The sequence below is a fragment of the Marinobacter sp. genome, assembly GCF_046484525.1.
In the GTDB taxonomy this organism is placed as follows: domain Bacteria; phylum Pseudomonadota; class Gammaproteobacteria; order Pseudomonadales; family Oleiphilaceae; genus Marinobacter.
Window position 1 is genome coordinate 1 of the sequence record NZ_JAWOIS010000001.1, and the last position, 56,570, is coordinate 56,570.

51 protein-coding genes, 2 tRNA genes and 1 riboswitch (1 of these 54 running past the window's edge) are annotated in these 56,570 nt (G+C 58.9%); of the genes, 30 read left to right on the plus strand and 23 right to left on the minus strand.

The window, feature by feature from the left end:
* Positions 1-214: 214 nt before the first annotated feature.
* A complete protein-coding gene (locus R6W86_RS00005; protein ID WP_410327341.1) occupies positions 215-991 on the minus strand; it encodes a VIT1/CCC1 transporter family protein in 777 nt (258 codons plus the stop codon).
* Between the two features lie 100 nt (positions 992-1,091).
* On the minus strand, positions 1,092-2,402 hold the full coding sequence (locus R6W86_RS00010) for an MFS transporter (protein WP_410327342.1): 1,311 nt from the start codon (positions 2,400-2,402) through the stop codon (positions 1,092-1,094).
* A gap of 557 nt (positions 2,403-2,959) precedes the next feature.
* On the opposite strand from R6W86_RS00010, the gene R6W86_RS00015 reads away from it, so the two are divergent.
* The 4 genes from R6W86_RS00015 to R6W86_RS00030 are packed head-to-tail and all read left to right on the plus strand — an operon-like array spanning position 2,960 to position 5,528.
* Positions 2,960-3,466, plus strand: coding sequence for a YeeE/YedE thiosulfate transporter family protein (locus tag R6W86_RS00015; RefSeq protein ID WP_410327343.1), 507 nt, complete (start codon positions 2,960-2,962; stop codon positions 3,464-3,466).
* A complete protein-coding gene (locus tag R6W86_RS00020) occupies positions 3,463-4,074 on the plus strand; it encodes a DUF6691 family protein (RefSeq protein WP_410327344.1) in 612 nt (203 codons plus the stop codon). The genes R6W86_RS00015 and R6W86_RS00020 overlap by 4 nt, the downstream gene beginning before the upstream one ends.
* A 12-nt stretch (positions 4,075-4,086) precedes the next feature.
* Positions 4,087-4,860: a fused DSP-PTPase phosphatase/NAD kinase-like protein gene (locus R6W86_RS00025; RefSeq protein WP_410327345.1), complete on the plus strand. Its 774-nt coding sequence runs from the start codon at positions 4,087-4,089 to the stop codon at positions 4,858-4,860.
* Positions 4,860-5,528: a DUF6969 family protein gene (locus tag R6W86_RS00030; protein ID WP_410327346.1), complete on the plus strand. Its 669-nt coding sequence runs from the start codon at positions 4,860-4,862 to the stop codon at positions 5,526-5,528. The genes R6W86_RS00025 and R6W86_RS00030 overlap by 1 nt, the downstream gene beginning before the upstream one ends.
* Positions 5,529-5,532: 4 nt before the next feature.
* On the opposite strand, the gene R6W86_RS00035 is transcribed toward R6W86_RS00030, so the two are convergent.
* The gene (locus R6W86_RS00035; RefSeq protein WP_410327347.1) at positions 5,533-5,811 is read right to left on the minus strand and encodes an acylphosphatase; all 279 of its coding nucleotides are present in this window, start codon (positions 5,809-5,811) and stop codon (positions 5,533-5,535) included.
* 82 nt (positions 5,812-5,893) lie between these two features.
* Between R6W86_RS00035 and R6W86_RS00040 the strand changes: the two genes are divergently transcribed.
* Positions 5,894-6,661, plus strand: a complete 768-nt coding sequence (locus tag R6W86_RS00040) for a fructosamine kinase family protein (protein ID WP_410327348.1) — start codon at positions 5,894-5,896, stop codon at positions 6,659-6,661.
* Here R6W86_RS00040 and R6W86_RS00045 read toward each other — a convergent pair.
* Positions 6,646-7,593: an AEC family transporter gene (locus R6W86_RS00045; RefSeq protein WP_410327349.1), complete on the minus strand. Its 948-nt coding sequence runs from the start codon at positions 7,591-7,593 to the stop codon at positions 6,646-6,648. The genes R6W86_RS00040 and R6W86_RS00045 overlap by 16 nt on opposite strands.
* Before the next feature lie 88 nt (positions 7,594-7,681).
* Between R6W86_RS00045 and R6W86_RS00050 the strand changes: the two genes are divergently transcribed.
* Entirely contained in the window at positions 7,682-9,739 is a 2,058-nt protein-coding gene (locus R6W86_RS00050; protein ID WP_410327350.1) for a diguanylate cyclase, read from the plus strand.
* 108 nt (positions 9,740-9,847) lie between these two features.
* Here R6W86_RS00050 and R6W86_RS00055 read toward each other — a convergent pair whose 3' ends face one another.
* Positions 9,848-10,189: a branched-chain amino acid transporter permease gene (locus tag R6W86_RS00055; RefSeq protein WP_410327351.1), complete on the minus strand. Its 342-nt coding sequence runs from the start codon at positions 10,187-10,189 to the stop codon at positions 9,848-9,850.
* Positions 10,182-10,886 (minus strand): AzlC family ABC transporter permease, encoded by a 705-nt coding sequence (locus R6W86_RS00060; RefSeq protein ID WP_410327352.1) that lies wholly within the window; start codon positions 10,884-10,886, stop codon positions 10,182-10,184. Before R6W86_RS00060 ends, R6W86_RS00055 begins: the two co-directional genes overlap by 8 nt.
* Positions 10,887-11,015: 129 nt before the next feature.
* Between R6W86_RS00060 and R6W86_RS00065 the strand changes: the two genes are divergently transcribed.
* The 4 genes from R6W86_RS00065 to pgsA are packed head-to-tail and all read left to right on the plus strand — an operon-like array spanning position 11,016 to position 14,378.
* Entirely contained in the window at positions 11,016-11,267 is a 252-nt protein-coding gene (locus tag R6W86_RS00065; RefSeq protein ID WP_410327353.1) for a hypothetical protein, read from the plus strand.
* Between the two features lie 46 nt (positions 11,268-11,313).
* Positions 11,314-11,973, plus strand: coding sequence for a UvrY/SirA/GacA family response regulator transcription factor (gene uvrY / locus R6W86_RS00070; protein ID WP_410327354.1), 660 nt, complete (start codon positions 11,314-11,316; stop codon positions 11,971-11,973).
* Entirely contained in the window at positions 11,957-13,819 is a 1,863-nt protein-coding gene (uvrC, locus tag R6W86_RS00075; RefSeq protein ID WP_410327355.1) for an excinuclease ABC subunit UvrC, read from the plus strand. The genes uvrY and uvrC overlap by 17 nt, the downstream gene beginning before the upstream one ends.
* A gap of 7 nt (positions 13,820-13,826) precedes the next feature.
* On the plus strand, positions 13,827-14,378 hold the full coding sequence (gene pgsA, locus R6W86_RS00080; protein WP_410327356.1) for a CDP-diacylglycerol--glycerol-3-phosphate 3-phosphatidyltransferase: 552 nt from the start codon (positions 13,827-13,829) through the stop codon (positions 14,376-14,378).
* Between the two features lie 22 nt (positions 14,379-14,400).
* Here the strand turns inward: pgsA and R6W86_RS00085 are convergent, their stop codons facing one another.
* The 9 genes from R6W86_RS00085 to R6W86_RS00125 form a co-directional block, all read right to left on the minus strand.
* Positions 14,401-15,009 carry an ABC-type transport auxiliary lipoprotein family protein gene (locus R6W86_RS00085; protein WP_410327357.1) on the minus strand — a complete coding sequence of 203 codons (609 nt, stop codon included), beginning with the start codon at positions 15,007-15,009 and terminating at the stop codon, positions 14,401-14,403.
* Positions 15,006-15,944: an MlaD family protein gene (locus R6W86_RS00090; protein WP_410327358.1), complete on the minus strand. Its 939-nt coding sequence runs from the start codon at positions 15,942-15,944 to the stop codon at positions 15,006-15,008. The genes R6W86_RS00085 and R6W86_RS00090 overlap by 4 nt, the downstream gene beginning before the upstream one ends.
* Complete coding sequence (locus R6W86_RS00095) at positions 15,944-16,780, minus strand: ABC transporter ATP-binding protein (protein ID WP_410327359.1); 837 nt, start codon at positions 16,778-16,780, stop codon at positions 15,944-15,946. Before R6W86_RS00095 ends, R6W86_RS00090 begins: the two co-directional genes overlap by 1 nt.
* Positions 16,781-16,783: 3 nt before the next feature.
* On the minus strand, positions 16,784-17,947 hold the full coding sequence (locus R6W86_RS00100) for an MlaE family lipid ABC transporter permease subunit (RefSeq protein WP_410327360.1): 1,164 nt from the start codon (positions 17,945-17,947) through the stop codon (positions 16,784-16,786).
* A 53-nt stretch (positions 17,948-18,000) separates the two neighbouring features.
* On the minus strand, positions 18,001-18,615 hold the full coding sequence (locus R6W86_RS00105) for an ATP-binding cassette domain-containing protein (protein WP_410327361.1): 615 nt from the start codon (positions 18,613-18,615) through the stop codon (positions 18,001-18,003).
* Entirely contained in the window at positions 18,608-20,293 is a 1,686-nt protein-coding gene (gene thiP, locus R6W86_RS00110; RefSeq protein WP_410327362.1) for a thiamine/thiamine pyrophosphate ABC transporter permease, read from the minus strand. The genes R6W86_RS00105 and thiP overlap by 8 nt, the downstream gene beginning before the upstream one ends.
* Positions 20,293-21,297 carry a thiamine ABC transporter substrate binding subunit gene (gene thiB / locus R6W86_RS00115; protein ID WP_410327363.1) on the minus strand — a complete coding sequence of 335 codons (1,005 nt, stop codon included), beginning with the start codon at positions 21,295-21,297 and terminating at the stop codon, positions 20,293-20,295. The genes thiP and thiB overlap by 1 nt, the downstream gene beginning before the upstream one ends.
* A 49-nt stretch (positions 21,298-21,346) precedes the next feature.
* Positions 21,347-21,450, minus strand: a riboswitch (TPP riboswitch).
* Between the two features lie 253 nt (positions 21,451-21,703).
* Positions 21,704-22,084, minus strand: a complete 381-nt coding sequence (locus R6W86_RS00120; RefSeq protein ID WP_410327364.1) for a rhodanese-like domain-containing protein — start codon at positions 22,082-22,084, stop codon at positions 21,704-21,706.
* 137 nt (positions 22,085-22,221) lie between these two features.
* Positions 22,222-22,323: a hypothetical protein gene (locus R6W86_RS00125; RefSeq protein ID WP_410327365.1), complete on the minus strand. Its 102-nt coding sequence runs from the start codon at positions 22,321-22,323 to the stop codon at positions 22,222-22,224.
* Positions 22,324-22,523: 200 nt separating this feature from the next.
* Here R6W86_RS00125 and R6W86_RS00130 point away from each other — a divergent pair, with 200 nt between their 5' ends.
* From R6W86_RS00130 to R6W86_RS00140, 3 genes are all read left to right on the plus strand, one after another.
* Positions 22,524-23,504 (plus strand): hypothetical protein, encoded by a 981-nt coding sequence (locus R6W86_RS00130; protein WP_410327366.1) that lies wholly within the window; start codon positions 22,524-22,526, stop codon positions 23,502-23,504.
* 443 nt (positions 23,505-23,947) lie between these two features.
* Positions 23,948-25,069 carry an exonuclease SbcCD subunit D gene (locus R6W86_RS00135; RefSeq protein WP_410327367.1) on the plus strand — a complete coding sequence of 374 codons (1,122 nt, stop codon included), beginning with the start codon at positions 23,948-23,950 and terminating at the stop codon, positions 25,067-25,069.
* On the plus strand, positions 25,066-27,714 hold the full coding sequence (locus R6W86_RS00140; RefSeq protein ID WP_410327368.1) for an AAA family ATPase: 2,649 nt from the start codon (positions 25,066-25,068) through the stop codon (positions 27,712-27,714). The genes R6W86_RS00135 and R6W86_RS00140 overlap by 4 nt, the downstream gene beginning before the upstream one ends.
* Before the next feature lie 49 nt (positions 27,715-27,763).
* Here R6W86_RS00140 and R6W86_RS00145 read toward each other — a convergent pair whose 3' ends face one another.
* Positions 27,764-27,970, minus strand: coding sequence for a cold-shock protein (locus R6W86_RS00145; protein ID WP_092006293.1), 207 nt, complete (start codon positions 27,968-27,970; stop codon positions 27,764-27,766).
* Between the two features lie 363 nt (positions 27,971-28,333).
* Here R6W86_RS00145 and R6W86_RS00150 point away from each other — a divergent pair.
* The 6 genes from R6W86_RS00150 (at position 28,334) to R6W86_RS00175 (ending at position 35,547) form a co-directional block, all read left to right on the plus strand.
* Positions 28,334-28,409, plus strand: a tRNA-Gly gene (locus R6W86_RS00150).
* 88 nt (positions 28,410-28,497) lie between these two features.
* Positions 28,498-28,571 (plus strand) — tRNA-Cys (locus R6W86_RS00155).
* Between the two features lie 172 nt (positions 28,572-28,743).
* On the plus strand, positions 28,744-30,459 hold the full coding sequence (locus tag R6W86_RS00160; protein WP_410327369.1) for an NADH-ubiquinone oxidoreductase-F iron-sulfur binding region domain-containing protein: 1,716 nt from the start codon (positions 28,744-28,746) through the stop codon (positions 30,457-30,459).
* Positions 30,460-30,470: 11 nt separating this feature from the next.
* Positions 30,471-33,350: a formate dehydrogenase subunit alpha gene (fdhF, locus tag R6W86_RS00165; RefSeq protein ID WP_410327370.1), complete on the plus strand. Its 2,880-nt coding sequence runs from the start codon at positions 30,471-30,473 to the stop codon at positions 33,348-33,350.
* 246 nt (positions 33,351-33,596) lie between these two features.
* Positions 33,597-34,886: a diguanylate cyclase gene (locus R6W86_RS00170; RefSeq protein WP_410327371.1), complete on the plus strand. Its 1,290-nt coding sequence runs from the start codon at positions 33,597-33,599 to the stop codon at positions 34,884-34,886.
* Positions 34,879-35,547 (plus strand): phosphoribosyltransferase, encoded by a 669-nt coding sequence (locus R6W86_RS00175; protein ID WP_410327372.1) that lies wholly within the window; start codon positions 34,879-34,881, stop codon positions 35,545-35,547. Before R6W86_RS00170 ends, R6W86_RS00175 begins: the two co-directional genes overlap by 8 nt.
* Here the strand turns inward: R6W86_RS00175 and R6W86_RS00180 are convergent.
* From R6W86_RS00180 to R6W86_RS00205, 6 genes are all read right to left on the minus strand, one after another.
* A complete protein-coding gene (locus tag R6W86_RS00180; RefSeq protein ID WP_410327373.1) occupies positions 35,528-38,401 on the minus strand; it encodes an EAL domain-containing protein in 2,874 nt (957 codons plus the stop codon). The two genes, R6W86_RS00175 and R6W86_RS00180, sit on opposite strands and share 20 nt — an antisense overlap.
* A gap of 114 nt (positions 38,402-38,515) precedes the next feature.
* Positions 38,516-40,075, minus strand: a complete 1,560-nt coding sequence (locus R6W86_RS00185; RefSeq protein ID WP_410327374.1) for an FGGY-family carbohydrate kinase — start codon at positions 40,073-40,075, stop codon at positions 38,516-38,518.
* 1 nt (position 40,076) lies between these two features.
* On the minus strand, positions 40,077-41,654 hold the full coding sequence (locus R6W86_RS00190; RefSeq protein WP_410327375.1) for a glycerol-3-phosphate dehydrogenase/oxidase: 1,578 nt from the start codon (positions 41,652-41,654) through the stop codon (positions 40,077-40,079).
* A gap of 3 nt (positions 41,655-41,657) precedes the next feature.
* The gene (locus tag R6W86_RS00195) at positions 41,658-43,262 is read right to left on the minus strand and encodes an FAD-binding oxidoreductase (protein WP_410327376.1); all 1,605 of its coding nucleotides are present in this window, start codon (positions 43,260-43,262) and stop codon (positions 41,658-41,660) included.
* A gap of 116 nt (positions 43,263-43,378) precedes the next feature.
* Positions 43,379-44,038, minus strand: coding sequence for a transglutaminase-like cysteine peptidase (locus tag R6W86_RS00200; RefSeq protein WP_410327377.1), 660 nt, complete (start codon positions 44,036-44,038; stop codon positions 43,379-43,381).
* Between the two features lie 8 nt (positions 44,039-44,046).
* On the minus strand, positions 44,047-44,694 hold the full coding sequence (locus R6W86_RS00205; protein WP_410327378.1) for a type II secretion system protein N: 648 nt from the start codon (positions 44,692-44,694) through the stop codon (positions 44,047-44,049).
* Positions 44,695-44,900: 206 nt separating this feature from the next.
* On the opposite strand from R6W86_RS00205, the gene gspE reads away from it, so the two are divergent.
* The 11 genes from gspE (at position 44,901) to gorA (ending at position 54,738) form a co-directional block, all read left to right on the plus strand.
* Positions 44,901-46,409 (plus strand): type II secretion system ATPase GspE, encoded by a 1,509-nt coding sequence (gene gspE / locus R6W86_RS00210; protein ID WP_410327379.1) that lies wholly within the window; start codon positions 44,901-44,903, stop codon positions 46,407-46,409.
* Positions 46,410-46,412: 3 nt separating this feature from the next.
* The gene (gene gspF / locus R6W86_RS00215; RefSeq protein WP_410327380.1) at positions 46,413-47,624 is read left to right on the plus strand and encodes a type II secretion system inner membrane protein GspF; all 1,212 of its coding nucleotides are present in this window, start codon (positions 46,413-46,415) and stop codon (positions 47,622-47,624) included.
* Between the two features lie 66 nt (positions 47,625-47,690).
* Positions 47,691-48,143 carry a type II secretion system major pseudopilin GspG gene (gspG, locus tag R6W86_RS00220; RefSeq protein ID WP_410327381.1) on the plus strand — a complete coding sequence of 151 codons (453 nt, stop codon included), beginning with the start codon at positions 47,691-47,693 and terminating at the stop codon, positions 48,141-48,143.
* 6 nt (positions 48,144-48,149) lie between these two features.
* Positions 48,150-48,677: a type II secretion system minor pseudopilin GspH gene (gene gspH / locus R6W86_RS00225; protein WP_410327382.1), complete on the plus strand. Its 528-nt coding sequence runs from the start codon at positions 48,150-48,152 to the stop codon at positions 48,675-48,677.
* Positions 48,677-49,051, plus strand: coding sequence for a type II secretion system minor pseudopilin GspI (gspI, locus tag R6W86_RS00230; RefSeq protein WP_410327383.1), 375 nt, complete (start codon positions 48,677-48,679; stop codon positions 49,049-49,051). The genes gspH and gspI overlap by 1 nt, the downstream gene beginning before the upstream one ends.
* On the plus strand, positions 49,051-49,812 hold the full coding sequence (gspJ, locus tag R6W86_RS00235; RefSeq protein ID WP_410327384.1) for a type II secretion system minor pseudopilin GspJ: 762 nt from the start codon (positions 49,051-49,053) through the stop codon (positions 49,810-49,812). The genes gspI and gspJ overlap by 1 nt, the downstream gene beginning before the upstream one ends.
* Positions 49,809-50,822 carry a type II secretion system minor pseudopilin GspK gene (gene gspK / locus R6W86_RS00240; RefSeq protein WP_410327385.1) on the plus strand — a complete coding sequence of 338 codons (1,014 nt, stop codon included), beginning with the start codon at positions 49,809-49,811 and terminating at the stop codon, positions 50,820-50,822. The genes gspJ and gspK overlap by 4 nt, the downstream gene beginning before the upstream one ends.
* Positions 50,823-50,824: 2 nt before the next feature.
* On the plus strand, positions 50,825-52,129 hold the full coding sequence (gene gspL, locus R6W86_RS00245; protein ID WP_410327386.1) for a type II secretion system protein GspL: 1,305 nt from the start codon (positions 50,825-50,827) through the stop codon (positions 52,127-52,129).
* A 4-nt stretch (positions 52,130-52,133) separates the two neighbouring features.
* Entirely contained in the window at positions 52,134-52,664 is a 531-nt protein-coding gene (gene gspM, locus R6W86_RS00250) for a type II secretion system protein GspM (protein ID WP_410327387.1), read from the plus strand.
* Positions 52,665-52,678: 14 nt separating this feature from the next.
* Positions 52,679-53,350, plus strand: coding sequence for a GNAT family N-acetyltransferase (locus tag R6W86_RS00255; RefSeq protein ID WP_410327388.1), 672 nt, complete (start codon positions 52,679-52,681; stop codon positions 53,348-53,350).
* Between the two features lie 26 nt (positions 53,351-53,376).
* Positions 53,377-54,738, plus strand: a complete 1,362-nt coding sequence (gorA, locus tag R6W86_RS00260; RefSeq protein WP_410327389.1) for a glutathione-disulfide reductase — start codon at positions 53,377-53,379, stop codon at positions 54,736-54,738.
* 29 nt (positions 54,739-54,767) lie between these two features.
* Here the strand turns inward: gorA and R6W86_RS00265 are convergent, their stop codons facing one another.
* Positions 54,768-56,570, minus strand: partial view of an ATP-binding protein gene (locus R6W86_RS00265; RefSeq protein WP_410327390.1) — the 3' portion only. Its footprint extends 153 nt past the window's final position; only the last 1,803 of its 1,956 coding nucleotides appear in the window; its start codon lies beyond the right edge, outside the window; its stop codon occupies positions 54,768-54,770.

Below are 56,570 nucleotides of genomic sequence, written 5' to 3' on the forward strand. Positions count from 1 at the left end.
TCAGAGCCTTGAGAGCAAGGCGCGATGGCGAAGGTTTGGTGGTTCCAAATCGAGTCAGCGCAACGCAGCTATCAAGCCTCTCAGTGGCCCCCGAAGGGCCCGGCGCTGGGGCCCTTCGGGAGCCACTGAGAGCCTTGATAGCTGCGTTGCGCTGACTCGATTTGGAACCACCAAACCTTCGCCATCGCGCCTTGCTCTCAAGGCTCTCAGTGGCTCAGTAGGTCAGCGAATTAACCAGACGGGACACTAGTAACCCATGTGCGAAATAGCCGGTAGCAAAAGCTAATCCGGCTGCGGCGGTACCCATTAACAATGTACGTAGTCCTGAGCGCCAAACAGACACACCATATACCGCGCTTTTGAGCATGCCGATACCTAAGAACACCAACCCTGCGACACAAAGACTGGACAGGAATTGAGTTGTGGTACTGAACCCCGGCAGTGCATAGGGCAATAGGGGCAAAGTTCCGATCAAAAGGAATGCAGCGAAGGTAGTCAGAGCCGATCGCAAAGGACTCATTCCAGCAGCAGAGAGCCCATACTCTTCTCGTAACATCGTAGAAACCCATACTTCCGGATCATGACATAGAGCCTCGACTACCTTTTCAAGCAGCTCTCCCTCAAACCCCTTCGCCTGGAACAGTTGGCGAATCTCTTCCCGCTCACCTTCTGGCACCAAGGCGATATGTTGATGTTCGGTCTGTGCAGCGCTAGCAATCTGAGCCAATTGTGCCTGGCCTGCCTCGTAGTTGCTCACCGCCATGCTGAAGCCATCAGCAGCCAAGTTGGCGAAACCCAGGACTAATGCTACTTGCGGCGAGAAGCCCGCACCGAAAGCACCGGATATCACCGCAAAGGTAGTGACACAACCATCAATACCTCCGAGTACAGCATCAGGTAACGTTGATGCTCTCATTGGCTTTGCTAGCCGGACTCGCACCGCATCAGGTTGGTGCTCATCTAGAAGCTCCTCACGGCTGGGAGTCGGCATGTCCAAACCTCCTGGGGTCAGAATGGATAACCATAAGAGTATATGCTCAACCAGGGTATCGGGCTGACCAGAAGTGTAATGTGGACTTCCCCCCTGACCATCATACATTCGGGCCCTTTGACTCATCGGTGCGGGTGGGGGTTAGGTCGTTTTCAGTCACGGGATCGGGTACGGTCCGCGGCTCCAGTTCAAACACCTTCGGGGTTGAGGAAGGCAGGTTGGTGTAAGCGCCCTTATCGACGATGGCGACACGGGCATGGCGGTGAACATCCAGCAGGATGTAGGAGCCCGTCAGCGCCAGAGCTACCATGGCCACCAGGAAGCCCGATTCAGGTCCCATGGCAAGAGCAACGCCGCCGGCAACAGCGGGGCCCGCCGCCGCACCTATGCCATACCCCAACAGTAGGCCTGCACCGATATCAGCAGTATCGGTGGGCGTCCCGACGCGGTCGTTGGCATGGGCGAGGGCGAGGGGGTAAAGCGCGTACAGGATACCGTGGAGACCCGCCAGCAGGCAGTAGATCGCGACCAATCCCAGGCTCTGGCCCCAGATGAGCGTGAGTGCGAAACTGGCGCTGACCAGTATTGCGCCGGACATTACCCGGCGGCGCTCGTAACGGTCGGATAGCGTTCCCACTGGCCATTGCAAAATCAGGCCAAGGATAACGGGCACGCTCATCATCAGCGCGACGCCGGACGTGTCCAGACCCAACGAGAGCGCGTAGATCGGCCCCAGTGCGGTAAGGGCGCCCCCCGAAAAGCCGGCCGCAGTGGCCGTTGCCAGACTGACTGGCGAGACGTTTATGATGCGTCGCCAGCTGGCGGGGGCACGGGTGGGTATTGCCGGCGCATCGGTGCGCCAGAACAGTACCGGCACCGCTGCCAGGCACAGAGCGATTGCGGCCACGCTGAATGGTTGCCAGAGCGTGTCTGGCAAGAAGGTTAGAAACAATGGCCCGATGCCAATGCCTCCGTAAACTGCGAGGGTGTAGACCGCAAGCACCCGTCCTCGTGCCTCGGGGCCGGAGGCACTGACCAACCAGGCTTCAACCACAACTGCTACGGCGGCAATACTGGCGCCATGCAGTAGTCGGATCATTCCCCAGAACCAGAGGGCGTCGATCAGCGCGAGGGACAGCACGGCAAAGATGACAATACCTAACAGGCCGCCAAATGCGCGGATATGGCCGACGCGCCGGATAAGCAGCGGGCCCAGAAAAGCCCCCAGGCCGAAGCCCACGAAATAACAGGCTGTGACAAAACCTGAGGCGGAGCCACTGGCGAGCCGAAGTGGAACCAGCGTATGAGTTAATCCCTGGCTTACGTACATCACCACGGTTGCCAGCAATAGAACCGCCAACGATGCAAGTTTTGGTGCGACTCGGTGGTGCGTCCTATCGTCCTGATTCATGGGCCATCCGTGTTCCTTAGCAGCTCCCACCAAGCTCTGGCTTCAGTTCGTACGGGAATCTGTCTTGAGAGACATCATAAGGGATTAGTATGGCCTATTGACTCTGGCTGGCTAATGGGTGTCTCTGTATAGCCCCCATTTAAAACGGACACCTTGGCAGAAGCAAAGGTCTAGGCATAGATCTAGTCCAGCGGAGTGTCCGAGGTGGAGAAAATCGAAGTTAAAGCTTGAGTGCAGCACTTGCTTTGCGTGCCGGGACCAGCCCCCGTGTTGTGGTCTTGACGATTGGAGTGTTTGACACCAGTCGATTTCGAAAAGCAATACTTCACAAAGCTGTCAGGTGTCTAGGAAATCGGGGGCTTGCCACCTGTCGGCAGACGGCGCCGGACTCAAGAGGGAATTACCGGACGTTTACGGAGTTTTTTTTGTTGGCTGCATTTCAGGTCTAAACTTGATCAGTATTACCTCTCGAGCGGTATCCAGCCTTGTGGGTTTGACAGTAGGGAATAACTATATATAAAACAGGTATAATGGCACTGTATGAAAAGGAGTCGGATATGTCTCCACGCCCCTTCTGGTCACCTCTATGGGCAGGCATCGCCCTGGGGTTGGCGTTATTTCTCACCTTTGTCCTGACCGGTCACGGCTTGGGCGCCAGCGGCTTCTTCGGCCGATTTACCGCAGAAGTCGGGCAATGGCTGGCACCGGAGCTGACGGCCGCCAACCGCTACCTGGGCGATTATGTCCGTGGAGAACCACTTCAAGCCTGGATCACCTGGGAGGTGCTCGGTGCTTTCGTTGGTGCTCTGGTCGGTGCGCTTTCCGGTCGAAGGTTCAGGCCTCAGGTGGAACGGGGACCCTCATCCGGGGTCGGCAGCCGGCTCGTGCTGTCGCTGATCGGTGGCGTCCTGACGGGGCTCGGTGCCCGGCTGGCACGTGGCTGCACCAGCGGCCTCGGTCTTTCCGGTGGCGCGGCACTGGCGGTCGGGGGCTTTGTGTTTCTGATCTGCTTCTTCGCAGCGGGATTCCTGTTCAGCTTCATTGTAAGGAGGCACTGGCAATGATCTGGCCTCTCTATGATTCCGGCGTTGCGTCCGGTTTGCTTGCCGGCTTCCTGTTCGGCTTTGTGCTCGAAAATGCAGGCTTTGGCAGCCCCCGGAAGCTCACCGGGCAATTCCGGCTTGAAGACTGGTCCGTGTTCAAGGTGATGTTTGCCGCCGTTATTGTGGCGGCCCTGCTGCTGTGGCTGTCGAAACAGTTCGGGTTGATGGGCAGCGGGAGCTACTACGTGCCAACGCCATTCTATGTCGCAATGGCGGTTGGGGGGTTGTTGATCGGCGCTGGATTCGCCATTGGCGGTTATTGCCCCGGCACCTCGGTGGCCGGGCTCGCAGGTGGACGGATTGACGCCGTCGTATTCATGATCGGAATGGTGCTGGGTACCGCCCTGTTTGCCGCCTGGTTCGGCCCGCTTGAGGAGCTCTACCTCGCCACCCCCGGCCCGCAAGGGCAGACTCTGATGGATCTTACCGGTATTCCGGAATGGCTCATTATTCTCGTGCTGGCGGCAATGGCCTGGGGCGGTTTCAAGCTGGGCAGCAAGCTTGAACAGAAGCTGGGCGGGCCCTACCAGGCTTCTGACCTTTATCCGGCCGACAACAAACAGAACTGAAGGAGCACAGTCATGACCTGTTACCGTTTCAAACGTGCCGCATTGCCTGTGGCCATTACCATCGCCCTGGGCATGGGTGTTACCGGGTGCTCCGATTCGCAGAACCCGGCAGCAACACAGGCTCAGACAAGCAGTCAGTCGGCGGCCAGCCAGAGTGCGGCGAACCCCTGTGCGGCAGCCAACCCTTGTGCTGCAGCCAGCCCGTCAGCGAACCCCTGTGCGGCGGGCTCCAGCTCGGGTGGTGGCACAGCCCAGCCGATGCCTGCTGCCGTTCCCGGAACGGCCAGGCAAAACCCTGACCGCGCCCTACCGTTTGCAATCGAAAACGATTGGGCCATGGTGCCCTACGGCAGCGAAATGCCTCAGGTTGTCATAAACTACAATCGGCCGTCACCGTTTATTGCCGCCGGCGGTCACGTCGAGAAAGGCGCAATGGCAGAACTGAAGGCCCAGGGATTCAATACCGTGGTCAGTCTGCTCACCGAAGAAGAAGGGGTGGCAGAGGAAAAGGCCGAGGCACATGCCGCCGGCCTGAACTTTTATGCACTTGGCGTTTCAACCACCGCGCCAACCCAGGCTCAGGTCGAGGCGTTCTCGAAGATCGCATCGTCGCCGGCGAATTATCCCATTCTGGTTCACTGCGCCAGCAGTAACCGGGTAGGCGCCATGTGGGCTCTGTATCGATTCCATATGGGTGTGCCAGCGGAAATTGCCATTGAGGAAGGGCGCGCGGCCGGCCTTAAAACGAGCAGGGAAGGTGCTGTTCGAGAACTCATGGGTCTTTGATGGATTTCCAGCCTGACCTTTCGACCCTGGCGGACGATGAGCTCGAAAGCCTCCTGGATTCGGCCAAGCGAGTCCGGGAGTCCTATCGCGTGCTTGAGAAAGGCGGCTTGAATATTGTCGGTGAGGTTCTGAAAGGGCAGGGAACCTTCTATGAAATGGAACATTACCCAAAGGGCGATGTCTTCGACCGGGACACTCGCAGCCAGTACTACTACCACGCCCACCGCCCGGACAACCCCGAACACGGGCACTTCCATACGTTCTTGAGGCTGTCGGACGGAGAGCAGGGTGACGATTGCACCATGCACCTCATTGCCATATCCATGGATGCCTGGGGCTACCCGATGGGTCTGTTCACCACCAACCGCTGGGTAACCGACGAGAAGTGGCATTCCGCCGACCAGGTCATCCCCCGGCTTGGCGAATTTGAAATAGACCATGCGTCACCGAGTTGGCCGGTAAATATCTGGATAACCCATTTTGTCCGGCTTTACCGGTTTCATATTGCAGCCTTGCTGGAAGAACGTGATCGGGTCATCCAGTCCGCCGGGCGGCCGCTTGACGAGGTCCTGGAGAACCGGGACCTTGAGGTCCTCAGCAGCAGCGAGGTTGATGTTGAAGCGTGGCAGAAAACTCTGAACCGGGCCTTACGACAACAGCATCGCTGAACTGTCAGTAGCGTACCCCGAAATTCGAGAACTCCCCGTTGGCCCGCTGTTCCTCAATCTCGATATCAGTCACTTTGGCCGCAGGGGGGCCTTCCTGGCACCACTGGTGCAGTTGCCGGAGCTCTTCAGGACAGCCTTCGGCAATCACCTCGACGCGTCCGTCCGGCAGGTTCCTGGCGTAGCCGGATAGCCCCAGCCGATTGGCTTCCTTTTCGGTGGAGGCCCGGTAGTAGACTCCCTGCACCTTGCCCGAGATCAGCATTTTCCAGCGTTTCTTGTCCATAGCGGTCGCGCGACTCCGTCACATGTTAGCCTGAGACCAATCTAACCCCCCGGCCGGAAACGATTCAAGGAAGGGTAAAACCATGTTCACCAAACATAATACCACCGGATTTTCCGATGCACTGATCTGCGAGGCGGAGGGGCTGGAGAGCCTTCGTTCAGCACTGGTGCAGGCGAGTGTCACGGATGTGCGGATTCCGGAGGTGGTGCGGGTGGATAACAGTGTGCTGGAGATCACCGGCATTGAATCCGAACCCGCCACCGCCGAAACCCTTGCCATGCTGGGAGAGGGGCTGGCGCTGATGCACCGGCTGAAACAGAATCGCTACGGTTGGGGACGGGACAACTACATCGGCCTGTCGCCCCAGCCCAATCGCTGGTCCGAGTCCTGGGGTGAGTTTTTCGTTTCTGACCGCCTGGTGTATCAGGTGGGCCGTATCCGGAATCCGGAGATTCGTAGTGAGTTTGCGAGGGTGCTTCAGCGCCACGGCGAGGCCCTGGCACGGTGGCTCGATCATGCCTGCGAGCATCCGAGCCTTCTGCACGGGGACCTCTGGAGCGGCAATGTTCTGTTTGATCGGAACACCCCCTGGCTTATTGATCCGGCGGTCTATTGCGGGGACCGGGAGGCAGATCTGGCCATGACCGAAATGTTCGGCGGCTTCGGCGAGGCGTTCTACGAGGCCTACGACCGGATGTACGCCCGCTCCACGGAATATCCCCGCAAGCGGGACATCTACAATCTGTACCACTATCTGAACCACTACAACCTGTTTGGCGGTGGTTACCTCGGGGGTTGTCAGCGCGGGTTCGAGACGGTTCGTGCTGTGGGTTCTCAGATAATGCCGTAACTGCGTAACAGGAAGACGCCAGCGGTGACGGTAACGCTGGCCATCAGAGTGGTCAGGGCAATGATATTGGCTGCCAGGCGGTCGTTGCCTCCTAGCGCTTTGACCATCACGAAACTGGCGGCGGCGGTCGGGCTGGCGAAGAACAGGAACATCAGCCCCAGTTCCGGCCCCCGGAAACCGGCCAACCAGCCGGCAGCGGTACACAGGGCCGGCAGCACGACCATTTTCATGGCGCTGGAACCGAACGCGGTCTTGCTGTCGCTGCGAATGGAGTTCAGGGAGACGGTGGCCCCTATGCACAGCAGCGCCAGCGGAAGGGTGAGAGAGGCGAAATAGTCGGCGCTGGTCATTACCCAGGTAGGCAACCCGATATTGAGCCAGGCAAAGGGAATGGCCACCACAACGGCGATGATCAGGGGATTGCGGACAATGTCATGGATGATCTTGCGCCAGCTGGCGGACTGACCGGGCTGGTAGGCAATCAGCACCACCACCGAGAGCGCGTTGTAGGAGATAATCACCAGACCAAGCAGGATACCGCCGGCGGATAATCCGAAATCTCCATACAGGTTGGCCGCCAGCGCCAGGCCGACAATCCCGCAATTGCCCCGGAAAGCTCCTTGCACGTATACCCCGCGATCCTCTCTCCGCACCCGCCATGAGGCCCAGAGCCAGGTCAGGCCGAACCCGCCAAGGGTGGCCAGCAGGTAGAACAGCAGCAGTTCAGGATTCAGGGCGGTGCTCAGGTCGGCGCGGATGATACTCAGAAATACCAGGGTCGGCAGTGTTGCCTTGAAGACCAAGGCAGAGGCGGTATTGATGAAGGGAGCGTCGATCCAGCCGATTCTCCGCAGCCCGAGTCCGATAAAGACCATGGCAAATACCGGCAAGGTGGTTTCCAGGGTCTGGAGAAAGATGTCGATCAGGTTCATCGCGGGGCCATGGACAAATAGTGCGCGGGGAAATCGTGGCGGCAGTGTATAATTTCCTTGAGGTTTTCCCAAGGAATTAACCGACCAGATGCCCGAACCCAACGGTTTTCAGCGGAGTTCTCTCAGGATTCAGCCCTGCGGTTGCCTGTTGGTATTAACAAGGTCGCTGGACCGTATTGTCCAGTGCAGTGCCAATGCCGAGTATTTCCTGCAGGCTCCCGCCGAAACCCTGCTTGACCAGTCACCGGAGAGAGTTTTCGGCACCCGGGTGCTGGCCCGCATTCGCCGCGAACTGGCTGCAGACGATGTGCTCAGCGGGCCGGTTTCCATCCGCAATGAGATCAAGGGCCGCCAAATTCGCCTGCAGGTGAATGCCTTTCGCTCCGGGGCCTGGGTAGTCGTCGAAATCGAACCGATAACGGGGCTGGGAACCAGGCGGATGACCGGAACGGTCAACCGTTGGCTCGGCAAACTGGCCAATGCCCGTAATCCCGATGATCTGATGGATATCCTGGTGGACGGCGTTCGCGACCTGGTCCGGTTTGATCGGGTGGTGGTGGCGCATTTCGACGAGCAGGGTCATGGTGTCTTCCTCGCCGAGAGTCGGCGTAAGGGTGTTTCGCCGTTGCGGGGGCAGCGCTTTTCCGCCTCCTCGTATCCTCCGGCGCAGCGCTCGAAAATGACCCGGCACCAGGTGCGGAGCATTCCGGACCTCGAGGCTGGCCTGGTACCGGTGCTGGTCTCCGGTGAGTTGACCCGTGAACAGTTGGCGGACGTCAATGCCAGCGGGACGGTACTCCGGGCCCCGTCCAGAAGACAGACCGCGTACCTGAATTATTTCAAGGCCCAGGCGCTGCTCTCCATCGCGATTGTCGGTCCCTCGGGCCTCTGGGGGCTGGTTACATGCACATCGGAAAAGCCGGTTCCCCTTGCTCCGACCCTGAGGGACGCGGCGCGGACCCTGGTGCTGATGGCCACACAGCGCCTGTTCCTGCTGAAATCGCGGATGGAGGCCCAGTTTCTGCAGCGCGTTCATAAGTCCAGAGACTTTCTGGCATCGGACATAACGCTTGGTTTGTCACCCGTCAGAATGCTGGAGAAATACGCCCCTGATTGGCTGGCATTGTTCCGTGCCAGCGGCATGGCCTATGTGAACAGCGGCGAGATTGCTGCACTCGGGGAGGTCCCTCCCGCTGGCTCGTTGGAACAACTGTTCGCCAGGCTGAACGCCGAACAACCGGGCCGGTCACCCTGGGTGACGGCCAGGCTCAAAGAGGAGCCGCTAACCAGGGACCTGGAACTCGGTGCGGCTTGCGGCCTGCTTGCGGTTCCGCTACCGGGCGAGCGGGTCACCAGCTGGTTTATGGTCTTCCGGGGAGAACACGGTCGAGGCATATACTGGGAGGGCCGTCCGGAGGTGGATATTCTGACCAGTGTCCCGGGAGAGGAAGAAACCTTCCGCAAGGCTTTTGGTTCCTGGCTGGACGCTGTGGAAGGTAACAGTGAATCCTGGAAACGGGTGGAGCGCCTTGCGGCGGTGGACCTGGCAGAGGACATGGCGCTGCAGGCATCGATCAGCGAAATCACCCGGCTGAACGAGCTGCTCAGGACCGAGCAGGCGGCCCTGGCGCAGGCCAACGCACAACTCAGTCATGCGGCCAGTCATGACTCCCTGACCGGTCTCTGGAACCGCTACCGGACCGAATACGAGCTGGACCGGGAGCTGGCAAAAGCACGGCGCCATGGCTTGCCGTTCTCAGTGTTGCTGCTGGATGTCGATCATTTCAAGAACATCAATGACTCCTGGGGTCATGCGGCCGGTGACGAGGTACTGCGGGAAGTTGCGCGGAAAATAACCGATGTGCTGCGCCAGGAGGACCATCTCGGGCGCTGGGGTGGTGAGGAGTTTGTCATCCTGGCCACCGGCGCGGGGCGCGGCGATGGGGTGGCCTTGGCGGAACGGGTTCGACAGGCGGTGGCGGAGGTGGCAGTGCCCGAAGTGGAAGCCGCCATTACTGCCAGTATCGGTGTGGCCAGCTGGCGCCCGGAGGATAAGCGCAAGTCTATTATCCAGCGGGCGGACCGGGCTATGTATGCCGCCAAGAATGGTGGTCGGAACCGGGTGGAGACCGACGAGGGCCTGTAACAGATCTCCTTCATTGATTCAGGCCGTCGGCTGATCGTTGAAAAGCGGTCCCGTGCCGAGTTCGAACTTTCCCTGACGGTCGCTGTGCGCGAGTGCTAGGCAATAAGCTCACAATCCTGAGAGAAAACCGGTTTGCTGGATGACCATGTAAGTGGCAGTGCCGGCCGCGATGGAGAGCAGGGCGTTCCGGCGCCAGAGATGGATGGCCACTACCAGTAATCCGGGAAGTACCGCGTCCAGGCCCGGGACGGCGGCGCTCCAGTTGCCGGAGCGGGTGAGGAACACGGTCGCCAACAGGGCCATGACGGCAGCCGGAAGGTAACGGCCCAGATGCTTGATCAGCGGGTGCTCGGTGTGGCGTTCGAAGAACACGAACGGGATCACCCGGGTGGCAAAGGTAGCAATGGCCGCCACGGCAATGAAAGAAAGCAGGTAGGACATGTCAGCCATGATTTGCACCTTCCGTTGCACCGGTGTCCTTCAGGTGACGGTAGTGCACCAGCAGCACGGCAGTCACGATGACAATAGCGCCGATCAGCTGGTGCGACGGGGAGAGCAGCAGCATGGCGATACCGGCTGCGGCGGCACCGGTCCAGATCGGGAAGCCGTCTTTCAGAGCCTTGTATTGTTCGATAGTGAGCACGATAAACAGGGCGACCAGGGCGAATTCAATGCCCGTGCTGTCGAAGGCTACGTTTTCGCCCAGTAAGGCGCCGATGGCACAGCCAATTACCCAGTAACACTGGTTAAAACCGGTAATGCGGAAGTCCAGCTCCTGTTCATGGTGGCGGTCGGGACCGCGGGGGCGGCTGGTGAGCAGGGAATAGGTCTCGTCTGTCAGCCCGAAAATCAGGTAGGCCTTGCGCCAGCCCGCGCCCCGGAACTGGCCCAGGAGCGACAGCCCGTAGAACAGGTGCCGGGCATTCAGCACGAACATGGCCACAAAGACCTCGACCATACCTGCGCCGACGGCCAGCAGACTGACCGCCAGAATCTGGCCGGCCCCGGCATAGATGAGCACGCCCATCAATGGCGCTGCCCACCAGGGATAATCCAGCTGGGTCGAGAACAGCACGCCGAAGGCCATTCCAAGCGGAATGTAACCGAACAGGATCGGCAGGGTAAGGCGAAAGACAGACTGGTTCATTAGCATCCAAACCGTTGAAAGCAACGCATGATAGTGAATCATGTCAGCATTTTGAAGCTAACCTGTTGTTACAGGGGCTTCTACCCGAAGCGTTTAATCCTTACCATAACCATACTCACGGGAGGGATAATGACCAACGAAGCAGCCCTGCAACCAGAGCCGGACCCACGGCAGGAAAAATTCGTGGTGGATACGGAGTTACTCAGCGAGGACCAGCTTCAGGGACTGGTTGAGGAGTACTGCACCCGGTACCATGGCCTCAATGACACCGAGAACCCTTTCTCCGAGAGAAAGGGTGTCATGGCAGCCGTCCGGCGGGGCGAGCTGGTGGTCTGGTTCGATCCGGTAGAAAATACTGCCGGACTGGGCGTGCCCGAGTAGGGTAGAATGCCGCTGTATTTCCTGAAGCCGTGTGCGAGGTGGAATCTTGATCAGCGTATTGGTTGTCGACGACCACGAACTGGTGCGTTCCGGAATTACCCGGATGCTGGCGGACAACCCCGACATTGACGTGGTGGGTCAGGCATCGTCCGGAGAAGACGCCATCGAGTTTGTGCGCAAGCAACGGCCTGACATCGTACTCATGGATATCCGCATGCCGGGTATCGGCGGCCTGGAGGCCACCCGCCGGATTCTCCGTATCGATGATTCCATTCGCGTGATTGTGGTCACCGCCTGCGCGGACGACCCCTATCCGACCCGGGTGATGCAGAGTGGCGCCAGTGCCTATATCACCAAGGGCGCGGACATCCAGGAGATGGTGCGCGCCATCCGTCAGGCCCATTCCGGCCAGCGTTATATCAGCCCTGAAATCGCCCAGAAGATGGCGCTCAAGCAGATCTCTGGTGATAAAGACGAGAATGGCGAGCTATCGCTGTTCGAGAGGCTGTCCGAGCGGGAAATGCAGATCGCGATGATGGTGGTGGACTGCCAGAAGGTACAGGATATCTCGGACAAGCTGTGCCTGAGCCCCAAGACCGTCAACAGCTACCGCTACCGGATTTTTGAAAAGCTGGAAATCTCCAGCGACGTGGAACTGGCCCTGATGGCCGTGCGGCTTGGATTGCTGGATGCCGACAAGGTCTGACCCCAAGCCCGAGCAGAGCGGGGAGTTCGACAGCAAAAGCTTCCTGAAGCAGTTGACCGAAAGGCCCGGCGTCTACCGGATGTATGACGCTGCGGGTGAGGTGCTGTATGTGGGCAAGGCCCGCAACCTGAAAAAGCGGGTTAGCAGTTATTTCCGTAAAACCGGCCTGGCACCGAAGACCGAGGCCCTGGTCGCCAAAATCGAGTCCATCGAGGTCACCATCACCGGCAGCGAGACCGAAGCCCTGCTGCTGGAACAGAACCTGATCAAGTCTCTGCGGCCGCCCTATAACATCCTGCTGCGGGACGACAAGTCCTATCCCTATATCTATCTTTCCTCCCACCAGGATTATCCGTCCCTGACCTTTCGTAGGGGGCGGACCAAGAAAGGTGGCGGCACCTGGTTCGGCCCGTTTCCGAGCTCCGGAGCAGTCAAGGAAAGTCTTAATATTCTTCAGAAAGTGTTCCGCATAAGGTCTTGTAGCGAAAGTTATTTCAGGAATCGGACCAGACCTTGTCTGCAATACCAGATCGATCGCTGCACGGCGCCCTGCGTGGGTTACATCAGCCCCGAGGAATACCAGGATGACATCCGCCATGCCACCATGTTTCTGGAGGGGAAGAACCCGGCCATTATTCACGACCTGATGAATGCCATGGAAACGGCCTCAAAGAATCTCGAGTTTGAGAAGGCAGCCGCCTACCGTGACCAGATCAACCACCTTCGTCACGTCCAGGAGCAGCAATCCGTGGACAGTGCCGGAGGTGATGCGGATGTCATAGCCATTGCCCAGGATGCAGGCATTGTCTGTATTGTGGTGATTATCGTGCGTGGTGGCCGGGTCTTGGGCACCAAGGATTATTTCCCCCGGTACTCGATCGAACAGACCGAAGGTGAATTGCTCAGCGCTTTCCTGGGTCAGTATTATTTCGGGGGTAATACCCGCCGCGAGATTCCCCGGGATATCCTGGTGCCGGTCGAAGTAGAAGGCCAGGAATTGCTGGCCCAGGCCCTCTCCGAGGCGGCTAACCGCGAGACCCGGATCCGTGGTAACGTGCGCGGAGAGCGGCGCCGGTGGCTGGAACTGGCAATGACCAATGCCCGGCAGACCCTGCTGACGCATCTGGCCAGCAAGGAGACCGTTTACCGCCGATTGCTGGCTTTGCGGGACTTGCTGGAGCTGCCGGAAACCCCTTCGCGCATGGAATGTTTCGATATCAGCCACAGCCACGGGGAAAACACGGTCGCATCCTGTGTCGTTTTCGACGAGAATGGCCCGCTGAAGAGCGACTACCGGCTGTATAACATAGAAAACGTGAAGGCCGGCGACGACTACGGCGCCATGCGCCAGGTGCTGACCAGACGGTATAAGCGGATGGTCGCCGGTGAGGGCAAGCGTCCCGATCTGGTGTTCATTGATGGCGGCAAGGGCCAGTTAAATGTCGCCCGGGAGGTTTTCGATGCGCTCGGAATCTCGGATATCCCGCTGATCGGTGTCGCCAAGGGCGTTACCCGCCGGGCTGGCATGGAGCAGCTCATTGACGCCATGACCGGGGATGTTTTCCGGGTGCCCGCAGATTCGCCCGCGTTGCACCTGATCCAGCATATCCGGGACGAGTCTCACCGGTTTGCTATTACCGGTCACCGGGCGCGGCGGGACAAGAAACGTCGGCAGTCCACCCTTGAGGGAATCGAGGGCGTGGGGCCGAAACGCCGCCGTGAACTGATCCGCTATTTCGGCGGAATCCAGGAGATCCGCAAGGCCAGCGTCGACGAGATGACGAAGGTGCAGGGTATCAGCAAGGCCCTGGCGGAAACGATTTACGCAGCATTGCATGACGAATAGGAAGCCCATGAACCTGCCAAACCTGCTCACACTCTCCCGCATCGTGATGATCCCCGTGTTTGTTGTGGTGTTCTACCTGCCCGTGGAGTGGAGCTACATCGTCAGTGCCCTTATATTTGCCCTGGCAGGGGTGACTGACTGGCTGGATGGGTACCTGGCCCGCAAGCTCAACCAGAGCACGCCGTTTGGCGCCTTTCTGGATCCGGTTGCGGACAAGCTCATGGTAGCGGTGGCCCTGGCGGTGCTGATTGAAGAGCACTCCGCCGCGTTGCTGACCATTCCGGCCACGGTCATTATCGGCCGGGAAATCGTGATTTCCGCACTTCGGGAATGGATGGCGGAAATGGGCAGTCGGGCGAGCGTGGCGGTTTCCTACATCGGGAAGATCAAGACAACCGCCCAGATGGCGGCCATTGTCGGTTTGCTGGCATTTCCCCCGGGCCAGACCCTGGCCTATGTGGCTATCGCCCTGTTATATGTGGCGGCGGTATTGACCTTGTGGTCCATGATCCTTTACTTGAAAGCCGCCTGGAAGGATCTGTTTCCCGGCAGTGAATAACCGGAATTCCCGACTTCCGGGATCAGTTTTCCTCCAGGCATCGGTGTACCCAGAGCAAGGTTTCCTCAGCCAGCTGGTGGGCGGTGTTGGCGAAAGCCTCCACTACGTCATTCAGTTCACTGCTCGCAGCGGGCTCCTCCCGCCGGCTGTTTCGCACGCAAAGGCTCTTACGTGACCGGTTATCCAGCACTTCTACGTGCAGTTCAATCACAACCTGCGTTTTCCCTTCGATTTTCTCTGCCTGGAAGGCAGACAGCTCGCTGATCAGCGTCAGGTCCGTGCTGGCGGCACTGGTGTCCGTCACAACATTGGCAAAACCCTGACTCTGGCGCAGGGTATCGATCAGGTGATCGCGAACCATTACCGGTGCAATGTCGCGCCAGCGGGCGTTGCCATACATCTGGAATTCATGGGGGGTGGGCTTGGTCAGGATACGGGTTCCGTTCACTGGCTCGGACGCCAGGGGCGTGTCCACCCTCAGGGTCCTTGAATGACGGGTTTCCAGGCGTTGGACCGGGTCGACCGAGCCCAGATCCATGACACGGGGCGCCTCAGGGGTTGGAAAGATCGTACAGGCGGTCATGGCAAATGACGCTACCAGCGGGGTGACCGCTCGAAGACAGCTTCTCATTGCTCAACCTCCTTGATGTTGGAACCACCCAACAGGGTGCCTGCGGGATTTGCCTCCAGGCGTGTAGTGAACTGGTTCAGGTTGCGCAGGGCACTGCGCAGTTCCCGGATTGCTGGCGTCAGCTCACCCAGTCCCTGCAGACCGGCATCCAACGCACCTTCATTGTTCCGGGTCAGATCATCGAGACGGGCCAGCGCAGGCTGAAGTGTGGACAGCGCCCGGTTCATGGAGTTAAGCACCGGTGCGACCTGTTCCAGCAAGATGGCATTGGCATTGTCGGAAACACTGGAGACCTTGACTGCTGCTTCTTCCGCCCGCACACCGGCGGCATCGAACTGTTCCATCAGAGCCAGTAGTTCTTTCCGCTGGGCCAGCAGCGAATCGGTTGCGGTCCGGGTGTTTTCCAGGATTCTGGTCATATTTTCCAGGTTCTTCTCGGAGAACAGGTTGTTGGCATTGGTGAGCAGAATCTCGGTTTTTTCGATCAGTGCCTCGCCATTGGTCAGCAGACTGCTGAAGGCCGAAGGATCTGCCGTGATCAGCGGAGGGTTGTTGCGGCTTCCCTCGAGTACGGGGCTGTCTTTGGTACCACCCCGGAACTGCACACTCATACTGCCGGTGATGTTGGCCAGGATCAGGCCCGCGTGGGTATCCTTGCGAATGGGCACTTCCTTGTCGACCCGGACCAGTACACGAACGTGGCTGGGATTGTCCGGGTCCAGCGTCAACTCGAGTACCTCGCCCACCGGGACACCGCTGTAAAGCACCGGATTGCCTACAGACAGGCCGGAGATCGGGTGGTCGAAGCCGATCTGGTAATAGGCCCATTCCCGATCCGCCGAGGATTTGCCCAGCCAGAGTGCGAACACAAGCGCGGCGCCGACCGCCAGGACAGTGAACAGGCCAATGATCACGTGGTGGGCCCGGGGCTCCATCAGACGTTTTCTCCTTGTTGCCTCGGTGTTCGATTAATCGCGGCGTAGCTCGCGGCCCGGCCTCGCGGGCCATTGAAGTAATCCTGTATCCATTCGTCCGGGTTGGCGGCAACGGCTTCCAGGATGTCTGCCACCAGTACCCGCTTTTGTGATAATACGGCCACCCGGTCACAGGTAGAGTACAGGGTATCCAGGTCATGGGTGACCAGGAAAACCGTCAGGCCCAAGGCGTTGCGGAGGGTCACGATAAGCTCATCAAAAGCCGCTGCGCCAATCGGGTCCAGACCCGCCGTGGGCTCATCCAGAAACAGGATTTCCGGGTCCAGGGCCAGGGCCCGCGCGAGGCTCGCACGCTTGACCATACCACCGGAAAGTTCCGCGGGGTACTTCAGGGCGGCATCCGGCGGCAGGCCGGTCAGCGCAAGCTTCATACGCGCCACCCGCTCGGCATCCGGTCGCTTGAGCCCGGCATGTTCGATCAGCGGAACGGCGATGTTTTCCTGTAGATTCAGCGAGGTAAACAGTGCACCCCCCTGGAACAGGACACCAAACCGCTGCTCCATTCGGGAACGGGCCCGTGGAGACAGAGCGTCCAGCGTTTGGCCAAAGACCCGGATGTCACCGGATGTAGCTGTGTGCAGACCGACAATGCTGCGCAGCAGCACCGATTTTCCGGTCCCGGAACCGCCCACTACGCCGAGGATTTCTCCCCGGTAGAGATCCAGGTCCAGATCCTCGTGGACGACGTGTTCCCCGAAACGGTTGCAGAGGTTGCTGACCTCGATAACCGGTTCCGCCTCATGCTGTGACTGCCTGGTGCTTTTTACTGCCGCCATCGGTTACCACCCCATTTCCATAAAGAATAGCGCAGCGATGGCGTCCAGCAGTATTACGATGAAGATGGACTGCACCACGCTGGAGGTGGTGTGTTCGCCCACCGATTGGGCGCTGCCGCCCACCTTGAAACCTTCCAGGCAGCCGATGACGGCGATCAGGAAGGCAAAGACAGGCGCCTTGGAAATGCCGACCAGGAAATGGCGCAGGGCGATATCCCGCTCAACAATGGCCAGGAACTGGGTGAGGGTGATATCCAGTGACAGCACGCATACCAGGGCACCGCCCACCATGCCGGCCATCATGCCGACAAAAGTCAGGATTGGAAGGCTGATTATCATGGCCAGAACCCGGGGCAGCACCAGCAGTTCAATGGGGCTCAGCCCCAGGGTGCGGATGGCATCCAGCTCTTCGTTGACCTTCATGGCGCCGATATGGGCGGTGAAGGAGCTGGCGGTACGGCCTGCCAGCAGGATGGCGGCGAGCAGCACACCGAATTCCCTCAGGAACGAGAAGGCCACCAGGTTGACGGTGTAAATGGTGGCACCGAAATCCTCCAGTACCGTGGCACCGAGAAAGGCGACCACGGCACCGACGAGAAAGGTCAGCAGGGCGACGATGGGCAGGGCGTTTAACCCGGTGTCCTGGATCGCGGCGACGAACGGCGTCACCCGCCAGCGCTTCGGCCGCGGCAGCACCCAGACCATGGTGGCAAGGGTCTGGCCGATGAACCCGAGCAATACCCAGATCAGATGGCCAAGCGATTCCACCTGCTGGCCGGTATGACCCAGGAACAGGCGAATCGTTGAAACCTTGGGCGGTACCGGTTCCTGCCAGTCTTCCAGGGATCGGGCTACGGCCAGCAACAGCGCGGCCTTTTCCTCCGCCAGGGTCTCTTGCGCGGCAACATGCTGCTCGAGCGTTGCTGGTCCGAGAAAGGATGCCAGTACCGAGGCCCCGGCCGTGTCGATGTGCTCCAAAGCCGACAGGTCCAGTCTACTGGGAGACCTGGCCCCTGCGGGGAGTGCGGCCAGCTGCTGCAACAGCGAGTGATAGCCCGAAAGGATCCAGTCGCCGGCAATGGTCAGCCCGCCGGACTCGAACCGCGCGTTGCCGGGACGGGATTCGGTAGGGTCAGGTGCCTGGGACTGGGAAGGGCGTGGTTCCATCTTTGGATACGTCCGGGCCTCGGGAAGTTGTTGAATATCAAGCTAATGACAGCTTAGAGATTCAACTGCTTATCCGCCAGTATCTTTCGATCTTCCGCATCGTGGCTGGCCAGGACCAGAACCTTGCCAGCGGCCTTGTGCCGGAGCAGCAATGACCGTAACTGGGTGCGTGCCTCGGCATCCAGGCCCGTCAGAGGCTCATCCAGTAGCAGGATGGGCTGGTCCCGCAGCAGGGCGCGCAGCAGTCCCACACGCTGACGTTGCCCACCGGACAGGTCCCCGGGCATGCGACTTTCAAAGCCCGCCATGCCGACGCTGGTAAGCCCTTTGGAGATGGTCTGTTTCTGCTCCGTAGTCAGCCCGAGTCCGGGATGCATACCCAGGCCAATGTTGGTCTGTACGTCCAGATGTTCGAACAGGTTATGTTCCTGGAACAGGCTGGTTACCGGTCGTTCCCAGGGCGCCAGGTTGTTCAGTAGGTCTCCTTCCCAGCAGATGGTGCCGGATTCCGGTGTCAGGAAGCCCGCGATCAGATTCAGGAGGGTGGACTTTCCGGAACCGCTGGGGCCGTTAATGGCAATGCATTGCCCATGGTCGACATGAAAGGTGAATCGCCAGGTGGTTTCCGTGTCCGGGTAGCGGAAGGTCAGGTCCTTCACATCAAGCATGGCGGGCCTCCGCAAGGGTTTTTAATGCATCGAGCGAGTGTCCGCTCTGTTTGCGTCTTCGGTAACCGGGAAGATTGAACGCCGCGAAGACCAGCAGCAGGAGAGCGACCAGCCAAAGGGCGGTGCCCGCCGCGAGTTCCATGCGGTAACTGCCCAGTTGCTGGTATAGCAGCACCGGCACGGTGGGCTGTCCAGGCGTGCCGAACAAGGCAATCACTCCGAAGTCTCCCAGGGATAACCCGGTGCCATAGGCCATGGCCAGGGCGAGCGGGCGTTTCAGTCTGGGCCAGTGCAGCCAGCGCCAGCGGTACCAGCCCAATAATCCCAGCTGGTCTGCCTGTCTTGCCGTGGCCTCGTCCAGGCCGGTGAACGGGCCCTTAAGGAGCTGGGTAACAAAAGGCAGGGCCATCAGGCCATTGATCAGGGCAACCAGTGCCATGCCCTGAAAGGCGTGCCCAAGGGCCGGACGAAAAAGCAGAAACAGGCCGGTACCGAGGACAATCGGGGGGACCATCAGGGGCACCGCGGTTGCAATCGACGACAACCTGGAGAGAAATGAGCCACTCCGACTGGCCAGGGCCAGCACAAGGAGTCCCGACAGCACCGAAAAAGCGCCGGCGGGCAGGGCAATGGCGAAGCTCCGCAGCGTTGCGTTCGCCAGGTCCGCCAGAGGTTTACCACCGTCAACGGCAACAGAGACAAGCCCCGGCAGGCCCCGGAACAGGATTGCGGCAAGCGGAAGAAGCAGAAACAGGGCGAAGCAAAGCAGCAGGGCCGCATCCCGGAGCCGCGTGGTACCCTGGTTGTCGGGCCGGAGTATGGCTTCTGAAAACTTACGCTGCGGCGAGAGGTTAGAGGACAAACCTCGACGCACCATCAAGAGCCAGACGGCCCCACATATTGCCAGCTGCACAATCGCCAGCAAGGCGGCGCGACCGAAGTCGAATTCAAAGCGCAGAGACTGGTAGATCGCCACTTCAAGGGTCGTGGATGCGGGCCCTCCACCGAGCGTCATCACGATGGCAAAACTGGTGAAGCAGAGGGTAAATACCAGGGCTGCGATGCCCGGCAACACCCGGCGCACGGCCGGCCAGTCCAGGGTGCGCCAGAGCCACCAGCCTGTCAGACCGAGCTGGCTGGCAACCCGCCGCCGGGGTGCGGGGACCGATTCCAGTGCTTGGAGCAGAATCCGACCGGCCAACGGTGCATTGAAAAACACGTGGGCCAGCACGATGCCGTTCAGCCCGTAGAGATTCCAGCGGACCATAGTCCAGTGTTCGATCACCGAGGTCAGCCAGCCGTGCCGGCCGTAGACCCCGACGAGGCCCGACACCGCCACGATCGTTGGCAGAACCAGGCTCAGCTCCATCATGCGTAACAGCAGGTTTCGGCCCGGGAATCGGGGCTGTCTGACCAGGGCAAGCGCAATGAACAGCCCCAGAACCAGGCTGAGCACAGTGGACAGGGTGGCCTGCCACAGCGTGAAGCGGATGACATTGCTGAGATAACGGTTCTGCCAGAGCTCGGACACTTCCGGCAGTTGGGCCTGCCAGAGCAGCGCGGCCACGCCGGCGATGGTCAATGCCAGCAGGCTGCCGGCGATGATCAGGCCAGGGCCGATCTGCCAGCCCGGGTGGCTGAATGGTGCCTGGGTGGCTCTGAACGGGAATTGACGCATTATGGGATCATGGCGTTGAGCCATTCATCCAGCCAGGACTTTCGCTTTTTGGCGACGGTGGCCGGATCGATAAACAGGGTGGTGTCCGGCTGGATCAGGCGATCAAACACCTCTGGTAACTCGTCGCCCAGATCGATGGCCGGGTACATCACGTTTTTCAGGGGAATATGGCGCTGGAAGTCGGCAGTCAGTATGAACTGCAGGAAGTCCCGGGCCAGCGCTTTCTGTTCCGAGGGTTCAACCAGTGCCGCCACTTCCACCTGAAGGTAATGGCCCTCCTCGAACTCTGCCGCCTGGTAGCGGTCGGTCTTGTCGATGGCCATGTGATAGGCCGGAGAAGTGGAATAGGAGAGAATCATGGGTGCTTCACCGCTCATGAACAGTGAGAAGTAGCCATCACTCCAGCTCTTGGTGGTGGTAAGAATATTGTCGCTCAGGGCCTGCCACTTTTCGCCAGCCTGGTCGCCGTAGACCGCCTTCATCCAGAGCAGAAGGCCAAGGCCCGGTGTGCTGGTCCGGGGATCCTGGATAATGATTTGGAGGTCCTCGGGTGCGTTGACCAGTTCCTCCAGGCTTTTCGGAGGATTGGGTAACTGTTCGGTGTCGTAGACGAAGGCAAAATAGCCCCAGTCGTAGGGCACGAACAGGGAATCCTGCCAGTCGACCGGCAGATCAAGAGACTCTAGCGCAATGCTGTGGGGAGCAAGCAGGCCGGTCTGGCGGGCGGTTTCCATGGTGCCGGTGTCCAGCCCGAGAACCACATCTGCGTCGGTGGAATTGCCCTCAAGGCGGAGCCGCTGGAGTATGTCGCCTCCGCTATCGAGCACAACATATTCCAGCGTGCAGTCACATTGTTGTTCGAACGCTTCCTTTACGCCTGGTCCGGGACCCCATTCGGCGGCAAATGATGGGTGGGTGTAGACAGTCAGGGTATCGTTGTCCTGGGCACTGGCCAGTAGGGGTAGCGCAATACCTGCGAAAAGGATCAGGGAGCGTCTCAGCATGGTTCGTATCCTCGGATTCGATCTGGGGAACCATGCCGCGGTTTCACCGGAGCGGTGAATACTCAATCCCTTCGCCGGTACGAGCCGGATCAGGTTCCGCGGGTATGGTCTCAGCCCTTCCCTTTATGGTGGAGGGCACCCCGTTGAGTGGCGCACAGTATAGCACGTTAGCCATTGCCGCCCTCCAGTTATCCAGTTTGACTATCAGCGTCATTGTGTCGCGTATAGCGAACAGAGTTATGCGTAGAACTAAATGTATGGTTTTAGTGTGTGAGGTAACGACAGACACTCGCTACGGAGGAATGACTATGCAAATGCCTGTCGAGAGGGATATCACTGACTAAAAAGCCGCCTCCCGACCGGAGGCGGCTTTTTAGTATTTAAGTCCTGCCAATTGAGTCGATAGTCAGCCGAAATCAGGCAGTTCCGGTTTGACCACTGGCTTGCCGGCCTCCTGCCACGCGTCAAATCCTCCGGAAATAGACTGTACGTGAATGTAGCCCATCTCTTTCATGGCCTTGGCGGAGAGGGCGGAGCGGCCACTGTTCTTGCAGTAGATCACCATATTCAGCGCCCGGTCTTCCAAGGTGGGGTCATTGGTCAGCTTGAATTCCAGAATGCCTCTGGGAATGTTGACTGCGCCCGGAAGATGGCCGGCGTGGTATTCGTCGGCTTCCCGAACATCAATCAGCATATCCGCCTGCTTGATGGCCTCTTCGGATTTCTCCAAAGGTACTTCCATGATTTCGGCCTTGGCGGCCTGAACCATGTCGTGAACAGTCTTCATGGTGAAATATCCCGATAATCATTGGTAAAAAATGCCACCCCAAAAACGGCAGCGGCTGTACTGAATATACAGGAATTCTCGATCCCGATTGAGTTACAGGAACTTGGTTACAAAACTAGAAGTCCTTGCACTCTTAGTTAGTAGTCGCCGGACTCGACGCGGGTGTTGGCTCCGCCGGCAGTCCTGGCCGGCGGAACGATGACCGTGTCACGTTTCTTCCGGCCTTCCGGAGTAGCCACACCGTGCTCGTCCTTATCTTCAGGTGTGCTGGTCGCTGTGGTGATTGTCGTGTCCAAAGCGTGAAGTTGTGTGAATATTAAGCGATTTTCTGTCTTGTTTATCTGACCCACGCCATCTGATGGTCTATCTTTGTAATGGGACGGTCAGGATTGATGTTTCGTCGACCGACCGCAGATGTGGCAGTTGGAGGACAAAAAAAATGGATGTTATCAGGGTGCTGAGAAAGGGATCGCTCGTTCTGGGAGCTTCTGTCATGGCTGGGTGTGGCGGTGGAGGTGGAGACGGTGATACTGCGGTTGCGCTGACTTGTGAATCGGATGCTCTTCCTGCTTACGAGCTTACGCTGGATTTAGAGCATTATGCAGATCAGCAAGTTACGATCGCTACGGCTGACGATGTCACGAACATGCTGGGCATCTACAATGATGTTGAAGTTGGATTTGCCCTGATTGATAACGTTCGAACAGCATTAAAAAATCAGAGTGGTGATCAGCCTGCTTGCGTAAACGAAGCGGATGGTGGAACGGCAACCCTGAGTGTTTCCGGTTCCGGAAATAATATCGAAGAGCGTTGGCAATTTACCGATTGCGTTGTGAGTACTTCAGACTTTGGGCAGGTCCTCCTCACTGGAACCTATCAAAACGGAGAAGGGATTACAGACCAGACCAGCAAGTGGCAAAGAGGTGAAGAATTCGAAATCTACGACCAATTACAGGGTGAAATTGTTGACCCGGAAGCCGGAACTCCCTTCACGATTAATGGTCGGTCATCCGTGGTTTTCGAGGTTGAATTGGCCTCGGGCGACGGCTGTGTGAAAGAGAATGTTTCCGGCCTGGAATTTGAGTTGGGAGGAAAGTACGTTGCGCTTCCGGGTTCCGAAACCCTTCTGAAGAAAACCGGATCCACGACTGAAATCAGCATAGAGGGAACTCTCGTCGGCTCTTCCGTCGGTGGTTATCTGGAAGTATCGACACCGGATCCCATAGTCTTTGTGGAAACCCAAAACTGTCCTCGAGAAGGCACTATCAGTGTTTCGAGTGATGGAGAAGCTCGCGTCCTGTATGGCGACAGTGCCAATGGAACTGCCTCAGCGACCGGGGTTGCGGTATGGATTAATGGGGACTCCACAAGTTTCCCTTCATGCCAGGACATTGGCGTGGAGCCTCTCTCTAATGACTAATTGAAAAGGAATTCACGACTATGAAGATCAGATCCCTGTTGCAGGCTACCTCAGCCGGCTTGATATACGCCTCCGGCGCCCAGGCGGTGGGGTTCTATCCCGGCTATTTCGGTATCTCTGTCGGCACGGAATAATCGGCTTCACAAACTTCGAGCTCGGATATCGTTACATTGATGAAGTATCCGCATCCGGGACAGTTGAGGGTTTCGGATTTACCTCTGCCGAGGTCGACGGTCACTCCGACATCAACGTCTTCAGTATTGGCCCCGAGTTCCTGTTCTGACGTAAAAATGGGGTCAGATGAAAGCGTTCATCTGACCCCGACTTCTGCCCTCTTTATGCACCTCAAAGCTCCCTTCAATCAGAGTGTTGTGCAATTTTCTTCACGTACGGGTAACCTTGATTGCGTGTGAGAGAGCATGCATTCGGACAGGGGATAATTTGTGCCCAGATTTCTTCATACCGCGGACTGGCAAATGGGTCGGTCGTTCAGTCGTTTTGAAACGGAAGATGGCGCTGCGCTGGTCGAGGCCCGTTACGCAGCGATCGAAAGGCTGGCACAACTGGCGGTCGAGCAGAAGTGCGATGCGGTCCTGGTCGCGGGCGATGTGTTCGATGCCCAGGGCGTATCCGACCGGACTATCCGGCGGGTGTTCAATGCCACCAGTGTCTTCAAGGGCCCCTGGGTCATGCTCCCCGGTAACCACGATGCGGCCCTTGTCGAGAGCGTCTGGACACGGGCGCGACGTTTGAAAGCCGTACCCGAGAACATTCAGCTGGCGCTTGAGCCGGGTGTGATCCTGCTGCAAGAGCAGGGCATCGCTGTTCTCAGCGCACCACTGACCCAGCGCCATACTTACAGTGACCTGACCGAAGACTTCAGCGAGCGTAATTCGCCAGCTGGCCTTCTTCGGGTGGGGCTTGCCCATGGCAGCGTGCGGGGTGTTCTGCCGGATGAAGTGGACGCGACCAACCCGATCGCGCCGGACCGGGCGGAGCAGGCCAACCTTGATTACCTGGCTCTGGGCGATTGGCATGGCGCCAAGCAGATCAACGAGCGAACCTGGTACAGCGGTACACCGGAGCCGGAGCGTTTCCGGAACAACGAAGCCGGCTATGGCCTGATTGTCGAGATTTCCGGGCCTGGCGCGGTGCCGGACATCAAGCCCGTTGATACTGCCCGCTACCGCTGGCATCAGTGGCGGGAAACACTATCCGTGCCCTCGGACCTGGACCGGTTGATCGAGCGGATGGAGGAGCTGCCGGAAGTGTCGGTTCTGGATATCCGCCTGGATGGCGCGATTACCCTGGAAGGCCTCCAGCGTCTCGATCACGCGCTCTCGTTGGCGGAGGCGCGGTTCCGAAGCGTCAGTTGTGACCGTGCTGGCCTCCAGCTCGAGCCCACGGACGAAGATATCGCGGCACTTAACGCCGATGGCTACCTGGGAGAAACAATTGAGGAATTGAGGCAGCTCCAGCTGGGAGACCACCCGGAACCGGCGAGGGATGCCCTTGCTATCCTTACGAGCCTGCTCAATAGCGGTCAACAGGAGGTAAGCCAGTGAGACTGGAAAGACTCCGAATTGAACAGGTTCGCCAGTTCCGGAATCCGATTGCCCTCGAGGGGCTCCAGCCGGGCATCAACCTGATTCACGGTCCGAATGAATCCGGTAAAAGCACCCTGGTGCGAGCGATCCGGGCCGCCTTTTTCGAACGCCACCGCTCCAAATCCGTTGAAGACCTGCGTCCCTGGGGTGACTCCGCGGCGGCTCCGTCAATTGAACTGGGCTTCGAGCATGGCGGCCACAAGTGGTCACTGACCAAAAGCTTCCTCCAGCGAAAGCGTTGTGATCTGCAGGTTGATGGCCAGAGTTTCAGTGGCGAAGAAGCGGAAGAGAGACTTGCGGAGTTGCTGGGTTATCAGTTCCCCAAGAAAGGTGCGAGCAAGGAGGAGCACTGGGGTATCCCGGGGTTGCTCTGGGTCGAGCAGGGCACCGGTCAGGATATCGAGAAGGCTGTTGAACACGCTGGCGATCACCTTAAATCCGCCCTCAACAATCTGGTTGGTGAAGTGGCCAGCACGGGCGGCGATGATGTGATCCAGGCGGTGGAAAAACAACGGGCGGAACTGCTTACCGGAACTGGCAAACCCCGGGGGGAATACCTGCAGCTTGAGAAGGAGCGGGCGGAACTGGAAGGCGAGATTGCCGAGCTGCAAGCCCGGATCGAGCAATACCAGGCTCAGGTGGATCGCCTTGGAACACTAACGGCGGAGTTTGAGAGAGCGAACCGGGACCGACCTTGGGAGGACGCCCGCTGCAGGATGGAGCAGGCTCAGGAGCAATTCCGTCAGGTGGAGTCTCTTCAGGCGCAACAGGTTAGAGAGCAGGAAACCCTCGATCACGTACGTCAGAATCTGAATCTGCTCCGCCAAAACCTGGATCAGATGCAAAGTCAGGGCAAAAAACTGGAGCAGCGGGAAACCGATCTGCGTAAGGCTCGGGAGACTCTGGCCGAGGAAGAGGCCCGAGCCCCGGCTTTCGACAAGGCGCTTCAGGATGCCCGTGGCGCCTATGACGCGGCGCTCAAAACCGTTGAGCAGGCCCGCCAGCTGGAAAATCTGACCAGGCTCGAACAGGAAGTCACAAGGCTGGATAACCAATACAAGACGCTCCAACAGAGCCTGGACAAGGCCACTGATTTCCAGCAAAAGCTGGACGAGGCCAGAAAAAAGAAGCAGGAGAACAGAATTGACCCTGATCTGGTGCAACACGCCAGGGTGACCCGGCGTCAGCTCGACGAAGAAGGGATCAGGTCCCAGACCATAGCCACACGCCTGACCTGGCAGCTGGAGCAGGGACACAGCCTGCATCTCAGCGGCGAAAGTATCGAAGGGGAGGGTGAACGTCGCCTCCTCGAGGAGACCACCCTGGAGATTCCCGGTGTAGGACGCCTTGGAATTACACCGGGAGGAGAAGATCTCGCGAGCGTCCGACGCACTCTGGCGCATCTTGAACAAACACTGGGCGAACATCTTCGGGCACTTGGTGTCAGTAGCGTTGAAGAAGCGGAGCAGAAGCTGGCGAGGTATCAGGATGCGGAGCACAAACTGAAACACACCGAGGATCTTTTGGTGTCGGTTGCGCCTAAAGGACTGGAGCGTCTTCGAACTGAAACCCGGGATACCCTGACGGATCTGGAGGCTCGTAAACGTGAGCTCGATGCACTATGGAAATCTGCGGGAACCGCTGACGCTAACCTCCCGGGCCTCGCCGAGGCCGAAAGGGGCAGGGAAGAAGCGGAGCAGCATCTTTCAGAAGCCGAAGCTGCCCGGAGCAAGCACCAGACAGCCATCCTGACCGCCAGACAGAACGCGGAGAACGCCAACCGGGAATGGGCTCAGCTCAGTGATGAATTGAACAATTCCCGGAATCAGCGCCAGCTTCGCGAACTTGGCGACAGGATCTCGGAAACGGAGAAGCGGGAAGCGACAGTGCTGGGGAGCCTGGAAGTACTGGACAAGAAAATACTTCAGGCCCGACCGGACCTGCTTCAGCAGGATATCCAGCGCTTCCGGCAAGCCGCAGAAACCCAGCAAAAAGCCCAGGAAAACCGGGAGCGGGAGCTTCGGGATATCCGGGTCCGGCTGGAAGCTTGGGGTGCAGAAGGGCTTGAGGAGCAGCTCAGCGAGAAATCCGGAGAGTTCGAACATATCAATCGCCGGTATGGCGAACTGCACCGTCGTGCCCAGGCTCTTGATCTGCTGTTGAAAGTGCTCACCCGGAAACGCCAGGCATTGACCCGTCGCCTGCAGGCACCGTTGCAGAAACACCTGGATCACTACCTTTCGGTACTTTTCCCGGAGGTAACGCTGGAGGTGGATGAACATTTGATGCCGGGCAGGTTTACCCGAGGCAACGAGCTGGGACAGATGACGGAACTGAGCTTCGGCGCACGGGAGCAGATGGGGCTGATCAGCCGGTTGGCGTATGCGGACCTGTTACAGGAAGCAGGGCGGCCAACACTGATTATCCTGGACGATACCCTGGTGCATTCCGATGCGGAACGGCTTGATGGAATGAAACGGATTTTGTTTGATGCTGCGCAGCGGCATCAGATTCTGTTGTTCACCTGCCACCCGGAAAACTGGCAGGATCTGGGTGTCGAGCCCCGGGATCTGCAGGCGTTGAAGAGCCAGACCGTACCCTGAAAACGCAAAAAGGCAGCCGAAGCTGCCTTTTTCGTGTCTTGGCTGTTAGTTACAGACCAACCACGTTCTCCGCCTGAGGACCTTTCTGGCCCTGAGTCACGGTGAACTCGACCTGCTGGCCTTCAGCCAGAGTCTTGAAACCGCCGCCCTGAATAGCGCTGTAGTGAACGAATACGTCCGGGCCGCTTTCGCGAGTGATGAAGCCGAAGCCCTTGGATTCGTTAAAGAACTTGACGGTGCCGGTAGTAGTAGACATAGATAACAATCCTGAATTCAATATTTTCAATGTGCCGCCAGGGACCGTTGTGATCACTGATCAGCGATGTGCGGGAAACAAAAAACTGGCGGGATCAAAAACAGGACTTGCTACTGCTTGGCAGCGTCTTATTGATGAAATGCTTTGCTAAATCTTTCCAACGAGAGTCACTTTACTCCTGCCGTTCGGAAAAGGCCAACCTTTTCTCATAGGCATATGCACGTGTTATGCACGTGTAAGGGCAGCGCACAATCTTTGACCAACAAATCCCTATAAAACAGAAACTTGAAAAAAGGTATTGACGCCGGAACCGTAATCCGTAGAATACGCAGCCGTTGACGAGGCAATGCCTCTGAACACAGAGCGGGAATAGCTCAGTTGGTAGAGCACAACCTTGCCAAGGTTGGGGTCGCGAGTTCGAATCTCGTTTCCCGCTCCAATTTCTCACCGGTCAGCCGGTCGGAAATCACAACTCAAGTCTCTCAATGCCTCCTGAGAGCAAGAAGCCAGTATCACAGGCTTTCCCCGGCGCGGTGGCAGAGTGGTTATGCAGCGGACTGCAACTCCGTGTACGCCGGTTCGATTCCGACCCGCGCCTCCATTATTTCCCCCAACTTTCCGTACCTTGAAAGTTTCAGGTCAGGGTCCACTCCCTATGCAAACACTTTGCGATCATCTGGCGGCAGCACGGGCTGATATGCTTCAATGATTCGTAAATAGTCAGGCCAGCCTACACGGCTGTCTTTTTGTACTTCGGGGCCTGGTCAAAAACAATGAGAACAGACGAAAACAAGGGCAAACCCCGGCGCGCTGCACCCCGTGGCCGTCAACTGGAGCCCGTCGTACTGTCGGAGCTGCGGGATCTGATCGGTGACGAACGTGTCGATTCGTCATTGCGCCACCGCGATCGCCTGATCGAGCACCTGCATGCACTGCAGGACGCAAAAGGTTACCTCTCCATGCCTCGCCTTCGGGCGTTGGCGGCTTTCATGAATCTTCCCATGGCCGCCATTTATGAAACGGCCACTTTCTACGCCCATTTCGACGTTATTCACGACGACCAAACGCCACCACCCGAGATAACTCTGCGGGTGTGTGACTCGCTCTCCTGTCGTTTGGCTGGAGCGGAGGCGTTGCATCAAGCGCTATTTGATGGGGCTGATCCCGCCAAGTTGAGGGTGCGGCGCGCGCCCTGTATGGGTCGCTGCGAAACTGCGCCCGTGGTAGCCGTGGGGCACCATCATGTGCTGAATGCCAACGCCCGGAATGTTGAGGCGGCGGTAGAGCAGGGGCAGGTTCAGCCAGCGGAAGTCTCCTGGCAGCGTCTGTCGGAATATCGTTCGGCCGGTGGTTATCAATTACTGGCAGATTGCCGTGAAGGCCGGGTGAGCATCGAATCGCTGGCGAAGGAACTTGAGTATGCGGGCCTGCGCGGCCTGGGAGGCGCCGGATTCCCCGCGTTCCGCAAATGGCAGGCCGTGCGAGCCGAGCCGGGGCCACACTTTGCGGTGATCAACGCCGACGAGGGCGAGCCGGGCACGTTCAAAGACCGCTATTACCTGGAACGAGAACCCCACGTATTCCTGGAAGGCGCGCTGGTTAGCGCCTGGGCGGTTGAGGCGAAGGCCTTATACATTTACCTGCGGGACGAGTACCCCGGCCTGCGCGGTGCGCTGAAAGAGGCCATTGCCGAACTGGAAGCAGCCGCAATTATCGAGCAGGGCTTCGTGATCCTGCGTCGTGGCGCGGGCGCCTACATCTGCGGCGAGGAATCCGCCCTGATCGAGTCCCTTGAAGGCAAGCCCGGCAAGCCACGCCATCGCCCGCCATTTGTTGCCCAGAAAGGCCTGTTTGGCCAGCCCACCCTGGTTAATAACGTCGAGACGGTTTATTGGATTCCCCGCATCCACGCCCAGGGCGCCGACTGGTTCGCCAGCCAGGGGCGGCATGGCCGTCGCGGCCTTCGGAGCTTTTCGGTCTCCGGGCGGGTCGCGCGGCCGGGTGTGCACATCGCGCCTGCAGGTATCACCCTCAATGAACTAATCGAGGAATATTGCGGTGGCATGGCGGAAGGGCATCGCCTGCTGGCCTATCTGCCCGGCGGAGCATCCGGCGGCATACTGCCGGCCAGCAAAGCCGATATTCCCCTGGATTTCGACACCCTGCAGGAACACGGCTGCTTCATCGGCTCTGCCGCGGTCATCGTTCTGTCTGACCAGGACGATTTGGCCGCCGCGGCCTCCAACCTGCTGGGCTTCTTCGCGGATGAGTCCTGCGGCCAGTGCACGCCCTGCCGTGTGGGCACCGAGAAAATGCTCACCTTGCTGGAGCGGGATACCTGGGATGAGGAAACGCTCGAGCAGCTGGCCAGGGTGATGGCGGATGCTTCCATCTGCGGTCTCGGCCAGGCCGCACCCAATCCGGTGCTGAGCCTGCTCCGAGACTTCCGCAGTGAACTCGCCAGCAGCAACCTGATCGCGAAAGGTTAGGGGAGGCAGCCATGAGCCATCCAAAAACAGCCATGAGCGATGCGACCACAAGCTTTACCCTGACACTCGACGACGTTGAGGTTCAGGCCTTCCCCGGCGAAACCCTGTGGCAGGTGGCCAAGCGCGCCGGTGAGACCATCCCGCACTTATGCTTCAAAGACGCCCCGGGTTACCGCGCGGATGGCAATTGCCGCGCGTGTATGGTGGAGGTGGAGGGTGAGCGGGTGCTCGCCGCAAGTTGTATCCGCGAGGCAGCGCCCGGCATGGTAGTGCGAAGCGCAGCCTCCGCCCGTGCCCAGGAAGCCAGGAGAGCCGTGCTGGAATTGTTGCTGGCCGATCAACCTGCGCGAAATAGCAGTCCCGATCGTTCAAGCCATCTGTGGGAAACGGCGGATCAACTGGCCATTGATGCCGGTGCCGTGCGCCAACGCCTCCCGGCCCATTCAGAGTGGGACGAGCCAACGGTTCACCATGTTGAGCCGAGGTCCGATGCATTGCCCCATGCCCGGGGCCATGATGCGACCCATTCAGCCATGAGCGTCAACCTGGACGCCTGCATCACCTGTGGCTTGTGCGAGCGCGCGTGCCGCGAGGTGCAAGGAAATGACGTTATCGGCCTGGCGCATCGTGGCGCAGCATCCAAGGTGGTGTTCGATTTCGATGACCCCATGGGGGATAGCACCTGCGTTGCCTGCGGCGAATGCGTGCAGGCCTGTCCGACCGGCGCCCTCATGCCCGCCACCCTGATCGATGGCCAGGGCCGGGGAGACTCCGCCACGGCCGACCGCACTGTGGATTCAGTCTGCCCCTACTGCGGCGTTGGCTGCCAACTGACCTATCATGTGAAAGACGAGCCCTCTGAGGCCGGAGAGCAGGGCGGGCGTATCCTTTACGTTGAAGGCAGGGATGGGCCCTCAAACCAGGGCCGGCTCTGTGTAAAGGGGCGTTTCGGCTTTGATTATCCCTCGCACCCGGCACGGCTCACCCGGCCGCTGATCCGCCGGGAGGGCGTGCCCAAGGGACTTGATCCTGACTTTGACCCGACCAATCCGTTAACTCACTTTCGAGAGGCAAGCTGGGAAGAGGCCCTGGATCTTGCGGCAAACGGATTAACCCAGCTAAAAGCCCAACGCGGGCCGGATTCGCTGGCCGGCTTCGGCAGCGCCAAGTGCTCCAACGAAGAAGCCTGGCTGTTCCAGAAGCTGGTGCGCACCGGTTTCGGCTCCAACCACGTTGACCACTGCACGCGGCTTTGCCACGCCAGCTCCGTGGCCGCATTGATGGAATGCCTGGGCTCTGGCGCAGTCACCGCTTCCTTTATGCAGGCGATCGAGGCCGATGTGGTGATCCTCACCGGCTGCAACCCGGCGGTGAACCACCCGGTGGCCGCCACCTACTTCAAGCAGGCGGCGCGAAACGGCACCAAACTGATCATCATCGACCCCCGGGGCCAGGCGCTGGATGCCTATGCCTGGCGCAGCCTGCGTTTCTCGCCGGGTGGCGACGTGTCACTCTTCAACGCCATGCTCAATGTGATTATCAGCGAAGGACTCTTTGACCAGGCCTACATTGACGCCCACACCGAAGGCTTCGAGGCATTGGCAGCGAGTGTCGAAGGTATGACCCCGGAGTTGATGAGCCCGGTCTGCGGCGTGGCACCTGAGGTCATTCGTGAAGTTGCCCGTGCCTACGCGGGTGCGGAGCGTGCGATGATTTTCTGGGGCATGGGCATCTCCCAGCACGTGCACGGCACCGATAACGCCCGATGCCTTATTTCCCTGGCTCTCGCATGCGGCCATACGGGCCGGCCAGGCACTGGTCTGCACCCACTGCGGGGGCAGAACAACGTGCAGGGTGCCTCCGATGCCGGCCTGATCCCCATGGTCCTGCCTGATTACCAACCGGTCGGGGATGCCCAGTTGCGCGCCGCGTTCGAAGAGTTATGGAACACCGAATTGGACCCGGAGCCGGGGCTCACCGTGGTGGAGATTATGGATGCCATTAGGGCGGGCACCATCAAGGGTATGTACATCCTCGGCGAAAACCCCGCGATGTCGGACCCGGATCTGACCCACGCCCGGGCCGCTCTCGCTGCCCTGCAACACCTGGTAGTTCAGGACCTGTTCGTCACGGAAACCGCCCAGTTTGCCGACGTCATCCTCCCTGCCGCCGCCTGGTCGGAAAAATCAGGTACTGTCACCAACACCAACCGCCAGGTGCAAATGGGCCGTGCCGCACTGGCCCCGCCGGGGGAGGCAAAGCCCGACTGGTGGGTTATCCAGGAAATCGCCCGGCGTTTCGGGCTGGGTTGGAACTATGCCGGCCCCGAGCAGGTGTTTGAAGAGATGAAGCAGGGCATGCATTCACTCGATCATATCTCCTGGTCCCGACTGGAACGCGAAGGATCGGTGACCTATCCATGTCCGGCCGATGACGCCCCGGGACAGGACGTTGTTTTCTCCGATGCCTTTCCCCGCGCCGGAGGCCGGGCCAAGTTCTCGCCAACCCGGCCACTGCCGCCGGATGAGCCGGTGGATGGGGACTATCCCATTGTTCTGACCACCGGGCGACTGCTAGAGCACTGGCACACCGGCGCCATGACCCGTCGCAGCCGGGTACTGGATGAGCGGGAGCCAGAAGCTGCCGCCTTTTTGGCACCAGAGGAGTTGGGGCGTCTCGGCGTAGCATCGGGTGATGCAATCCGGGTTGCCACCCGGCGTGGCAGCATCACCTTGACGGCGCGGGCCGATCAGACCATGCCCGAGGGCATGGTGTTCGTCCCTTTCGCCTTTGTGGAGGCGGCAGCCAACCTGCTCACCAACCCCGCGCTGGACCCGGATGGAAAGATTCCGGAGTTCAAGTATGCGGCGTGCCGGCTCAGCCCGGCGTAGCCCATCGCTGCAAGAGCTCCCATCAAATCATGATACTTGTAGGCTTTCCTAAACCGATCGCGTATGGAGTATGTGTCAAGTGGTTGGCGATCTATAGAAAACATCGCAACCCCCTCTGTGCATCCCGTTTTCAGCTACACTTATTAAACTGAATGTTTGATTGGTTTATAGGTCGCCGGATCGCTTCCACTGGTTGACTTTGGGGTAATATCGACCCGGCCGGAAATGCCAAGCTCGAGGTGCAGGATGCAGCTATCTCCGGAAACCCGCCTGAAAGCCATACTGGATGGAACCGGTGCAGGTACCTGGGAGTGGAACCTGGACACCAACGAAGTCATTTTCAACGAGCGTTGGGCGGGCATGTTGGGTTATACCCTCGAGGAGCTGGTTCCCGTGACCTTTGGTACCTGGGAACGCCTGTGCCACCCGACGGATCTGGCCCAGGCCTGGAGAACCCTGCAGAAGTACCTGGATGGTAAGGGCCCGCACTTTGAGTGTGTCATCCGGATGCGGCACAAGGACGGCCATTGGCGATACATCCATAGTCGCGGGATGTTGCTCAGGGGCACACACAGTGAACAACCACGCTGGCTCATGGGGACCCATCTTGATGTGACCGAGGAAAAGGTCACCGAGCACCGGCTTTTGCAGCTGGCGGAATCCCTTCCTGGCATTATCTACACCTTCGTCATGGAACCGGACGGCCGTTACTACTTCACTTACATCAGCAGAAAGGTCGAGGATTTCTTCGGACTTACCCCGGAGGAAGCCTATGCAGACGCGGAGTTGCTTTTCCAGCATATTCACCACGATGATCTCCAGACGGTTCACAATTCCATTGCGGACTCATTCAGCAGTCTCGAACAATGGGAATGCGATTACCGGGTCATCAACAGCGGCATGACCGGCTGGCTTCGGGGCGTGGCGAAACCAGAGCGGGAGCCGGATGGCATGGTGGTCTGGCAGGGCATTGTGATCGACATTGACGATGAAAAGCGCCTGGAGCTGGAGCTCGAAAGACTGTCGGTTACCGATGAACTTACCGGGCTTTTCAATCGTCGCTACTTCATACGCAAACTGGAAGAGACCGCTGCCCAGCAGTACCGTTATGGCGGGGAGTTTTCCCTGGTTGCAGTGGATCTCGACCACTTCAAGGCAATCAATGACGCTTACGGTCATCCAGTCGGGGACGCCGTCCTGAAGCGGTTCGGTGAGCTGATCCAGCACAGGGTGCGAAAATCCGACGTGGTAGCCCGGACCGGTGGGGAGGAATTTCTCATACTCATGCCGCAAACGTCCCTGGAGAACGCGGCTCAGGTGGCGGAAGATCTCCGGCAAGCGATTGAAAAAGAGACCTTTGTCAGTGGTGAAAGCCAGGATCTTAGGGTCACCCTGAGTGCCGGTGTTGTCAGTTGTAGGGAAGAGGTTGCGACGGTTCGTGAATTGCTTTCAATTTGTGACCGATCCCTTTATCGGGCAAAACGACAGGGACGCAACCGTGTGATGGTTAATAAACAAGGTGTCAGGGATGGCTGAAATGTGCTTCGAGGACAGGAAGGAAGCCGGTCGAAGGTTGGCCGAGGTGCTGGCCGATATGGATATTGAGTCAAATGCCGTGGTTCTGGGGCTTCCCAGGGGAGGAGTCCCTGTGGGCTACGAAATTGCCTGTCAGCTGAACTTGCAGCTGGATTTCCTGAACATTCGCAAGCTCGGAGTGCCATGGCAACCGGAAGTGGCCATGGGTGCCGTGGGAGAAGATGGTATACCACACCTCAATTCTGAGCTGGTGCGTTCGCTGGCGATCACCTCGGATCAGATAAAACGGGTAAGGGATCTGGAACTCAGCGTTATCCGGGAACGTAAAAAGACTTATCGGGGCTATGCTCCGACAGCGGATCTTCAGGGCCGGCAGGTAATCCTCGTCGACGATGGCATTGCAACAGGAGCGACCATGGCGTTGGCGATTGAAATGGTCAGAACCGCTGGAGCCAGATCACTGATCGTGGCCATTCCCGCCGGGCCGAAAGGCACGACGGACAAATACGGGGAAATGGTGGATCACTGCATCTGCCTGCAGGAGCCGGCAGACTTCAATTATGTTGGGCAGTTCTACCGGAATTTTGATCCGGTGACCGACGAAGAAGTGTGCGCGCTGTTGCGGGCAAGCTTTGAGTCTCTTAATCGGGGAGCATCGTGACACCGCTGGCAAGCAGACGCTGAAATGTGATGGCAGGCATTGGCTTGCCGAGGTGGTAACCCTGCACTTCGTCACAGGCCAGTCTGTCAAGCTGCTCAAGCTGGGCTGCGTTCTCTACGCCTTCGGCAATCACTTTCAGGCCCAGACTGTGGGCCATGCGGATAATCGCAAGCACTACTGACGAGTTGTTCGGGTTACCCATGTCGCAGATGAAGGAGCGGTCGATCTTGAGCTTATCCACCGCGAAGCGGTTCAGGTAGGCAAGACTGGAATAACCGGTACCAAAGTCGTCGATGGCAAGGTGAATGTCGCGTTGTTTCAACCCTTGAATGGTGTTGATCACGCGCTTATGGTCGCCAATCAGGACGGATTCCGTCAGTTCCAGTTCCAGGTACCGGCCCTCGAAGCCGGTTTCGTCCAGTATCTCGCCGACCTTGTCACACAGGTCACCCCGCTGGAACTGGATCGCAGACAGGTTGACCGCCAGGGTGATCGGCGGCATGCCCTCATCCATCCAGGCCTTGCCCTGCCGGCAGGCTTCCCGCAGTACCCATTCCCCAATCTCCACGATCAGACCACTTTCTTCGGCAATCGGAATAAAGCGTGACGGGGATACCCATTGCAGTTCGGGGTTATTCCAGCGCAAAATCGCCTCTGCGCCGGTGATCTTGCGCGTAGAGAGGTCCATCTGGGGCTGGTAATAGACTTCCATTTCCTTTCTTTCCAGTGCTCCGCGCAGTTTTGCCAGCAGATTCTGCCGCTCGAACGCTTTCTCCTGCATGGTAGTGTCGAACCGGCGATAGGTGTTTCGTCCCTCCATCTTGGCGGCGTACATGGCGGTGTCCGCATTGCGGGAGAGCGTGGTGAAGTTATGGCCGTCATCGGGGAACAGTGCCACGCCCATGGAAACAGACGTCGCCAGATGGTGCCCGTCTACTTCGAAACTGTTGGCAAACAGCTGATGAAGCCTCTCCATCTCATGCACAAAGGCGTTTTCTTCCGGTCCGAACTCGGCCAGCACCATGAACTCGTCCCCGGACGCGCGGGCGAGAACATGGGTATCCGGGGTGAGAGTTCCCAGCCGGCGGGCAACTTCCTTCAACAGGCTGTCGCCGATGGTATGGCCCAGTGAATCATTGATGTCCTTGAAGTTGTCCAGGTCCAGGTAAACCAGAGCGTAGCGACTGCCTGCGGACCCGGCTTGTGCGAGACGGTCATTGACCAACTCCTCGAATCGGGCGCGGTTCGGGAGCAGTGTCAAGGGATCGAAGTGGGCCAGGAACTCGATACGGGCCAGGTTGGACTTGCGTTTGGTGATGTCCCGCACGAAGGAGAAAAAGCCCGAGGTGAATGTGCCGTCGAACACATGGGCACTGATTTCCACATCCCGGATACTGCCATCCTTCCGGCGCCAGCGATTTTCAAGGCGTCCGGAGCCCTCAACCATGACCTGGTCCAGTGAGCGCTCAATGGCTGCCGCATCCAGATCGACTTCCAGGTCTCGGATGTTCATTTCCAGCAACTCGGTCTGGGTGTACCCCGTGATCTCCTCCGTTGCACGGTTGACCTGGATGAAGTTTGCCTCGTAGTCCATCACCAGCAGGCCATCCATGGCAGCCTGGACCATAAGCTCGTAACTGGCCTGGGTCCTGCGATGTTCGGTAACGTCGGTGGCGATGGTCCCACTTCCGGATAGCTGGCCGTTTTCATCGAGGATCGGGAAGTGCACCGCCTCAAACATCCTCGGCTCGTTCTCGAACTCCACGATATCGGCCACCGTAATCGGCTTGGCAAGTTCCCTTGCTCTTTGGTCCTGGCGGTTGATCACTTTAGCCGCAATGGGCGGAAAGATGTCAAGAATGCTTTTGCCCAGTATCTGTTCATCTTCAAGTCCGACCAGCGTCCGGAAGGCCGGATTGGTCAGCGTCAGTCGGCCCTCCGCATCCGCCAGGTAAATGAGCGCCGGCGAATGTTTGATGAAGGTTCTGGTCAGGGATTCGCTGCGGGCAAGCTGGGCCGTCCGTTCGGTGACCAGTTCTGAAAGGTGCTTTTCATGGCGTTTCAGGTCGCGGAAGAGAAACTGGTAGGGCCTGATCAGGCCAGTCACCAGTACGCCCCGATAGATCAGGTAGGCCGACACCAGCAGCAGGTAATGGCCCAGTTCGTTAGCAAAGCCATAAACACTCACATAGCGGGTGAATGTCAGCGTCGCCAGGATGTTGAATACCAGAGAGGTTTGGATCAGGTAGAGCACCGGCTTGGCAAACCGTCGTTTCTGCCGGTAGAGGAGTAACATGCTGACCGCAAAGATACCGGCAATAAGGTACTCGGAGGTGACCTTGAACGGCGTCAGGCCAGTACCTTCCAGGTAGCTGTCCGGAAACGCCCCAGAGAAGACTGCGAGTGCCAGAATTACGGTGGCCGAGCCAAAGACCGCGAACGGTAGCATCAGGCTGATACGCCACCTGACAGCCATGACTCCGATCAGGAGGGCAAAGGCTTCGAGGTAGCGGAACGCGACCCATAACTGTGTCGGCAGGTTGCCGCCGTCCTCGGGAAAAATTCCGATGCCCTTGTAAGCGATGGTATGGAGTAGCTCAAGGGATGCGATGAAAGCCGCGGCAGTGCCGATGACCCCGAGAAAGCTGTTGGTGGCCCAGTGTCGTGTGTGCCACGCGAGCGCAAAGAGTCCTGCCAGTACTACGATACGGATCATTTCCACCAGGGTGTGGAATAGCAGGTAGTCGTTGCGGGCAATCAGGTGCAGAGAAACCAGTATAATAACCAGTCCGACGATTTGCGGCAGCGCAATCGGCAGTTCGGATCGGGAGGCTTGGCTCTGGTACCGTGACATGGCCCTTCTGCAAACAGACATTCAGTGATTCAAGTCTATACCACTGTGAGTTTTTCGGCTCGGGACTGATGGAAATTACTGATCCGCGGCGACGATGATCGGCTCGCTGGAGTATCAGCGCGGATACCCCGTGATGTCACGGATTTTCCGGTAAATTGGCTGCAATCGCGGGTACATGTCCAGGTATACCTCGGAATAGAGTCGGTTATACAGCGCATGGGTTTCGGGGTCGGGCTGGAAGCATTCGCCAACACGGGTCATGGCAGAGACGGCGGCTTCAAAGTCCGGGTGCAGGCCCAGCCCCACGGCAGCATCGATGGCGGCTCCCAGACCCGAGGTCTCGTAGGTGTGGGGTCGCTCCGCGGGCAGCCCGAAAATATCCGCGGTGAGTTGCATGGCGGCATCGCTCTGGGAACCGCCACCGGCAACGCGGAGTCTTCGGATGGGTACGCCGCTGCGTTTCTCAATCTGTTCTTTGCCCTCGCGCAGGGCGTAGGCCAGGCCTTCCAGGATCGCCCGGTAGATGTGAGCCCGGGTGTGGACGTCACCAAAACCGATGATGGCCCCCTTGGCTTCCGGACCCGGTTGGCGCACACCCGGGGACCAGTAGGGTTGCAGCATGAGCCCCATGGAGCCGGGCGGCACGTCCCGGACCAGCTCATCGAAGAGGACCTCCGGTTCAATGCCTTGCTGCCCGGCAATTTTTCGCTCCCTCAAACCGAACTCCCGCTTGAACCAGCTGACCATCCAGAATCCACGGTAAATCATGACCTCCGTGGAATAATGTCCGGGCAGGGCGGCCGGATAGGGTGGCATCAGCCGTACAGGCTCCACGTATCGCGGGCTGGTGGTGTTGATCGTTGCCGTTGTGCCGTAACTCATACAGCCAACATGCGGGGCCAGACCGCCGGATCCCAGAACTTCGCAGGCCTTGTCCGAGGCTGCTGCAATGACGGGAAGCCCCTCCGGGATGCCCAGGTGTCTTGCGGCGTCCGAGAGCAGCTCGCCGAGCTTGTCGCCGGGTGACACCAATTCCGGTAACTGGTCCGGGATGATAGGCATGGTTTGCCACTTGAAATCATGTTTGCCTGCCCACCGGTGTTTCTTGTAATCAAACGGCAGATAACCCACCTGGCTGCCAGTCGAATCCCTGTACCGGCCGGTCAACCGGAAATTGAGATAGCCGGAAAGCATGAGAAACTTGTGGGTTTTCGCCCAGATCTCAGGCTGGTTCTGGGCGATCCAGTTGGCCTGGGTTTTCTCGCGAAACCGGTTAATGGTGTCTTCCAGACGGGTAAGCTTGAACAGCCAGCCCCAGGGGCCCTTGACCGGCGCGCCAACCCGGGCGTGGCGCTGGTCAAGCCAGATGATGGCGGGGCGTAAAGCATGGCCGTCCCGGTCTACGTTAATGACGGTTCCCCGCTGGGTTGTGACGGTTACGCCGGCCACTTGTTCCGGGCTGGCATCGGTGCTTTGCCAGAGCTTGTCGCAGGCCAACCCGAGGCTCTCCCAGAAGTAATCCGGATGCTGCTCGGCCCAGCCGGGTTTTTCCGAGAAATAGGGCTCGATTTCCTGCTTGCCCTTGCCAACCAGGTTGCCGCGGGTGTCGAACAGCAGGGCCCGAACGCTCTGGGTGCCGTTATCAATAGCCAGGATCAGAGGTGTGTCACTCATGTCAGGCGTCACCCTTCGGCAGGCTGTAGGCTTGCTGATACAGCTTCCGGTAACGCTTTTCTTCCTGCTGCCATTGTTGGTCGGACCAGCCGAGCAGCGGCTGACAGTAGCGCTTTATTTCAGGCAGAATTTCCGCCGCCCCGCCCGGCAACACCAGGCCCAGGCGGGTCCGGCGCAGCAGCAGGTCATCGAGGTGGACAACCTGCTCATGCTGGCAGGACCAGGCGAGCTCTGCCCACAGCACTTCGGTATGGGCGACCGGGCCCGGATCAGTGGCTTCAACAAGGGCTTTGGCGTTGGCCCCATGCCAGCCCTGCAGGCGCTTCCAGGTCAGAAACGATATCCCGGCCGGTCGGTTTATTGGCGAAGTCCGGGTAAACACCGGGCTAGCGTCGGGGCGTAGAACGTTCTTGCGCTGCTTGCCGAGGCCGAGTTCAAGCGCCTCCCGGGCAATGTGCCGGAAAGTCGTGAGCTTGCCGCCGGCAATGCTGACCAGTCCATTATCCTCGCGCAGCACATGCTCCCGGCTTTCCTTTGAAGCGGTCTTGCCGGACCGATCGGTCACCACGGGGCGTACCCCGGCCCAGGTAGACACGATATCGGTTCGGTCCAGGCCGGACGAAGGGAAAAGCCTCACGGCTATAGCCATCAGGTAGTCCACTTCGTCCGGGCTAATGCCGGGCTCGATATTGATATCCCCCGGGTGATCAAGATCGGTGGTGCCGAGCACCGTCGTTCCGGCCCAGGGAAAGGCAAACACCGGCCTCCGGTCGTCCGGATGCAGCAGTGAGACGACACAAGACACCGGCAACCGGCGCCAGGGCACCACCAGGTGGCTCCCCCTTAAGGGTCGTAGGTGCAGAGGTTCCGAGGTGCTCGCCTGTTGTTGAAGCTTCGAGGCCCAGGCGCCCGTGGCGTTGATGACCAGCGGTGTTCTTACCTGCACCGAATGTCCGTCTTCGGCATCCACCAGCTCAATGCCACTGATCCGGCCTTCATGCCGGCGCAGTGTTCTGGCCTCCGTGTAGTTCAGACAGACGGCGCCGTCCCGCCGGGCTTCGTCCAGGACCCGGAGCACCAGTCGGGCATCATCGGTCACGCCATCCATGAACAGGCTGGCGCCGTTCAGGCCTTTTTGTGTGAGCCCTGGTACCCATTGCAGGGCTTCCTGATGATTCAGGTAGCGGCGGGTTCTGACGCCGGCAATGCGATCGTAGATGCCAAGCAATAGCTGAAACAGCTTCGGGCCGGGAAAGGTTTTGCGGAAATGGGGCATCACAAAGGGGAGTGGATCCACCAGCCCCGGCGCCTCTTGAATCAGGCGCTGTCGCTCGGTTAGCGATTCCCGGGTTAATCGCAGGTTACCGTTGCCAAGGTAGCGGAGGCCACCGTGAACCATCTTGGAAGAACGGCTGGAGGTACCCCAGGCGAAGTCCTTCTGTTCCACCAGCAAGGTCCGGAGACCGCTGCCCGCGGCTTCCCGGGCCACGCCGGCGCCGGTGATTCCGCCACCGACCACAACCACATCGAATTCGGGATTGGCCGTGGCCAGGTCTGAAAGGCTTCCCTTTCTGGCCATGGTTTACTCCACAAGTGTTCTGGGGTTGAGCAAGGCATCGGGGTCAAACTGGTGGCACAGGGCCCGGATGGCCTCCATGCCCAACCCGCCCTTTTCGACCGGAAGATAGGGCGCATGATCCTTGCCAACGCCATGTTGGTGGCTGATAGTGCCGCCGTTGTTGACGATCAGCTCGGAGGTTGAGTGCTTCAGTTTCTGCCAGCGCTGCAGGGTTTGCTCATAGTTGTCACCGACGCGAAACACGTAAGTGGTGTAGATACTGCAGCCCTGGCCGTAGAAATGGGAGAGATGGGTGAACACGTGGGTCCGTTCCTGCTCGCCTGAAAGGCCTTCACGAAGATTGGATTCGATCAGGTTCATTAGGTTGTCCACATTCGACCAGTCAGTGGCGGTTTCCAGGGTGTCCACCGCATAGCCGATTTGCCAGAGGGCTTCGCGCAGGTAGGGCATGGTGAACCGTTTTTCTGCCCACTTTTCACCCATGCGGCTGCCGGCATAGACGCCGGAGTAATTCTTGCAGATGGCCCTGACCTGGGTCAGGGCTGCCTTGCATTGGCGTTGAGTGCCGGTAACACCGAAGGTCATCATGCATTTGCCCTGGCCGGCTCCCCGGAAGGCCAGGAAACGCTCGAGAAGACCAATCAGGGCCGGGTGCCCGGCCAATGCGAGCTGGGTTTCCGTCTCCACCGGGTTACTCAGGCGCAACATGGAAAGCTGAGTTCGCTGCTGGACCAGCTTCCGGCAGGCGGTGCGGGCACTGTCCCAGTCGGGAAAGAAGGCCACATGGAAGCTTTCATGTTCCGCCAGTTCGCTGACCCGGACTTTCACCTCGGTAATGATGCCCATGCGGCCTTCCGAGCCCAGGATCATTTCCCGGATGTCCGGGCCGGCGCTGGAGGCCGGGATCGTGGGTATTTCCAGGGTACCCTTGAGCGTTTCGATCCGGCCACCGGCAAACATCTGCTCGATCCGGCCGTAGCGCAGGGACTGCTGGCCGCTGGAACGGGAAGCCACCCACCCGCCGATGGTGGAGAGTTCGAAGGACTGCGGAAAGTGGCCGAGGGTATAGCCGTGGGCACGAAGCTGGGATTCCACCAGGGGGCCGGGAGTGCCGGCACCAAACGTCGCGATCTGGCTTTCCCGGTCCAGATCGGACAGGTGATTCATATTGGCGAGACTCACGGTCAGTACCGGTTTGTCGGTGTCCGCCGGATTGATGTGGCCGGCGACACTGGTTCCTCCGCCATAGGGGATCAGCTGAACCCGGTGCTGTCGGACATAGCCGAGTAGTGCCTGGACATCATCGTTGGTGCGGGGCAGGGCAACGCCGTCCGGGAGTAGGCCAATGTCGCCGCTACGCATGGCCAACCAGTCGGGCAGGCTCTGGCCGCGCGCATGGCGGACGCGGGTTTCCGGTGTGAGGTCGACCAGATGCTGGATATCCCGCCCGGGCGAAAGCCGCGATTCGGGCACGCCGGTACAAACCGTCGCCAAGGTCGCGTCACTGAGAGGCTGTCCTTGCCCGATACGTTGACCGAGAAAGGCCTGACCTTCCCTGGGCAGTTCGAGTGAAAACTGGTCATCGCCCCAGCCGTTCCAGCGTCTCATGGCAATACTCCGTCTGAATCCTTGGTTGGCTTGGCATTCTAGCGCTTCAGATCTGCCCGTCATTGTCGGGTGACGACATTCGGGTGTCATTTGCCGCCACTCCATTGTCGGGTCCGTCAGGGCCGGAGGGACTGGTCCAGACGCTTGTTGAGTTCCTTCCAGCGAGAGAGCTTTTCGGATTCCCCCGCCCTCGTCTGGCTGCCGCCGGATTTGTTGAGCCAGAGCCCTTCGCCGTTGAAGCTGTAAACCGGTTCCAGGTCAGTGCGTTCCGATGCAGGCTTAATGTCGTTTATTAGGTTATCGAGAATCAGCGGGTCGGCATCCGGCTCAGGGTACCAGGCCAGAACCATGTGAGCCTGGTTGAGTTCGAGGGCTTTTACATAAACTATGCGAAGCTGGCTGTCAGGTACGCCCATGGACTTGAGGGTGAGGTATTTCGCAATGGAAAAATCCTCGCAATCACCGGCGTTGGTGGTCAGCAGTTCAATCGGGGTCGCCCAGTAATCCTCTTCGCCCCAGTGCCGGATATCGCTGACAAAATTGACCCGGTTGAAGAACGAATTGACCAACCAGAGCTGACGGTCGGTTGGCGCATTGGTAGCCAGGTCATGCAAACGCTGCCAGTCCGCGAGGCGTTGGTGGGCCTCCTGGCCAAACTCCTGAAGCACGTAATTCATCAGGCGATTGCCCAGCTCCAGGGCGCTGACCAACGAGACAGCAAGCAGCAGGGGGACCCAACCGGTGCGGCGGCACAGTGCTGGCGCTGCTGTGGTCATGGCTGGACCTAGTTGTTGTTCCGGAGGCGTTCCCGGAGCTGTTCGAGACGCCGTCGGATTTCCTCACGCCGTTGCTGGTCGGCGCTCGGGGTGGTGGGCGAGGTGGTGGTCCGCGTGGAACCGGAGGCGGCGGTATCGGGTTGCCGGGCCTGGTCGTCAGCGGTGAATGACATGCCGGAGCGATCGGCCTCTTCAGGGAAGTACAGATTCTCTAGCTTGCCTGAGCGTTCGATAATTACCCTGTTCGGAAAAACCGACCGCAATGTGGCGTTCCCCGGCAGCTCGTCCCCCACCAGGTAGACCTCGGTCTTGCTCTTGTCATCCTCGATCAGTGCACTGCCGGGAAAGTCGCCGCTGGCCGCAAGTACACCACGCAGGAAAAGCCTGAGATTGGTCTCGGGCAGGTTTTCGGTATCCAGTTCGGCAGGCGCACTATCGGCATTCGGGGAACCAAACAGGGTGAGGGTTGCCAAATCAACTGCGGGAACATCCCGGGTACTCGGCAGGGACTGTTGAGCGGCCTGGCCAGAGGCAGAGAGGGTTGGCTGGCTTTTTGTCTGCCAGAACCGGTAACCCTGCCAGGAGGTTACGGCCAGCATGGCTGCTCCGGCAACCATCGCGAGAACCATTGGGAGCCGTGGGTGAATTGACAGCATCGATCATCCTGAGTGCTTGGTGGGCCATTAAAAGGACCACAGGTTATCAGACTGCAACGTTTTAGTGGCAGTATAGTGTATAGAGTTATTCAGCGGGTCCATATCCTGTGGTAGCCTTTCTGAATTAGTTGAATCAAAAAGGGTTTCCGGGCCGATATGGCCTCGGTTGCCGACAAGAAGATTGCCTGACGAAAACGAGGACGACCTTGACCACCGAGACCGAAGTTCAGCCGCAGGATGCTCCGCTGGGACGTCTTCCGTTTACCTTCGCCAAGCGCAACGGGGTGATCCTGACGCGTTCCGAAGACGGCGAGCCGATCATCCTGGTACGCCCCGGTGCGTCCCATTCGGCGGTTGCGGAGGCCAATCGTCTCAGTGGTGGCCGGGCGAGGTTCTCCGCCATCGATCCCGGCCGCTTCGACCAGGCACTGAACGCGGCCTACCAGAGCGATTCCGCCGAAGCCATGCAGATGGTCGAGGGCATCGGTGATGACATGGACCTGGCGTCCCTGGCGGATTCGGTGCCGGAGACCGAAGACCTACTGGAGCAGGAAGACGATGCGCCGATTATCCGCCTGATCAACGCCATTCTCACCGAGGCGGTCAAGACCAACGCCTCGGACGTCCATATCGAGACCTACGAAAAGCAGCTGGTGGTGCGCTTCCGGATAGATGGGGTGTTGAGAGAAGTGGTGCAGCCCAAGCGGGCGCTGGCGCCGCTGCTGGTGTCCCGGATCAAGGTCATGGCCAAGCTCGACATCGCCGAGAAGCGGATTCCCCAGGACGGCCGGATTGCCCTGCGGGTGGCCGGTCGGGAAGTGGACATCCGGGTCTCCACGATGCCGTCCTCCAGTGGTGAGCGGGTGGTACTGCGCTTGCTGGACAAACAAGCCGGCTCGATCCGCCTGGAATCGCTCGGTATGGTCGGGCGGGACCTCAAGGTCCTGCGCAAACTGATCTATCGTCCCTACGGCATCCTTCTGGTAACCGGCCCCACGGGTTCCGGTAAGTCCACCACGCTATATGCTTCGCTGCAGGAGATCAACGACCGCAGCCGTAACATTCTTACGGTCGAGGATCCCATCGAGTACAACCTGCCGGGAATCGGCCAGACCCAGGTGAATACCAAGGTGGACATGACGTTCGCCCGCGGGTTGAGGGCGATCCTTCGCCAGGACCCGGATGTAGTCATGATCGGTGAGATCCGGGACCTGGAAACCGCCGAGATCGCGGTGCAGGCCAGTCTGACCGGCCACCTGGTGCTTTCGACCCTGCACACCAACACGGCGGTCGGTGCGATTACCCGTCTGATGGACATGGGAATCGAACCCTTCCTGATTTCGTCGAGCCTGGTGGGCATTGTTGCCCAGCGCCTGGTCCGGGTGCTTTGCCGGGAATGCCGGGAACCGTACACTCCGAGCGAGGAGCATTGCGAGTTCCTGCAGCAGGACCCGGCCAGTCCGCCGACGATTTATCGCGCCAAAGGCTGCGATCATTGCAACCAACTGGGATACCGGGGACGTATCGGTATCTATGAGGTAGTGGAGGTCAATGAGGAAATCAGCTCGCTCATCCACAAGCGCGCCGGTGAGCTTGAGCTGGAAAAAGAAGCACGCAGGGGCGGTCCGAGCATTCATGCCGATGGGGTTCAGAAAATTCTGGATGGCGTCACCACGGTGGAAGAGGTTCTCCGTGTAACCCACCGGAGCCAGTAACCCATGCCTGCATACGAATACAAGGCTCTGGATGCCCGAGGCAAACAGAAACACGGCGTGCTTGAGGCCGATGCCCCGAGGGCTGTGCGCCAGCAACTCCGGGAAAAGGGGTTGACGCCACTGGCGGTTGAGCCGGCGGTGGAAAAACAGCGCAGGTCCAGTCCTCTCAGTGGCCGGGGGTCACTGACTGCCTCGGACCTCGCGTTGGTTACCCGTCAGCTGGCCACCCTGATCCAGTCGGGGATACCGGTGGAGCAGGCGCTCAGTGCTGCTGCCCAGCAATCCGGAAGGCCACGGATTCGGAGTATGCTCATCGCGATCCGGGCCAAGGTCATGGAGGGCTATAGCCTCGCAGACAGTCTGGGCGAGTTCCCGAAAGCGTTTCCCCGCCTGTATCGTTCCACGGTTGCCGCCGGCGAGCATGCCGGGCACCTGGATCTGGTGCTGAACCGCCTGGCCGATTACACGGAGAACCGGCAGGAAGCCCGCCAGAAGATCCAGCTGGCGGCGATTTACCCGATCATTCTCAGCTTCGTGGCCATTGCCATCGTCGTCTTCCTGCTGACCTACGTGGTTCCGGATATCATCGAGGTGTTCCTGAAACAGGGCCAGGAGCTGCCTGCACTGACCATGGCCATGCTGGCCATGTCGGAATTTCTCGGCACGTATGGTGTCTACCTTTTGATCATCCTGATTGTGGCGCTGATCGGCTTCCGTGTGGCATTGCGCAAACCCGGTTTCCGGAAGCGGTTCCACAAGCGGTTACTCCATCTGCCATTTGTTTCCGGTATGGTACGGGGGGTGAATACCGCCCGTTACGCCAGTACTCTGAGTATCCTGACCACCAGTGGGGTACCGCTGGTGGAGGCTATGCGAATCGCCGGTGAAGTGTTATCCAACGATTACCTTCGGGAACGGCTACGGGATGCCGCCCGCAAAGTGAGCGAAGGCGGGGCGTTACACCGGTCACTGGAGCAGACCGGCTATTTCCCGCCGATGATGCTGCACATGATTGCCAGCGGCGAGGCCAGCGGTGAACTTGATAGCATGCTGGAACGAACTGCCCGGATGCAGGAAAACACCCTGCAGTCCAGGATTGCAGCCATTGTCGGCCTGTTTGAGCCCATGATGCTGCTGGTCATGGGTGTGGTGGTGCTGATCATCGTGCTGGCGATCATGCTGCCGATCCTGAATATGAGCAACCTGGTTGGCTGACATCCGGGCCAGTGGTCCGGCAGTTCTTTTCCGGGAAAGGAATCCATAGCAACGACGAGTGAGAAAATGACGAGCAAAACTATGCACAAACGTTTCACACAGCGCGGTTTTACCCTGATTGAAATCATGGTGGTCATGGTGATCCTCGGCCTGCTGGTGGCGATCGTGGCCCCTAACATCATGGGTCGGAGTGACCAGGCCAAAGTGACCATCGCCGAGACCCAGCTCAAGAACATTCAGAGCGCCCTGGATCTGTACCGTCTGGACAACAGCCATTACCCGTCCACCCAGCAGGGCCTGGAAGCGCTGGTTTCGAGGCCCAGCGGCAGTCCGGAACCCAAGAACTGGAACCCGGACGGCTATCTCAAAAGTGTTCCGGAAGACCCCTGGGGCAACCAGTTTCAGTATGTAAGCCCCGGTACCGAGGGCCCTTACGATCTGTACTCTTATGGCGCTGACGGCCAGGAGGGCGGCGATGACGACGCTGCTGATATCAGCGTCTGGAAGACTAAAGGCTGATCGGCTGTGCAGCACAGGACAACGCAACGCGGCTTTACGCTGATAGAGATCCTCGTTGTCCTGATCGTGGTGGGTCTGCTTGCCTCCCTGGCGGTATTCACCTTGGGCGGTGGTTCCCAGCAGAGGGAGCTGGAGAATGAGGTCAGGGAGCTTTACCTCCTGATGCAGACCGCCTCGGAGCAGGCTGTACTCAACAATCTCGAGATGGGGGTCCGGTTGGAGGAGGGCGGTTACCAGTTCGTGGCTTTTCAGGACCAGACTGCGGAATGGAAGGCTTCCGGAGAACAGATCTTTCAGGCACGGGCGTTCCCGGAATGGCTGGTTGCCACCGAGTATATTGAAAACGACGCCCCCAGACTTGCTTCGGAATCCGACCGGGAACTGCCCGACATCGTGTTCTTTTCCAGCGGTGAAACCACCCCCTTCCAGATCGAGTTTACCGTGGGCTCGGACACCGACTACATGCATGTTCTGGAGTCTGACGGAATTACCGGTATCCACTGGCGCAAACCCGGGGCAGAGGGTGACGCATGATGCACCGGTCACGAGGCTTTACCCTGATTGAGGTCCTGATCGCACTCCTGGTGTTCGGATTGATTGCGACCGCGGCCGCCGAAGTGGGCAGCCAGTATATCTCAAGTTTCGAGCGGATCAGGGATAAGACACTGGCCGGTTGGATCGCCGATAACCGCATCAACACCATCCGCCTCGAGGAAGAGCTTCCCGGCATCTCCGAGAACTCCACCGATACTGACTATGGTCCTTTCCGGTGGCGGGTAACAACCGCCGTGAAGGCGACGGATGAACCCGGCATGCGCCGGATAGAGGTATCTGTGGCCAAATACACCGATGAACGAAACGATCCGGTACCGCTTCATACCCTCTCTGCGTTCGTGGGGGAGAAGTGATGCGCCAGTCCGGCTTCACCCTCATGGAAGTGCTGATTGCCGTAACCATCACCGCGGTGATCGGCCTCGGTGTCTGGCAGGTCATCAACGGCGTGGTCCATTCCAGGGACCGGGTCAATGAGCTGGCCGGGGAGTTCGATCACATCCAGCGCGCCATGCTGCTTCTGGAGCGGGATATCACCCAGGTGGTTAATCGTTCCGCCCGGGACGTCTACGGAGACTTTCAGCCGGCGCTGACCAGCCGAGAAGAAGGCTACGCACTGTTACTGACCCGTCAGGGCTGGCGCAATCCGCTAGGACTTCGGCGCAGCGGTTTGCAGAGGGCTGGCTGGGAATACACCGGTACTGAGCTTTTTCGCCGTTACTGGCCCACGGTGGATCAGGGCCAGGAAGACAACAGTGAGAATGTCCTGCTTCTTGAGGACATTACCGCCTTTGACGTGCGCTTTATGAACAGCGAGCGCGCCTGGCAGGAGGACTGGCCATCGGATGATGACCTCGCTGGCCTGACTCCGGGAGAACGCCCGGAATTTCCGTTGCCTCTGGGCATTGAGGTCACCATAGAGCACGAGCGGTTTGGCGAACTGGTCCGTACTTTTGCCTTGCCAGACTTTGATCCGGCCGCAGCCCAGGGCCTGGTCAACCAGGCTAATGAGGCGGCAACCCAGACAGGCGAAGAAAACCGCGAGCAACAACCCGAACAGCCAGGCCAGCAGCCCGGTCAGGAATCCACTGCACCGCAGGGTGGAGCTGCAAGATGATGTTGTTTCGGAATTGCCAATTCGAAAGCAGACAGCGCGGTGTCGCCCTGGTGATGGTGCTGCTGGCAATGGCTCTGGTGGTGATGCTTGCCTCCGGAATGACCCAGCAACTCAACATCCGGGTATTCCAGGCAGGGCATTACCTGGCCCAGCAACAGGGACACAGTATCGCCTTGGGTGCCGAGGACTTCGCCCGCCGCATTCTGGTCCGGGATTTCGAGGAAGACAAAGAGGATGCCTCGATGGTTGATAGTCTGGATGAACTCTGGGCGGCAAACGCGGCCATCCTTCCTTTGGATGACGGCATCGGTGTCGTTGAGATGCAAATTGATGATCTTGGTGGCCGGTTCAACCTGAACGACCTGGTAACGCCGGCCGGGCAGGTGGACACTCTGGCGAAGGATCGGTTCACCCGACTGCTCATGGTTCTGGGCATCACCGGCATTAGCGTGGATGTCCTGATCGACTGGATTGACAGTAATGACCAGACCATCAGTGCCTATGGCGCCGAGGATGGCCAATACCTGATGGCCGATCCCGGTTATCGGGCCGGTAACCAGCCGATTGTCGACGTCACGGAGTTACGGCTGATCGAGGGCATGACCGAGGAAATCTACCAGGTGTTACGGCCCCATGTCGCTGCTCTGCCGGTCAGTGGCTCGGGGATCAACGTCAACACTGCGACCGGCCCGGTGCTGCAATCCCTCCATGAGGAGTTATCCGAGACAGCAATTGCTGCTGTACTGGAAAAACGGGAAGAGGAATCTTTCAGCAATCTTCAGGATTTCCTCGCCTTGCCGGAATTTGCCGGCCTGGGGCTCAAGGCCACGGGGCTGACGCTGCAAACCCGTTTTTTTGAAGTTGTTTCACGGATTACCTACGATAATCGTGTCGTAAACATGGTCAGCACCATTTACCGTAACGGGGAAGGTGAGGTCCGGACGGTTCACAGGGATACCGGACAGAAAAACCGAATTACCAAAGAGCCCTTTACCATTTCAGAAGGATAGCCATGTCTTATCGTCTTTTTGTCCGGCCGGTCCCGCCGTTTGCGGATGTCGATGAGAATCCGGATGCCCAGCTGTTCAACTGGGTACTTCAGGATGCCAGCGGAGATGCCCAGGCCAGGGGTACCGGGGATAATCGTGACACCATTGAGCAGACCCTTGCCCAGAACGCCCTGGAAAATGTGTTGCTGGTGGGCCTGATACCGGGCGAGGACGCGCTTTTCTGCATCGCCGATATCCCGGCCAAGCAGAGCCGCTTCATCCTTCAGGCGTTGCCCTATGCGGTGGAGGAGCAGGTCGCCCAGGATATCGACTCTGTTCACCTGGCCCTGGGCAAGCATTCGGAAGAGGGCTACCGGGTCGCTGCCATCGATCGGGAGCGCATGGGCAACTGGATCTCCCTGTTCTCCGGGTGGGAGAATGCCCGCCTTGATGCCATCTATCCGGATGCATCACTTTTGCCATCGACTGACGATGGCTGGACCATCTGCCTGATGGGCGAGGTGGCCATGCTGGTCAGCGACCGTGGCGAGTGGTTGAGCATGCAGGCTGCAAATCTTGGCATGTTCGCCCATACTCTGGCTGTACCCCCGACCGAGGAGGTGATGGCGGAGGTTCCGGTTACCCTTTATGGCACACCCGACGAGCTGGAATATCACCAGGCAGTGATCGCGGATCTGAAGGCACCGGGCAGGCTAAAGGTCCGGCAGGAAGAGCTCGATCTGATGCCACTGGAACTCCTTGCCCACGCCCATCACCAGCACCGCTGCCAGCCCCTCAATCTCTGTCAGGGCGCTTTTTCAGTCAAGGCCGGCAAAGAGAGTCCCTTCAATCCCTGGAAGCCGCTGATTGCCGTGGCTTCAATCTGGTTTGTCATTCAGGTGGCGCTTGAAGTCGGAATGGGCTTTTATTACCAGGGACAGGCGAAGGAACTTGAAGCCCAGGCCATGGTGATTTATCGCGATGCGTTTCCGGATGACCGCCGCACCCATGCGGGAAATGTCCGTCGGGTTCTTGAAGGCCAGTTACGGGTAGCCGGTTCCCGGGGCCCGGAACTCGACTTCATCGCGCTGATGAAATACACCGGTCAGCAATTTTCCCAGTTACCATCTTCCGGGTCGGTGACCTTCAACTCGGTCAATTACAGTAAGGACCGGGGCGAACTGGTGGTGGATATCCGTGCCGACAGTTACGATCGCCTGAGCGCCCTTCGCAACGGTTTGTCAGGGCAAGGGCTTGAAGCCCAGATCGGTTCGGTCGTCAATGAATCCGACGGCGCCCGTGGCCGGCTGACAGTATCGGGAGGGTAACGGAATGCTGGAACGTTTGAAGGAACAGCCCGCCGTCGGCAAGCTTATTGCGCAATACGATCAGTTGCCCAGGCGCGATCAGCAGGCATTAAGTGTGCTGGCAATCGCCGTGCTGCTGGGAATTCTCTATTTTGCCGTGTGGCAGCCGGTCACGGGATTCCATGACCGGGCAGTCAGCGACCGCGATAGCGCGGCCGAACTGTTTAGCTGGATGCAGGCGAATGAACCGGTAATCAAGGGGTTGGCGGGGACCTCTTCATCCAGCACCTCCGCCACGGTAGACACACCGGCCGACGGTCGCGCTCTGATGGCGCTGGTGACCAGTTCCGCACGGGAGGCGGGGCTGGCACTGCAGCGCTTTGAACCCAGTGGTGACGAGGCAATCCGTGTCTGGATGGACAGCGTACCCTACGCCGATGTTGCATCCTGGCTTGAAAGGCTAACTACAGAACATGGTGTGGTCATCGATCAGGCTGCCATGGACCGGGGCAACGACCCGGGAAAGGTTTCAGTTCGTTTGACACTGACCATCTGAGAAAGGGGAAGGCGATGACTGACGGCAAAGACAACAATAACAATCCTGAGCCGGTAATTGTACGTCTGGACGATACTGCCCGGAACGAAGCACAATCCATTCTTTACCATGCTTATCGGAGCGAGCCGACGTTCCAGTACCTGTTCGATCACCGGCGGCCGGGCTACGATCGGCGTGTCCGCGCCACGGTACGGGAATTGATAGACCTGTACTTTGAGTATAATCAGGACGTTATCGGCGTAATGGTAGATAATACTCTGGTGGCGGTGGCTTTTGTGGGCGAGCCCGAATTACGGATGAACCTGGCCGAACAGTTCAGCTGGCGCATCCGTATGGTGTTGACCACCGGTTTTGCATCGACCCGTCGCTACCTCGATTATCACGAAAAAATACGAAACATGCTGCCCCGACCCCAGGCGCACCAGCTGCCATTGATGGGGGTGGATCCGAAATACCAGAACCGTGGTTATGGCCGGCTGCTGCTGAAGACGGTTGAACGGCTTTGTAGTGAAAATCCCCGGGGCAGTGGCTTGGTGCTGGATACCGGCAACAGCCGCTATCTGCCATTCTACGAATCCGAAGGGTTCAGGAGCCTGGGGAAGATTCGGCTGGGTGATTACGAGGACCACGTGCTGTTTCGGGAACTGAAACCGGAGAGCAAAGCTGCCGCCTCTGGACCCATTTGAAGTCATTTTCATCGACAGGAGAAACTGTGTCTGACAGTCTGGATTATGATCTGATCGTTATTGGCGCCGGTTCCGGGGGTGTCCGCCTGGCCCGGATGTCTGCCCAACGAGGGGCTCGGGTAGCTGTAGTGGAGTCCCGTTATCTTGGTGGAACCTGTGTAAACGTCGGCTGTGTCCCGAAGAAACTGTTTGTCTACGGCGCACACGTTCACGATGAACTGGAAGACGCGGCAGGTTACGGCTGGAACGTTCCCCTGGGTGATGTCAGTTTCGACTGGTCCACACTCGTGGCCAACAAGAACGCTGAAATCGAACGACTCAACGGCATTTACGGGCGCCTTCTCGAAAACGCCGGGGTAACGGTTATCCAGGGCTCCGCAATCCTCCTTGATGGCAATACCGTCCAGGTTGGCGATACATCCTACACCGCCAAACACATCACTGTTGCCACGGGCAGCTGGCCGGTAGTTCCCGATGTGCCCGGCAAAGAGCACATCCTCACTTCGAACGAAATGTTCTACCTGCCGCAGCTCCCGAAACATGCCGTGGTCTGGGGTGGTGGCTACATAGCCGTGGAGTTCGCGGGGATTCTGGCTGGGCTGGGTGTGGAGACCACCTTACTTTACCGGGGGGACCTGTTCCTGCGTGGGTTTGATGACGACATTCGTCATTTCACCGAGCAGGAAATGCATAAGAAGAGTGTCAACCTGCGCTTTGGTGCCACCATCGAGGCGGTCGAATCCAACGATACGCACTATCAGGTCAAGCTCAGCACAGGCGAAACCCTGGACACCGGCCTGGTCATGGCGGCAACCGGGCGCCGGGCGCTCGTTGATGGTCTTGGGTTGACTGACTTAGGTGTGGAGCTGGGTGCCTCCGGACATATTGTGGTGGATGACAATTTCCAGACTGCCGTGCCCTCGATTACGGCGCTTGGCGACGTGATCGGTACGCCTCAGCTGACTCCGGTGGCCTTGGCGCAGGCTATGGTGCTGTCCCGGCGGCTCTTCGGAGACGGGCAGGGCGAGATGGATTACACTGCCATTCCGACTGCGGTTTTCTGCCAGCCGAACATTGGCACCGTCGGACTGACCGAGTTCGAGGCCAGGGATAAAGGTTACAAGCTGAGAATCTATCGCTCCGAATTCCGACCGATGAAATATATTCTGAGCGGCCGTGAAGAGCGCTGCCTCATGAAGCTGGTTGTTGACGACGATTCCGACAAGGTGCTCGGCGCCCACATGGTGGGGCCGGATGCCGGAGAGATCATCCAGGGCCTGGCGGTTGCCATCAAAGCGGGGGCAACGAAGGCGGAGTTTGATTCCACGCTGGGGGTCCACCCGACCTCCGCAGAGGAATTTGTCACCATGAGGGAGCCTGTCGCCTGACAGTCTGAGCCAGCCAGATGGCTGGCTCTTCACTCCTCGGGGAGAGCGGTCCAGCGGCCAAGTACTTCCTGAAGCTTTTCTTTCCGGACCGGTTTCGGCAGGAAATCATTCATTCCGCTGCCCAGGCAGATGGATTCGGTCTCTGGCAATACGTCGGCCGTTAGCGCGATGATCGGGATTCCCTGCTGACCGTTACTGCGTTCCCATTCCCGGATACGCCGGGTCGCCTCGTATCCATCCATGACCGGCATCTGGCAGTCCATCAGGATCAGATCATAGCCGTTGTGATTGCGCTGAACGACGCTCACTGCTTCCTCCCCGTTTGCGGCAGTATCCGTGCGGAAGCCAAGTCGGGTCAGCATCGCCGAAGCCACTCGCTGGTTTACCAGATTGTCTTCCACGACCAGGGCACGGGGTAACCCATCCTTCGGACTTCTGGCAGGAGGCGCCTGTCTGGAGGGAGCAGCTCTGACGGTTGGCCCCAGATCGAACGGCAACTCAAATCGGAAGCTGGAGCCGTTGTCAAGGTCGGTTTCCACCTGTATGTGCCCTCCCATGAGTTCCACCAGTCGCTGGACCAGTGACAGGCCGAGCCCGGTGCCGCCATAACTGCGGGAGTTGCCGGAGTCCAGCTGCTCAAAAGAATTGAAGATATCGTGCACCCGATCGGCAGGTATGCCGGCACCGGAGTCGCTCACTGCACAGTTGAGAAGGATCGTGTTCTCTTCCAGGGGAAAGCAGCCGGCCCGAACCTTGATAGCGCCCTCGGCGGTATACTTGATCGCGTTGTCCAGCAGGCCCGCCATGATTTGCCGCATTCTGCCGGCATCGCCAATAACCAATGGCGTCTCAGGCCATTCTCCATAAAACTCAATGGCGAGTGACAGACCGTGTTGCTCCGCCTGAAGGCGATAGGAGGCGGCGCAGTTATTGATCACACTGCGAAGGTCAAATTCGCGATTATCGAGTCGAATCTCACCGCTATCCATTTGACCATAGTCGAGGATATCGCTGATCACTGTCAGCAGATCCTCGGTGGATTGTCGGGCCGTTCGCAGGTAATCCCGCTGTCGGCAGGACAGTGGTTCTTCTTCAATCAGGTCGACCATTCCCAGAACCCCATTGAGCGGGGTACGTAGCTCATGGCTCATGGTCGCCAGAAACTCGGATTTTGCGCGATTCGCGGCCTCTGCTTTATTCCGGGCTGATTCAGACGCTGACAGCAGTTCGTCATGATTTGCCTTGAGCGTTGCAAGGTGTTCAGCAAGTTGATTAAGTTTTAATTCTATTATATTGATATCATGAGAACTTCCCGAGGAATCTGAAACCGCCTTAGCATAATCCCGATCGATCAGCCGGTCGATTCGCTCCGACAATCCATGGATGGGTGAGAGGATATTTCCCAGGAAGTGCCTGACCACCAGGACGGTAAACAGCAGTAGGGAAGAGCCTACAGCGATGGAAGTCCACAGAATCTCCTGTTGCCTTGTCTGCAAAGCGAGCGTGCTGACTCCAACCTCAATGGTGCCAACCCTCAGTGCGCCCGAGTCAAAGCCGAACTCGGGTGCGAACCACTGGTTTGCTTCATTGGCTCCGATGGTCAGTGGCAACTGAAGGATCTCTGCCTCAAAAGTCAGGTAATCCCCGGCATCTCCGGTCAGGGGCTTCTCGGATGCCCGGACCATGCCAAGTTCGTCACCCATGACGTCTGTCACGCGGACCCACGCCGCGTTGCTGTACCTGAGTGACTGTGAAAGGATTTGTTCCAGAGCGGTGGTGTTCCCGGAGACAACCGGGTACTCCAGCGCAGGTGCCAGGCTGTCAGCCAGCAT

What these genes read in the sequence shown, in the direction of transcription:
- R6W86_RS00005 (WP_410327341.1), bottom strand. Translation starts at nt 991, where the DNA reads ATGCCGACTCCCAGCCGTGAGGAGCTTCTAGATGAGCACCAACCTGAT.
- R6W86_RS00010 (WP_410327342.1), bottom strand. Translation starts at nt 2,402, where the DNA reads ATGAATCAGGACGATAGGACGCACCACCGAGTCGCACCAAAACTTGCA.
- R6W86_RS00015 (WP_410327343.1), top strand. Translation starts at nt 2,960, where the DNA reads ATGTCTCCACGCCCCTTCTGGTCACCTCTATGGGCAGGCATCGCCCTG.
- R6W86_RS00020 (WP_410327344.1), top strand. Translation starts at nt 3,463, where the DNA reads ATGATCTGGCCTCTCTATGATTCCGGCGTTGCGTCCGGTTTGCTTGCC.
- R6W86_RS00025 (WP_410327345.1), top strand. Translation starts at nt 4,087, where the DNA reads ATGACCTGTTACCGTTTCAAACGTGCCGCATTGCCTGTGGCCATTACC.
- R6W86_RS00030 (WP_410327346.1), top strand. Translation starts at nt 4,860, where the DNA reads ATGGATTTCCAGCCTGACCTTTCGACCCTGGCGGACGATGAGCTCGAA.
- R6W86_RS00035 (WP_410327347.1), bottom strand. Translation starts at nt 5,811, where the DNA reads ATGGACAAGAAACGCTGGAAAATGCTGATCTCGGGCAAGGTGCAGGGA.
- R6W86_RS00040 (WP_410327348.1), top strand. Translation starts at nt 5,894, where the DNA reads ATGTTCACCAAACATAATACCACCGGATTTTCCGATGCACTGATCTGC.
- R6W86_RS00045 (WP_410327349.1), bottom strand. Translation starts at nt 7,593, where the DNA reads ATGAACCTGATCGACATCTTTCTCCAGACCCTGGAAACCACCTTGCCG.
- R6W86_RS00050 (WP_410327350.1), top strand. Translation starts at nt 7,682, where the DNA reads ATGCCCGAACCCAACGGTTTTCAGCGGAGTTCTCTCAGGATTCAGCCC.
- R6W86_RS00055 (WP_410327351.1), bottom strand. Translation starts at nt 10,189, where the DNA reads ATGGCTGACATGTCCTACCTGCTTTCTTTCATTGCCGTGGCGGCCATT.
- R6W86_RS00060 (WP_410327352.1), bottom strand. Translation starts at nt 10,886, where the DNA reads ATGAACCAGTCTGTCTTTCGCCTTACCCTGCCGATCCTGTTCGGTTAC.
- R6W86_RS00065 (WP_410327353.1), top strand. Translation starts at nt 11,016, where the DNA reads ATGACCAACGAAGCAGCCCTGCAACCAGAGCCGGACCCACGGCAGGAA.
- uvrC (WP_410327355.1), top strand. Translation starts at nt 11,957, where the DNA reads ATGCCGACAAGGTCTGACCCCAAGCCCGAGCAGAGCGGGGAGTTCGAC.
- pgsA (WP_410327356.1), top strand. Translation starts at nt 13,827, where the DNA reads ATGAACCTGCCAAACCTGCTCACACTCTCCCGCATCGTGATGATCCCC.
- R6W86_RS00085 (WP_410327357.1), bottom strand. Translation starts at nt 15,009, where the DNA reads ATGAGAAGCTGTCTTCGAGCGGTCACCCCGCTGGTAGCGTCATTTGCC.
- R6W86_RS00090 (WP_410327358.1), bottom strand. Translation starts at nt 15,944, where the DNA reads ATGGAGCCCCGGGCCCACCACGTGATCATTGGCCTGTTCACTGTCCTG.
- R6W86_RS00095 (WP_410327359.1), bottom strand. Translation starts at nt 16,780, where the DNA reads ATGGCGGCAGTAAAAAGCACCAGGCAGTCACAGCATGAGGCGGAACCG.
- R6W86_RS00100 (WP_410327360.1), bottom strand. Translation starts at nt 17,947, where the DNA reads ATGGAACCACGCCCTTCCCAGTCCCAGGCACCTGACCCTACCGAATCC.
- R6W86_RS00105 (WP_410327361.1), bottom strand. Translation starts at nt 18,615, where the DNA reads ATGCTTGATGTGAAGGACCTGACCTTCCGCTACCCGGACACGGAAACC.
- thiP (WP_410327362.1), bottom strand. Translation starts at nt 20,293, where the DNA reads ATGCGTCAATTCCCGTTCAGAGCCACCCAGGCACCATTCAGCCACCCG.
- thiB (WP_410327363.1), bottom strand. Translation starts at nt 21,297, where the DNA reads ATGCTGAGACGCTCCCTGATCCTTTTCGCAGGTATTGCGCTACCCCTA.
- R6W86_RS00120 (WP_410327364.1), bottom strand. Translation starts at nt 22,084, where the DNA reads ATGAAGACTGTTCACGACATGGTTCAGGCCGCCAAGGCCGAAATCATG.
- R6W86_RS00130 (WP_410327366.1), top strand. Translation starts at nt 22,524, where the DNA reads ATGGATGTTATCAGGGTGCTGAGAAAGGGATCGCTCGTTCTGGGAGCT.
- R6W86_RS00145 (WP_092006293.1), bottom strand. Translation starts at nt 27,970, where the DNA reads ATGTCTACTACTACCGGCACCGTCAAGTTCTTTAACGAATCCAAGGGC.
- R6W86_RS00160 (WP_410327369.1), top strand. Translation starts at nt 28,744, where the DNA reads ATGAGAACAGACGAAAACAAGGGCAAACCCCGGCGCGCTGCACCCCGT.
- fdhF (WP_410327370.1), top strand. Translation starts at nt 30,471, where the DNA reads ATGAGCCATCCAAAAACAGCCATGAGCGATGCGACCACAAGCTTTACC.
- R6W86_RS00170 (WP_410327371.1), top strand. Translation starts at nt 33,597, where the DNA reads ATGCAGCTATCTCCGGAAACCCGCCTGAAAGCCATACTGGATGGAACC.
- R6W86_RS00175 (WP_410327372.1), top strand. Translation starts at nt 34,879, where the DNA reads ATGGCTGAAATGTGCTTCGAGGACAGGAAGGAAGCCGGTCGAAGGTTG.
- R6W86_RS00180 (WP_410327373.1), bottom strand. Translation starts at nt 38,401, where the DNA reads ATGTCACGGTACCAGAGCCAAGCCTCCCGATCCGAACTGCCGATTGCG.
- R6W86_RS00185 (WP_410327374.1), bottom strand. Translation starts at nt 40,075, where the DNA reads ATGAGTGACACACCTCTGATCCTGGCTATTGATAACGGCACCCAGAGC.
- R6W86_RS00190 (WP_410327375.1), bottom strand. Translation starts at nt 41,654, where the DNA reads ATGGCCAGAAAGGGAAGCCTTTCAGACCTGGCCACGGCCAATCCCGAA.
- R6W86_RS00195 (WP_410327376.1), bottom strand. Translation starts at nt 43,262, where the DNA reads ATGAGACGCTGGAACGGCTGGGGCGATGACCAGTTTTCACTCGAACTG.
- R6W86_RS00200 (WP_410327377.1), bottom strand. Translation starts at nt 44,038, where the DNA reads ATGACCACAGCAGCGCCAGCACTGTGCCGCCGCACCGGTTGGGTCCCC.
- R6W86_RS00205 (WP_410327378.1), bottom strand. Translation starts at nt 44,694, where the DNA reads ATGCTGTCAATTCACCCACGGCTCCCAATGGTTCTCGCGATGGTTGCC.
- gspF (WP_410327380.1), top strand. Translation starts at nt 46,413, where the DNA reads ATGCCTGCATACGAATACAAGGCTCTGGATGCCCGAGGCAAACAGAAA.
- gspG (WP_410327381.1), top strand. Translation starts at nt 47,691, where the DNA reads ATGACGAGCAAAACTATGCACAAACGTTTCACACAGCGCGGTTTTACC.
- gspI (WP_410327383.1), top strand. Translation starts at nt 48,677, where the DNA reads ATGCACCGGTCACGAGGCTTTACCCTGATTGAGGTCCTGATCGCACTC.
- gspJ (WP_410327384.1), top strand. Translation starts at nt 49,051, where the DNA reads ATGCGCCAGTCCGGCTTCACCCTCATGGAAGTGCTGATTGCCGTAACC.
- gspK (WP_410327385.1), top strand. Translation starts at nt 49,809, where the DNA reads ATGATGTTGTTTCGGAATTGCCAATTCGAAAGCAGACAGCGCGGTGTC.
- gspL (WP_410327386.1), top strand. Translation starts at nt 50,825, where the DNA reads ATGTCTTATCGTCTTTTTGTCCGGCCGGTCCCGCCGTTTGCGGATGTC.
- gspM (WP_410327387.1), top strand. Translation starts at nt 52,134, where the DNA reads ATGCTGGAACGTTTGAAGGAACAGCCCGCCGTCGGCAAGCTTATTGCG.
- R6W86_RS00255 (WP_410327388.1), top strand. Translation starts at nt 52,679, where the DNA reads ATGACTGACGGCAAAGACAACAATAACAATCCTGAGCCGGTAATTGTA.